The organism is Algoriphagus aurantiacus, from assembly GCF_035156405.1.
Taxonomy (GTDB): domain Bacteria; phylum Bacteroidota; class Bacteroidia; order Cytophagales; family Cyclobacteriaceae; genus Algoriphagus; species Algoriphagus aurantiacus.
The window spans coordinates 57,672-115,342 of the sequence record NZ_JAXRUT010000006.1 but is presented as its reverse complement, the minus strand read 5'-3'; the positions used below and the strand labels follow the sequence as shown (position 1 = coordinate 115,342).

Here is a 57,671-nt window from a genome sequence, read left to right as displayed (position 1 = left end):
AATTAAAAAAACGTGGAAATTATTGATGCGATTATCCTTGGGATCATTCAGGGATTAACAGAATTTTTGCCGGTTTCCTCCAGCGGTCATCTTGAACTTGGAAAGGCAATTTTAGGAGAAAGTAAAATGCCTGCAGAAGGTCTAATGTTTACGGTTGTAGTTCACTTTGCCACAGCCTTAAGCACTATTATTGTATTCAGAAAGGATATTGCAGAAATCTTCATAGGATTATTCAAATTCAAATGGAATAATGAGACACAATTTGTAGCTAAAATAGTCCTCTCCATGTTCCCTGCTGCGATTGTAGGAGTTGTATTCCAAGAGGAATTAGAAACACTATTCGACGGACAGATTGTTTTTGTGGGCTGTATGCTCATTTTGACAGCCGTCCTACTCTATTTGGCTGATAAAGCCAAATTTACTAACCAGCCAGTGACTTTCGGACAGGCACTGCTCATCGGCATAGCGCAGGCAATTGCGATTCTTCCTGGTATTTCCCGGTCTGGAGCTACGATCTCCACATCTGTTCTCCTGGGGATAGATAAGGCGAAGGCTGCGAGGTTTTCATTTTTGATGGTCGTTCCGTTAATCTTGGGAAAAATAGCCAAAGATATTTTAGATGGAGGTCTTTCATTGGAGACAGAAGGAATCGGATACCTTAGTGCAGGATTTATTGCTGCTTTCATAGCTGGCATAGCTGCATGTACCTGGATGATCAAACTTGTAAGAAGCAGTAAACTCAGTTATTTTTCAATTTACTGCTTTGTAGTTGGCGTGATTGCTATAGTAGCAGGATTATATTTATAGAATGCAAGAACCTTACGGAGAAGTATTTTTGATCAACAAACCACTTGAATGGACATCTTTTGATGTGGTAAAAAAAGTCCGAAATGCACTGCGGATCAAAAAAGTAGGACATGCCGGAACGCTTGATCCTTTGGCTACAGGATTGTTGATTGTTTGCGCCGGAAAAATGACCAAGCAAATTGATTCTTTTATGGGGCAAGAAAAGGAATATACTGGCACCTTCGTTTTAGGATCCACCACGGATTCTTTTGATTTAGAACAACCCATTGTGCCTGTTTCTGACCCCTCACATATTTCGCTAGAGCAAGTACGAGCTGCTGTAGCTGAACTTACAGGTGATATTATGCAAGTTCCTCCTATGCACTCTGCAATCAAAGTTGATGGAAAACGGGTCTATGAATCTGCCAGAAAAGGCAAAGAAGTAAAAATGGATCCACGGCCTGTCACGGTGAGTGAATTTGAGATTACCAAGTTTGAAAACCCAACTGTCGAGTTTAGAATCGTTTGCTCTAAAGGCACTTATATCCGAAGTTTGGCGAGAGACCTTGGCGAGAAATTGAATGTGGGAGCTTACATGAGTTCGCTTTGCAGAACAAGAATTGGTAATTTCAAACTCTCAGCAGCACATGAGCTTTTACCTTTGGTAGAAGAAATCAAAGCAAGAACAAATGAAAATCTATGAAGGCCTAAGTGATTTCCCTAAACTCTCCAATGCAGTGGTCACAAGTGGGACATTTGATGGAGTGCATCTCGGGCATCAGAAAATCCTTCATCGCATTCGAGAATTAGCTCGCTCCATAATTGGTGAGACAGTTCTTATTACTTTTTGGCCTCATCCCAGGTTGGTGTTATACCCAGATGAGCATAACCTGAGACTTTTGAGCACTTTTGAAGAAAAGGCTAAGCTACTTCGGCAATTTGGTATTGACCATTTGATCACGATCCCCTTCACCAAAGAATTTTCCCAACTTTCTTCCAAGGAATTTATTGAGTCAGTATTGGTAGATACAATACAAACCAAAAAACTGGTCATAGGCTATGATCATCGGTTTGGGAAAAATCGTGAAGGAAGTTTTGAATACCTGCAAGCACACCATGAAGAATATGGGTTTGACTTGGAGGAAATTTCCAGACAGGACGTGGAAGATATTGGCGTATCCAGTACAAAAATCCGTCATGCACTTGAAAACAGCGATATAGCCACTGCCATTAATTATCTTGGAAGACCTTATGAACTGAATGGTCTGGTGATCAAAGGACAGCAGATCGGTCGATCCATCGGATTCCCAACTGCCAATATCCATATCCCCAATGATTACAAACTTATCCCCAAAGATGGCGTTTACGCAGTAGAGGCTTTGGTGAATGGTGCACTGTACAAAGCCATGCTGAACATTGGAAATCGACCAACCGTCAATGGAACCCAAAAGACAGTAGAGGCCAATTTATTTGATTTCCAAGGAGATTTGTATGATAAACAGATCACTATTTATATTAAAGCATTCCTTCGTGAAGAGAGAAAATTTGATGGTTTGGAAGCCTTGAAAGAACAACTTTTTATTGACCAGAAGAATGCCAAAAACTTGCTATAAACCCAAAATATATGATCAACAAAACAGTAAATAATGCCCGTGAAGCAGTAGCAGATATTCCCAGCAACTGCATGCTAATGATGGGAGGCTTTGGTTTGACCGGCATTCCCGAGAATTGCATTTCCGCTCTCCTAGAAAGGGATATTTCTGGCTTGACTATCGTATCAAACAATGCCGGCGTAGATGATTTCGGTATTGGTCTATTACTGAAAAAGCGAATGGTCAAGAAGATGATTTCTAGCTATGTGGGAGAAAACGCAGAGTTTGAAAGACAATTATTGAGCGGAGAACTTGAGGTGGATTTGATTCCACAGGGAACGCTTGCAGAGCGAGTTCGCGCAGGTGGAGCTGGAATCCCCGCTTTCTTCACTCCTGCCGGAGTCGGTACAGAAGTAGCTGAGGGAAAAGAATCAAGGGAATTTGATGGGAAAATGTATCTTCTGGAGAGCTGGCTTAAAGCTGATTTCTCTATCGTAAAAGCATGGAAAGGTGATACTGCCGGCAATTTGATTTTCAAGGGAACAGCAAGGAATTTCAATCCTATGATGGCTGCTGCTGGTAAGATCTGCATAGCTGAAGTAGAAGAATTGGTACAGGCAGGTGAACTCAACCCAAACGAAATTCACACACCCGGAATTTATGTACAGCGTATTTTCCAAGGAAAAGACTACGAAAAGAGAATAGAGCAAAGAACAGTATCTAAATAGGTAGACAATTTCGGTTCTCCTTCTCGTCTTTTTCTTATTGACTTCAAAACCAAACCCAAAATGCTTACAAAAGATCAAATAGCCCAGAGAATAGCCAAAGAGGTAAAGAATGGCCAATACATAAATTTAGGAATAGGGATTCCCACTTTAGTTGCCAATTACATTCCTGATGATTTGGAGGTTGTGCTCCAATCGGAAAACGGATTGCTGGGAATTGGCCCCTTCCCCACCGAAGATCAAATTGACCCGGATCTGATCAATGCCGGAAAGCAAACTGTGACAATGGCAAAAGGCTCAGCACTTTTCAATTCCGCAGAATCCTTCGCTATGATTCGGGGCGGACATGTGCATTTGACTATCCTAGGTGCGATGGAAGTTTCGGAAAATGGAGACATATCAAACTGGAAAATCCCCGGTAAGATGGTCAAAGGAATGGGTGGTGCCATGGACCTCGTAGCTTCTGCTGATAATATAATTGTCGCTATGCAACATTGCTCTCGATCAGGGGAATCAAAACTTCTTCCAGAATGCTCACTTCCTATCACGGGAATCCGTTGTGTAAAGAAAATAGTCACTGATCTAGCTGTTCTGGAAATATCCCCGAATGGTGGATTTATCCTTAGAGAAAGAGCTCCCGGAGTTTCGGTAGAAGAAATCAAATCCAAGACTGCTGGTAAGCTGATCATAGAAGGTGAAATTCCTGAGATGATTTTTGAATAAAATCAGGCAAAAATGAACTCAGGCAATGCTCGTGAAGTTAACCTGATTAATTTTGCAAAATCAACACAGGGTTCCATAGGGATCAAATTACAACGCATGAAATCGAGCATGTCACAGGCGACAGACAGAGGGATGATAATAAACCCTGCGAGATTATTTGACCAATAGAAATCAATTATAACACATGAAAAACTCAGAGATTAAATTCCAGGTCGATTTAGATGAAAATAGCTTTCCTAAAACAATCAAATGGGACGCATCAGATAAAGAAAGTGCTGGTCTTGAAGATACTAAAAGCATTAGTCTAAACGTTTGGGACAATCAGAATCATAGTACACTTCGAATCGATCTATGGACAGAAGAAATGTCGGTAGTAGAGATGAAGCGTTTTTATATTGACATCTTAGGTGGAATGGCTCAAACAATCTTAAATAGCACCGCTGACGAATATATGTCTGAAGAGATCAAAGAGCTATGCGATCGTTTGGTAAAACATGTGAATGAAGAAAACAAAGCAGGCTAATTGCCTTATAAATATCTTGGAAAAGCCCGGCAATTGCTGGGCTTTTTTGGTGTTAATCTATTTGATCGAAAAAAAACATAGTTTTTCGAATTGTCAACAAAACAGGTGGCTAGCTTATGGATTATCAATAAAGTCATCAAATATTTTTTGATTTTCAAGTGAATGCCTCAGTTTCCAACTAAACCAATATTTAAAGCACTTTGACTTATATTAAATTTTGAATATAAAATATCAATTATTCATTTTTTAGGCTAATTTTCGCCTATTACTTAATGAATTTTCGCCCTAAATTCAATAAACCCTAATATTAACTAAAATAGCCTATGAGCAATTTTACATCAAAAATCAGGACCTCAGTGTTCTTACTAACGCTCCTGGTTTCCCTAACGGCAAGCAAGGTTTTTAGCCAGACAACCATTTCTGGCACAGTAACCGATGCAGAAACCAAAGAGACCCTAGTTGGCGTCAATATTTTGGTGAAAGGAAAGGTAGTCGGAACAATATCCGATCTCACTGGTAAGTACTCTTTAAATGTTAATCAGGAGCCACCATTAACGCTAGTATTTTCAATGGTGGGTTACAATACCCAAGAAGTGGAGATAACAAGTGGACAATCTTCACTGGATATACAACTTGTAGAATCCGCCATTCTGGGTCAAGAGGTCGTTGTATCTGCATCAAGAGTAGAAGAAAGTGTGCTTCAATCTCCTGTATCAGTAGAAAAAATGGATATTATCGCTATTCGCGATGCTCCTCAAGCAAGTTTCTATGATGCGATAAATAACATGAAAGGTGTAGAAATGAGTACACAATCCCTCCTATTCAAATCCTTTAATACGCGTGGATTTAATGCTAACGGAAACGTAAGAACAGTTCAGCTAATCGATGGAATGGACAATCAAGCTCCCGGATTGAATTTCTCTGTAGGAAATATAGTAGGTATCTCAGAGCTCGATCTAGAAAGTGTAGAATTATTACCAGGCGCTTCCTCAGCACTCTATGGTCCGAATGCCATCAATGGTATTTTGCTGATGAATTCAAAAAGTCCATTTCTGTACCAAGGACTATCCGCAAGCGTAAAAACAGGCATCATGGATGAAAGTGGTAGATCTAAAGCATCTACTGGTTTCTATAATTTCAGCGCTAGATATGCCAAAGCTATAAGTGACAAGTTTGCCTTCAAGGTGAATTTCGAATATCTAACAGCAGATGATTGGCAGGCAAATGATTTCCGGGATCAATCTCTTTTAAATGGCTCTACTCTTCAAACTGGAACTACCTCAAATAACCCCGCTTATAATGGAGTGAATATGTACGGAGATGAAACCAACGTGAATATGTTAGCTGTAGCGCAATCTATGGTAAATGCCGGGGTTCTGCCAGAAGCAGCACTTCCCTTAATTCCAAGCATGGCGGTTTCTAGAACTGGCTATATGGAGAGAGATATAGCTGATTATGGCACCAAGTCGGTAAAATTAAACGCGGCACTTCATTATAGAATCAACGATAATGTTGAAGCTGTCCTTCAAGGTAATCTTGGATTTGGAACTACCGTTTACACCGGAGCAGACAGATATTCCCTAAAAGATTTTATGATGGGACAATACAAAGCTGAATTGAGAGCGTCAAATTGGTACCTCAGAGCCTATACTACCCAAGAAAGATCTGGTGATGCATTTGCAGTAGGTACTGCTGCACAAGGCATCAATGAAGCTTGGAAAGCAAGCACCCAGTGGTTTCCAGAATACGTAGGGGCTTATGCACAAGCTATTGGAGGGGGTCTTCCAGCAAATCAGGCTCACTTAGCTGCTAGGGCTTTTGCAGATCAGGGAAGGTATATGCCTGGAACTTCTGAATTCCAAAATGCCTTGAATGGTGTTTCTTCAAGACCTATTCCAGGTGATCAAAATGGTGTCGGGGCAAAGTTTGTTGACAGCAGTAATCTGTATCACTTTGAAGGATCTTACAATTTCTCAGAGCAAATCAAATTTGCTGAGTTTGTAGTAGGTGCCAATTATAGAATTTATGACTTGAATTCAAATGGGACAATATTTGCCTTGGACGAAAGCGGAAATGAGTTCAATATCCAAGAATATGGAGGGTATGTACAAGGTTCGAAAAAACTGTTCAACAATAAATTCAAACTGACGGCATCCGCTCGTTATGATAAAAACGAGAACTTTGAAGGACAATGGTCTCCTCGTTTATCTGGGGTATTTACAGAAGGAAACCACAACTTCAGAGCTTCCTACCAGACTGGCTTCCGGATTCCAACTAACCAGGATCAGTACATTGATCTAAATACACCACAAGCCCGACTGATTGGAGGATTGCCATTCTTTGCAGATCGCTATAATTTGAATGCAAATCCTGGTTATACTCTTGCTAATGTAACTAGCTATGGTGGTGCAGTCGCTGCTGATACACAACCTGACTCTCCAGTGTATCAACAGAGTATTCAGCAAGCTACCACCATAGCAATCGAACAAGCTACTATTTATGTAACTGGAGAGGTTCAAGCTGGAAATATACCTCCAAGCGAAGCTCCTGCAGCTATCGCAGCACTTGTACCAACTCTAGTGCCTGGAATTGCAGCTCAACTAGTTCCTGTGAATGCCGCAGGAGCAAATATTAGTCAACTGCAGCCCTACGAAGTCAAAGAATTCAAGCCTGAGCGGGTGAAATCTTTTGAAGTAGGTTACAAAGGAATTTGGGGACAAAATCTGTTGGTTGATGCTTACGCATATTTCAATAGATTTGAAAATTTCAATGGTAGCCAAGTATTAGTTCAAGATGCATCGGATACCGGCCTAGCTGGTCCCAATCCTTTAACAGGCTTAAATCTAATTGGTGTTGGTCCTGGAGGCAGAAAAGTTTATTCCATGCCTGTAAACAGAACTGAGATTATCAAATCTTGGGGCTGGGCCGCTAGTTTGGATTACAGACTTCCAAAAGGATATACTATCGGAGGAAATGTTTCTTTCAATACACTCTCCAACTTGGATGAGTTAGCAGAGACAGGTTTCCAGCCTAGTTTCAATACTCCTGAGTATCGTTATGTCTTGAATTTCGCAAATAGAGAAGTTATAGATAATCTTGGCTTTGCGGTAGCATACAGATGGCAAGGGGAATTCGCATGGCAATCCTCTTTTGTAAATCCAGCTGTTTCCACCCGACAATTAGGGATAATTCCTGCCTACGGTACTTTCGATGCTCAAGTGAGCTACAAATTGAAAAGCATCAAGTCAATTTTGAAAGTAGGTGGCTCTAACTTATTCAGCAATGGCTACACCCAAGCTTGGGGTAACCCAACTGTGGGAACGATGTATTTTGTAAGTTTGACATTTGATGAGTTCTTGAATTAACCAATTGCACAACCAAATCTAACATGGAGCTATCCCAAAACCGGGATAGCTCTTTTTGTTTTATCTCACGAACTGCAAAAGACCAATAGTTCTAAAAGGGAAATTGCGGGATGATAGAGCTCTTGTTATACATCTTTGATCTTATTTTCCGCAAGTGTACCAAGCCCACTTAAAAAATCCGGGAAGTATCCGAGTAGAGCTTAGTGAAATTGGACTTGTCATTTGCCTCAGTATTTACCTAGGTAATTCATGATCGTTTAGAAAAGCCAAGTATAAGCTTTCACTCTTTAGCTTCAAATAAAAGCTCAAAACAACAGAATACTTGATTTATGTAGCAAGGCATTCCGAGCCTGAAACAAAAAGGGATCACCACAAAAGTGATGATCCCTGTATGAAGTTAATTGAAATTCAGATTTCTCACTCCCATTCCTTAGTCATGGTATTGAGGAAGCTTAATAAATCTCTAATTTCTCTTTTACTCAGCAGCGCTTTCATATCAGGCATGCTTGATGGTGAATTCGTACGCTCTGCAATATTGCTATTCATGATCAACGTATCAGGCTTAGCTCCTACTTTTATAACTAAGCCGTCTTTTTGCTCTTCCATTAAGGTTCCATTGACAGCAGTTCCATCTTTCAGCTTAAGCTGAACAAAACCATAACCTGGCGCCAATCGCTTACTTGGATCAATCAACGCTTCCAGAAGTTCTGTTTTTGTGACTTTATTAGCCACACCATTCAAGTGTGGACCAGCCACTCCTCCCATATCATCGTAGCCATGGCAGCGAATACATTGGGCTGTTTGATTTTGGAAAAATATATTCCTCCCAGCTCTTACACTACCACCTTCGAGTGCTCCACTATAAAGTGCCACCAAATCTCCATTTGTACGCGTTTCTTGCACCTGGTCATATTTGGTTCTCAATTCAGGTGATTTCGTAGCATCAATGGCTTCTTCCAATTCGATCAATACTTCGTTTGGTAATTTATCTTTGGATAGATCATCCAAGAGTGTATTCCATAGTGGAAGCTCAGCTGAATTTTCAAGATTTCCAAGACTTAGTAGTGCCGCCTGTTTTTCGTCAGTTGTTCTGTTTTGAATTACGTCCTGTAGCAAATTCACCATTAAGTCTTGAGAAATGTCTGTTTTGGTCAATAAATCCAAACCTACTACGCGTACTGCTCTAGAATTATCCTTCATAGCTATTTCTATAGGTTCTGAAATAGATTCAGGATTAGCATTCGAAAGTGCCAATATTGCAGCTACCCGTACATTTTCAGATTGATCATTTTTAAGTAAGGAAACCAGTTTCGATTCAGCATCAGCAATCTTTAATTTTCCGATTGCTTTTACTCCAGCTTCCCGGATTACTTCATCTCTATCATTCAAGGCCCCTATCAAGGTGGCTTCTACTGACTCCTGTATTGGAGCAAGTTCTCTTTCTACACTTCCACGATTTCTCCCGTCTACACGATCAAGTACAGAAGGCTTAGCCCAGGTACCCAAGGTGGCAATAGCCTCTGCTTTCAAAATGGAATTTACCCCTGGCTTAGCAATATAGGACTTAAGATTATCCATTGACTTCTGTGTTCCAACTCTCAGGTTTGCACTGATTGCTCTTCTAATCAATGGTTCATTTTCAAAGCTTGTAGTTACTAAAAGATCTCCCAACACTGGAAGTGCATCTTCTATGGAGAAATCATCGTTGATCGCTCTGGCAGCCTCTGTAACGATGTACTCATCTTCATCAGCCAAGAATGCTGTAATCCCAGGATCTGCCATTCTACGTAGTGCCAAGACAGCTCCAAGACGAACCGCATTGGAAGGATAAGAAGCTAGCGCAATAATCGCCTCTTTCTTGTTGATTCTTGCCAAGGCTAAACTTGCTGCATGACGTAAAAATGCGTCTTCGTCATTATTAGCTTCCAATACTCCGATCAAACCATCAAGTGCAGGTTCGTAGGCGATTCTTCCCAACGCTTCGGAGGCAAAGAATCTAACCCGGATTTCACTGTCAGTCAATAACGGCATCAGCTCTGCACCGGCTTTCTCATATTTTATATCTCCAAGCCACTTAGCAGCCTGAGCTCTGATTTCAGGATCGTTGTCTTTCAGTAAAGGAATCAAAGCATCTGCGTAGTCCATTTTCTCCATTCTTGCCAATTGGCTGAAGCCTACGATGGCATGAATTCTCGCATATTGATTAGATTTCTGATCTATTGCCGCTTGGAATACTTCAGCACCATCATCACCTCTTTTAGCTAGTTCAAACTGGGCTTTCCTTCTGATTCGCATGTCCTCATCTCCCAAATAGCCGCTTAATGCTTCATCAGTAAGCGTTTTGAAATCAGTTTTCATTACCTGAGCAGTGATCTTTTTGGCTTCCCAGTCAGCCCCACCTTCATCCTCAATTTTCCAAATGCGTCCGTAGTTTTTGGTACTCCATCCTTCTATCCAATCGGCAAAATATAGCGAGCCATCCGGGCCAAAGTCCAAACCTGTTGCCAGAACACCTGACATGATATTCTCTGTTTGAGACATTTTAAATGAAGCCCCGTCAGGCTCCAGTTTGAAAGCGTGAATTCCGGATCTAGTTGGATTGCCTACAAAAGAGGCTACAAAAAAAGTATTTTTCCATTTTTCTGCTAGAGCAGTTCCTGGATTATACACCATTCCGGTTGGGCCATTAATGTAGTTTTGTATGGTTGGAGTGATATAAGCTGCCTGACCTTCATGTCTGGGAAGATATAATTTTTCGTCCATCCAGACCTTGTAGGTATTGTTATCCGGATCACGGTATTTCCCAAATTGCCAGTTGGTTCTCCAGCCCGTATCCGAACCGTTAACTAGATAAACTAGTCTTTCGCTTTCTCCTGCATGATCTCCATCATTATCGACGGAAATTAAATTGTTATATACATCAAAAGTAAACTCATGCGTATTTCTTACGCCCATAGCGAAAATCTCAAAATCACTTCCATCAGGATTTGCACGTGCTACTACTCCTCTATTTGGATATTTCCATTCAGTGCCATCTGGCCCTACTCCATTGAAACCAATGTCTCCAATTCCCCAATAGATTCTACCATCTGGCCCTAATTTAAGCCCAGACATTCCGTGTCCTCCAAAACCGATATGAATGCCGTAGCCATGAGAAATTGACTCTTTCTCATCCATAATGCCATCACCATTATTATCTGTAAGTCTCCATACGTCCGGACCTACTCCTACAAATAGGTTATCCTCCAATTTCAACAAAGCTCCGGCAACATCCGTAGTCACATCATTGAAATCCTGAACCATGATCTGCGAATAGTCTGCAAGACCATCACCATCTCTGTCTTCAAGGCGATATAGCTCTTCTCTTTCAACTGTCATATCCCGCCAGTCATGTGATCCGTCACCGTTCACATCACCAAGCCAAGTATTTTTATCAGACATTTCGGGAGATAGCGTCTTTTGGAGAAAAGCTCTTTTTTCTTCGATAGTTTGAAGACTTATAGATTCTATTTCCCATTCTTGATGTCCTCTAATATCAAATTCAGAGTTTTTCTGTCGATTGGTACGTGTATAATACAAACTACCATCGTCAGTTACCTGGATCGAAATCGGATCATAAACAAGCGAGTCAACTGCCCATAAGGAAAGCTTAAGCCCAGGACTAAGTGTAGGGTTAACTGCTCCTTCAGCTGCCTGTACCATAGGAGCAATTTCTTCCTGGGTCAAAGTTCGTTCTCGGAGATCCACTTTTTCAGTCTTACTACAAGAAATCAAAAGGGGAATTGATGCGGCCAAAATAATTTTGGCGAAGTGAAGTTTAATTTTGGGTTGAGGCATAGGTTAATTTTATTATTCCAATCTTGAAATTAACAAAATAAAAAATGGCTTTCTAGCCATTAATAAAAAAGGCTGTAAAAACAAAAATCCCGACCAAGGATCGGGATTTTGTTCACTTTAACCACTAACAACCATAAAACAAAAATTTCTTAAGACAAAGCAGGGATTGAGCTTAAACGTCTTGGTAGTCGGTACGGGAATCGAACCCGTGTTTTATCCGTGAAAGGGATACGTCCTAACCCCTAGACGAACCGACCATACTAAATCAAAAATATCTCACAACTTCCTGTAATTCAGGCGACAATGTAGTCGGTACGGGAATCGAACCCGTGTTTTATCCGTGAAAGGGATACGTCCTAACCCCTAGACGAACCGACCATTAATGACCATAAAAAACTTGCTTTTTCAAATGGTTGTGCAAATATAGAGGCTTATGTTTTTAAAACCAATTTGGCCTCAAAAATTTCTGTTGATTTAAGCTAAAAAGCTGATCTAAAAGGAATAAAATTTTCTTAGAAGGGTTTGTGGATGATTTTCCTATTTTTGATTCCCCATTTGAAAACTACGTATGCAACCAACTAAAGAGATCAAAATTGCTATAAACGGTTTTGGACGAATAGGCAGATACACAGCAAAACTAATCCTAGAAAAAAAAGGGTTTAAACTTGTCGCTATTAATGATTTAGCGGATCAAACTGCCATCGCCCATTTGCTGAAATACGATTCAATTCACGGTAAATCAGAGAGCACAATTGAACTTCACGACTCGATTCTTAAAGTTAATGAACATGAAATTCAGCTATTTGGACTTTCCGATCCTGAAAAACTTCCATGGGAAAGTTTAGCTATTGATATAGTCATCGAATGTACAGGGAGATTTACAGATCGTAATGGTGCAGAAAAGCATTTGACAGCAGGCGCAAAAAAAGTAATTATCTCTGCTCCTTCCCTAGATCCAACTATCAAAATGGTGGTTTTGGGAGTGAATGATTCCATTTTAACTGGCGATGAAAGAATTGTTTCCAATGCTTCCTGTACTACGAATTGCTTAGCTCCTATGGTGAAAGTGCTGGATGATATTTTCGGGGTAGTCAAAGGATTCGCTTCTACTGTCCATTCTTACACTAATGATCAAAACCTCCATGATGCCCCGCATCGTGATCTAAGAAGAGCTAGAGCAGCTGCATATTCGATCATCCCCACGACTACCAATGCTGGTAAAGCATTGGATGAAATATTGCCTGAGCTGGCAGGCAGAATAGAGGCTTCTGCGATGAGGGTACCTGTACCCGACGGTTCCTTGACTGATATGATCCTGGAACTGAAAGAAGAAGTCACCGAGGATCAGATAAATACGGCTTTCAGAGAAGCAAGCAAGGGCTATTTGAAGGGATTTCTTGAAGTTGAGGACTCACCTATTGTATCTATTGATATAATAGGTAATCCGCATTCCTGCATTATTGATTCTGCTCTCACTTCAGCAAAGGGCAAAATGATAAAGCTTGTAGGATGGTATGATAATGAAGCGGGCTATGCCAACCGTTTGGTCGACCTGGCCCGCCTGATGTCACATAAATAAGTGAGTCTACGCTTTTACCCTGTTGAGAGAAAGAAGTTTTACTATATAGTTTGGAAGGTTCTTGGTGTTATCTCTTTTATTCAAGTTCAAATACCACCCTAATTTCTCCATGATTGGAACTTTGAAGGTTTCTACCATTTCTATCCAGGTGCCGTCAGGATCTTCTAAATAAGAAAATCTTCCAGCAGCTTTCCCCATATCAAATTCATTTCCACTATCTACGGTAAGTTCTATTCCGTCTTGCGCAAGTTTATCTTTGATCTCTCCCATGCCGTTTACGTCAAAGCATAAATGAATAAAGCCTAAATCCCCCCAATTTCTATTTTCAAAGGCTTTATTCCGAGGTTGGCTTTGAGTCTCTATTAATTCAATCTGCGTCTGACAGAATAGTTTCCCAAAGGCTCCAGTCATAGTGGATGAACCCTGTAGAATAGCTCTTCTATATTCTGAGTCCCCTTCTCCTAATTGAGCAAAATCATCCCATTTACCCTTTCTATCGCAGAGGATCTCCGTTTGCATTAAATGCTTTTGATAAACAGGCAACGCCTCATCAACAGATGAAACCCCGATTACAACTCCTAATACACCACCTGTAAGATCCTTATTTTTGCTAAACCAAGAGCCATTTTCAATCAGTTCAAATGTATTTCCAAAAGGGTCTTTTACATAAAAATGCCAAACCCCTAATGGGTTTTTAAAAGGTTTACCAAGCATGACAGCTCCTACACTTTTTAGGTGAGTATAGGTTTTTTGGATATTATGACAGCGCATTTTCACTGCCAAGATTCCCAAATCTTTCCAAGTAAGTTCTTGCTCAGATGCCAGTGGCTCTTTTGAGGTATACTGCCAAATCTCAAATCCGCCGCCTCCTTGCATATTCAAGGCAAGGATAGCATGTCTGCTTTCTACCTTACCAGAAGTATAACGAGTCATTAATTTAGCTTCAGCACTGTCTTGAAAGATCGGCACATCCATCTTAAATGCTTTCCTGTACCAAGCCCATGCCTCGTTTGCATCTTTTACCCCTATCCCAACTTGCTGGATTCCGTTGATTGTTGCTTTATTCATTCAACTACTGTTATGCTTTTTATTCTTTTGGTTTAAAAAATTTAAATATAAACTTTTGATTGACGCTGGCTTAACTTTTAACAAAAAAAGAGAGAAAGCTGTCAAATTAGCCAGCTGCACCTTTACCCAACTATTTCCTTTGTATTTGCGAGCGGAAACAGTCATTTCATCTTGAAGAACATGAAAATCATATGTTTGACGAATTCTACTTACCAGTTCAAAGTCCTCCATAATACAAAATGATTCGTCATAGCCGCCTAAAGCTTCAAAAGATGATCTTTTAATAAATAGAGATTGGTCGCCTCCTCCAGAGAAAACTCCATTAAAACGTGTAAACCATGAATTGAATTTTAGAAGGGTACAGTCACTTTCAAATCGATAGCAAAAACAGCCCACATTTTTTCCTTTCGCAACGTTGGCTAGAATCACTTTTGCAAAGTCCTTAACGGGTCTGGTATCAGCATGCAGAAAGTAAAAAATACAGCCTCTAGCATGTTGAGCACCCAAGTTTAATTGTGCAGCTCTATTACAGATTGGCGATTGTACCACAAACGCGCCGAAAGATTTAGCAACAGCTATGGAATTATCTTGTGAGCCCCCATCTACAACAATAATTTCACTAATCACTCCATCGCCATATTTTATAAGATAAGGAATCAATTCTTTTAGATTCACTTCCTCATTTAGACAGGGAATAATTACAGAGATTTTGTCTGTATCAGTCAACTTTACGTTTTATCGAGTAATTTTTAAGGTTATTTTCAAGTACTACTTTTTGCAAAATCCCATTTTCATAATGAAAAGTATTGGTGTTACCATTTACATCGATTTCATACACGCCTTTCTCAAGCTCTATCACTTTGGTGAGCATTCCGAAATTCTCTGAAATCAATTCATCACCATCTTTAGGCTCGTGAAAATATAGTTTAGCTGGTGTACCAAAGACAGCCTGATCAATCGACTCTTCATTATGAAATTTATACGAATTGGCATCTACGTCATAATGATCCTTATTCCAATTGACAGTTGTTACAAAGTTGCCTCGATTCGAATCTGATTTAGTCGTAGCTTTCATTAATTGGTCATTTTGGAAATTTACATTTTGTAGAAACTCCACATGGATTTTACCAAAAAACCAGAACTCAACTTTACTGTGAATTTGATAGTCTTCTGATGCTCCTTCAGTGATTTTGTGGGCTTTCATATTGCCAATAGTGAACCCAGCAAGCACAATATCATAGTCATTAACCACCTTTTGAGCAGATACAGAGTTAATTCCTCCTATACCCAGGACGAAGCAAACCAAAAATATTGGTGAAAACTTTGTATTAATAAGTTTCATTCAGGCTATAATTTAATGAGGGAAAATGGGATGATTCTATCATAAACAAGCATACTTCCAAAGAGGATAGTAAACTTAGTATTACAAGCTACTTAGTCAATTTCGATTCAAATCTTTCCCAATCTTTCTGTAAATCTACATCAGATAAGACGGGAAGTGTAGCATAGGAATAGTTATTTGAAGTTAAATAATCCATCGAAAGTTCAGCTACTTGATCAGTGCTCCAAGGAATTCCCTCAAATAAACCAGGAATAAATTTCCTCATACCAAGCAAGTAATATCCTCCATCATGTGCTGGCCCGATGACTACTTCACTTTCTTTTAATTTGTCAAATGCTACAGAAATAAGTTCTGCAGTAATCTCTGCACAATCCGTTCCTATTATTATTAATCGATCATAATTCTCTTTAAAAAGCTGTTCAAATGCGCAGCTCATTTTTTCTCCCAAACCCTCACCTGACTGCAATTCAAATCTATAGTCAGCGGGATATTTCGATAAATCTTCCTCCAGATGATTTGAAAAGAAAACAATCTTCTGTACGGGACTTTGTGATGTTATTTTATGCGTGTAATTGACCAAAAGTTGATAAGCATCAAATGCTGCTTGATCTCCGATAGTAGCAGCAAGCCTTGTTTTTACTTTGCCAAGCTCCGCATTCTTTTGAAAAATGATTAGTGCATCTTTCATGCTATGTAGTAGTTCCTCCACAACTTGATCCGGCGCCAGCAGTGCATCCAAAGCAATGATTTTTGACTATAATTTCTCGTTCAGTCAGTGACCTTTTGTTCCAGTTTTTGATATGCTGAGAATCTTCAGAAGTAACCTTAAGTTCTAGCATTTGATTGAAATCACAATCATACAAATGCCCATCCCAACCTACTGAGATGGTATTTCTACACATGACTCCGGCAGCGGCCACGGGATTGTAACTATCAATTAGTTTTTCCATATACTCCACATAATTTTCACTTCTCAGCAAATATTCCAAGAATCTACTTATCGGAAGATTGGTAATGGTGAATAAAGAGTTAAATGTAATTCCAAATTTATAAGAGAGTCGCTTTTTGAATTCTGCTTCCAAACCACTTTGGGCTGCTGGCATAAAAGCTCCAGAAGGGTTATATACCAGATTTAAAATCAATCCAGTTCCTTCTATCCCATACCCCTGCGCATTCAAAAGTTTGAGCGCTTTGATAGATTTGTCAAAAACCCCATCCCCACGCTGGGAATCCGTTTTCATTGCAGTGAAATAGGGCAATGAAGATGCAATTTCAATTCTATGTTCCCTGAAAAACTCAGGCAGATCGTGGTATTTCGGGTTTGCCAAAATGATCGTAAGATTACAGCGCACGATTATATTCACATCAGAATCTATTGAGCGGATAGCTTCTATAAACCATCGAAAGTCCGGATTCATTTCCGGTGCTCCACCAGTCAGATCAATTGTTGTGATTTCATGATTTCGTATGACCTCAAGGCATTGCTGCATGGTCTCCCTTGTCATGATTTCTTTACGGTCAGGCCCTGCGTCCACATGGCAATGTTTGCAGACCTGATTACACATTTTACCCAGATTGATCTGTAGAATATCTATCTGGGTTGGTTTTAAAGGAAAGAGATTTGTTTTCTTAAGTTCAGCAGCAAAACGATCTCCAGAAAAGCTTGGCATATCGCTTTCTAAGAGATGAATTTCTGCTTCTGAACTGGATAATGGGTGATCTTGTGCTTTAAGAGATTTCATTGATTACATAGAGATTTCCTTCACTTTATTCATCATTTGAGTAGCATGTACGAGCGACGCTCCTCCTCTGATAGCTGCTGCCACATGTACGGCCTCCATCATTTGCTCCTCGTCACAGCCCTTCTCCATAGTATCGGTGGTATAGGCATCAATGCAATAAGGACATTGGATAGTATGAGCTACCGCAAGTGCGATCAAAGATTTTTCACGGGCAGTCAGTGCACCTTCTGCAAAGACCTCTCCATAGTAATCAAAAAACTTGTCAGCTAGAGGCTTTTGAAATTCCCCTATTTTGCCAAATTTCTTAAGATCTTCCGGATTATAATAAGTTTTCATGGGAGTTTTAGTTTTAGTGTAGTTACGAAGTAATAGTGTTAGTTGGACTTACAACTCACATTTTACAAAATGGGTTTAGGTTACATGATTTTTTGTCAAAGATTTTGGAAATTAGGAACTGAATGAATTGCTGAACGTTATATTCAACGTATTCAAAATAGAACTTTTAAACAATAAACGACATGGCATTACGACTAGGCGACGAGGCCCCAAATTTTACGGCCGACACCACAGAAGGAACAATTGATTTTTACGAGTATTTAGGAGACGGATGGGGAATTTTATTTTCCCACCCAGCGGATTATACTCCAGTATGTACTACAGAGCTCGGAGCTGTAGCGAAACTCAAGGATGAGTTTGCAAAGAGAAACACGAAAGTGATGGCGTTGAGTGTGGATGGACTCGACAGCCATAAGGGCTGGATTTCGGATATCAATGAAACTCAAGCCACAGAGGTCAATTTCCCTATCATCGCAGATCCAGATAGAAAGATTGCTGATCTCTATGATATGATTCATCCTAATTCCAGTGAAAATTTTACAGTGAGATCGGTATTTGTGATTGGCGCTGATAAGAAGATCAAATTGATGATCACCTACCCAGCTAGCACCGGAAGAAACTTTGAAGAATTACTCCGCGTCATTGATTCTTTGCAATTGACTGCTAACTACTCAGTAGCTACGCCAGCCAACTGGAAGCAAGGTGAGGACGTAGTGATCGCTCCAGCGATCAAGGATGAAGATATCCCTGCCAAGTTTCCTAAAGGACACAAAGTCATCAAACCTTACCTAAGAATGACTCCCCAGCCAGACTTATAATCATCTGGTTTTCAATCAAAAAAGGCTTTCAAATGAAAGCCTTTTTTGATTGTCTATCCTTAGAGAGATTTACGATTCTACCAAGAGGAATTTTGCATTAGCAGCACCCTCTCTGACCGATTTAGCATGTTGGTAACCTTCAGAATTGTACCAAGCTTCAGCTTTCTCCTTTGTAGGAAACTTAAGCATTACCAATCGCTCATGGTTCCATTCTCCTTCCAGCACCTTCACAGGATTACCACGAAGGACGAACTTCCCTCCATAAGCTGAAACTGTTGCTGGCGTGAGTTGCTTATACTCATTGTATTTTTCAGGATCTGTGATATCTACTTCAACTATGACAAATGCAGGCATAAGATCAGATTTTGGTTATAAGTAAATTTACTTCAATTATCGGGATCATTCAAACCCGACACCGGCTGCAAATCTAGTTTTGGCATAGGAAATCTTCCGTTTGGAAAGTAACTCATTTAATGTGACTAGTGCACTGAAAACAGCTACTTCCCTGCTGTTCACCAAAAACAAACTGCTTTCTCCAATCTCAAAGCGTCTTAATTCACCTTGAAGTAGCATTTGCAACGCAGCAACATTTCGGGTGTATGTATTGATCTGAGAATTTAATGCTCTCCAGGTATTCAGTTCATTTTCGAGCTTTGTGCGAAGCTGAAGTTCTTTAAGTTCTCTGGAGTTTTCCTTGAAATCTATTTTAGCCTCTGCCAGACGCATCCCGCCTCTCGCCTTTCTCCACATCAATGGAGTGTACACTGTAAGCCCCCATTTATAATCATTCTCAAAAAAACTGGATTGCTCAAATTGATTAAGATTTTCAGTAAGGAAATTGTATTTGAGTTTTACAACAGGAATAATCTGCTGAGCCTTAAGTTGCCTTTCCACATCCAGAGTGGCCAATTCATAATCTACCAGCATTAATTCCGGGTGATCAGCAACGAGGACTCGAAGTTCTTCTTCATTCAAGAAAAGTAATTGGTCAGAATACAAATTCTCAGGAACTACTTGAAAATCTAAGGCTATGGGATTCCCAGAATCATCCCAAAGAAAATTGTTAAGCTCCTGAGTTCGCATAAAGAGCTCGTTTTCAGCTTGCTGAAGATTGTATTCTCTATTCAAAAGTTGAGTTGCTGCTTCTACGGTATCTATAGCTGGGAAGTCACCTTGCTCGTAGCTGATTTTCACCCCCCTAAATCTTGTTTTTGCCAGCTCTACCCCTTCTGCTTGCAGCTCTTTATTTGCGTAGGCTAAAGACCAACTCCAATATGCTCCTGTTGCTTGAAGGTATAATTCATTCAGCAGCCTTTTTCGCTCTGATTCTGTGGATTGCTGGTATATCTGAGCCTTCCGCAAACCTGCTCTCCTATCATCCAAAATCAACCCTTGCCCAAGATTTAAGGATGCTCCTGCGGATAATAACCCTCCTGATGGAACAGAGTATTCTGGATTAAGATATTGCCCTGAATTCTGTTCAAATACCCCATTAAGCTCAATACCAGCCCAGGTTGGGATAGAAATTCCCGCTTCTCGCTTATCGTAATACGTCTTTTCGTCGTAGCTTTTCTTGTCCAAATTACCATAAAGCAAGGGATCAAATTCACCTCTGGCTGTCCGGACTTCCATATCTCCCATAGTAAGCATTATATCTGCTTGAGCAGAAAGTGGATGATAGGATTTCACCCAATCCAAATAAGTATCAAATGCTAAGGTATCAGTACCTTGAGCATGAAGATTCATGCTGCAAGTAATTAGTAAGAAAGTAAATAGCAGTCTTTTCATTTCTTTCCCTCTGCTATATTCTCCTTCTGCTTTCGAGTGTAGTAGTCTGCTGGGAATCCATTGAGCTGTCTCCAGATCTCATACCAGACAGGCACATCATTGAGAAGCGCGATTCCATCAGCTCCAGACCCTACGCGCAATACTTCAGGCCATGATTGCTCTTCAGGATCCTCAGCCACTAATACTCTAAATTGATTACTCGTTCCAGCAAACTTATCTATTGCTACGATTACCCCACCAAAAGTACCATTGGACAACTTAGGCCAACCTGAAAAGACGATTGCTGGCCAACCGTCAAAGATGAAGCGTACTTTTTTCCCAACTACCATCAATGGCAGATCAACAGGAGATATATACATCTCCACAGCAAGTTCACCATTGGATGGAACAATATTGACTATAGGATCTCCTTCTTTTATCGTTTCGCCTAGACCTACCTGAATGGCTTCAGCTATGAAACCATCCTGAGGAGCCAAAATATGTCTGAATCCTTTCCGTGCTTCATAGTTGGAGTATTGATTTTCAAGTTTCGTGGCAGAGCCTTCCGCATCGTATTGACTTGACTGAGCTGTGAACATCTCCGATTCAGCTTTAGACAACTTATCTTTAAAATCATTGTCAATAGCATCTAACTCAAGTACCGCTGAAATGAGTGAGTTTTTACTACTCAACAAGCTATTCTCTGCACCAATTACGCTTGCCTGAACTTCCTGAAATTTCAACCTTCGTGTTTCTAAATCTGTGAGAGATCTTAAACCTTCCTCGTAGAGTTTTTCTGCTCTTCCAAGCTGCTTAATACCTATTTCATAATTGACTTTAGCTTGCTCAAAACGGATGCTGTCAGACTCTACTTTTAATTCAGCCATTTCAAGGTTATTCCTCGCTTGCTCTTTTCTTAAGATGTTATTTCGCTTCAAAGCCGCTATCTGGCTGTCTAGAGCCCTTACCTTTTCTTTATAAGAGAGTGCGGAAAGATTCTTGGCGTCAACTTGACGCTGCGTCCTAGGTAACAGTAAGGAATCGAAATACTCATCTTTCACCTCAGTAATACTGATGATAGTATCTCCCTTATTTACGAAAGCTCCTTCGCTTACATACCACTTATCGATTCTACCTGCTATTACCGAGTGAATGGTCTGAGCACGATGTTCAGGCTGAAGCATAGTAACATAGCCTTTTGACCGGATATACTGCGTCCATGGGACAAATAGCATAAGAAACACAACACAACAGGACACAAAAAGGATTCTAACCCTTTTCCTCTTCTGCTCACTTGCAACAGTCATTTTGAGACTTTCTGTTTGGTCAAATGGGCTCCTATCTTTGATTACATTTTCAGAGATGTTTAACATAGTCTTAAGAGTTAAGGGTTAAAAAATTTTGATATCCTGCTTGATTTCCTTGGTAGATAATATTTCCCTCATCCATTACGATTACCTGATTAGCTTGCTTAATTACTTCTTGATCTTGGGTGACCATCAATAGTGTCCACTTGCCTCCAAACAAATGAGTTTTTACACGTTCTTTTACATCATTGTCTATATGTTGAAGCGCATTTTCTAATATCATCGCCTGAGGTTCTCCCACAAGTGCTCTAGCTAGCATAATCGATTGTGCGTGCTTTCTAGACAATCCTCTTCCTTCTGGAAGAAGCATGGTTTTTAAATCGTCAGGCAATTGGAATATAAAATCCTTAAGCCCTACCAATTCTATGAGAAATGCCAACTGATTCTGATCAATATCACGACCTACCAAAATATTTTCAGCTATGGTACCATGGAAAATCTGCTGCAATTCCATACAATCACCAACCACAGATCTATATTTATCCAAATGAATCATCTCCAAAGGGAGATCATTTATTTTCACTTGGCCCTTATAACTTTCATACAATCCTGAAAAGAGAGCAAGCATTGCACTTTTACCACTACCACTTTTGCCTGTAATTACTGCTTTTGTACCCGGCTCTATCGTAATTGAAACTCCATTCACAATAGGTTTATTCACATCCCTAGGTTGAAAAATCACATTTTCCATTGCAAGTTTGATTCCTGAAGATTGTGAAGTGATATCCTTTTCGGACTCATTATGATCTTCAAGTTCCATATCCATGACCTTACCTAACTTCTCTGATGCTACAAGGGTGTCATAAACCGTCTCCAACGAAAGAATCAATTTCTCTACTGCATTGACCACCATCAGTATAATAACTTCTGCTGCTACGAATTGACCAATACTGATTTGCTCATTGATCAATAGTAAACTGCCCGCTATCAAAAGGCTGGTTACGATCAACACCTTAAAACCAATAAGTACTTTGTATTGAAAAACCAATACAGAAAAATGATGGATTCTAAACTCCAAATAGTGCTTCAGGAGCTCATCAACACGAAGAATTGGTAATCTGGAATTTCCACCAACGAGCTTAAATGTATTAAGCGTCCTCCCAATTTCTTCTAGCCAAAAAGCTGTCTCATATTTATATGTAGACTCTTTAATCGCAGTAGACATGCCTTTGGGACTCGTGAAATAAAATATGGTCACTAAGATAATAAAAAGCACTATCCCAAATAAAATGAAAGTGGCATGATAAAATGACAATAAAATCAGCCCAAAAATCACTTGAATTAACGCAGTGGAATATTCCACTAAAATCTTGGACACCCCTTTCTGGAGATTTACTGTATCGAAAAATCGGTTAACAACCTCTGGAGCATAAGTTCCATGGAAAAGTTCAGATTTTATCTTTGGAAGTCTATATGCAAGAGATAGCCCTGATTTGGCAAATATTCTTTGCTGCAGTTTCTCTGTAATCTGCAACTGGGAAATTTGTAGGAAGCCCCCAAAAGCTATACCTGCGGCAACTATTAGCACTAAGATTACCCAAGAAGTAGTAATCCTTCCGCCCAAAACAAAATTCAAAATTGCCTGAATTCCAAGCGGTAGAGATAATGCTACCAGTCCATTCAATATGGCATAAAAGTATATGGAATATACCTGATCCTTCTCCTCTTTCAGCAGATTAAAAAATCGCTTTATTGGAGTCATTGTATTTGTATTATTCATTTGAAATTGCCTTTAGAATTATATTTTCAAAAAAGACCAGACGATTTTTAGCGTCTAATGATTGCTCAGTCATACCGGGCAAGTGCTTTGCATTGAATGCATGAAGTAAACTGGACTCAATGACGGTATAAGCCAAGGTTTTCGGATAAGGATATGAAGGGTTTATTTCAAAAATCAAATTGGATATTCGCTGACCAAAATTATAAACTTGGGCAAAAATCCCGCTTTCGTGCTCTACATCTACCGTTTTGGTTAAGTAGCCTTTGAGAGATTCGTTGACCACAATATTTCGTAAATCCTCAGGGTTGATATGCATATTTCTAGTAAAAAAAGGTCCATTAACCATAAGTTTCATAGCAATAGACAAGCGAGCTTCACTACTTTCTAGATTTGCAGTAGCATACACATAATTAACTTCCATCCATGCCCAGTACCAAGCAGTAAGGTAAAGCAACAGCATATGCTTATTCTCAAAGTAACGGTAAACTGCCGCCTCTGTCACTCCAATATGATTTGCAAGTTTCTTAAATGTAAAGTGCTCCATCCCCAAATCCCGTATTAACGTAGCTCCCTCCTGCACTATGGAACTACCTAATTCGGAGCTAAAAGGTTCCTTCAGATAAAGGTTATCATGTACCTCCATCTTCATAGTATTTAATAGATTCTCCATAGAAAAGTCCTTTAATTATGATAGAAACGCTTAATCTTAAGAAAAGTTAACAAATCTTTCAAAAAGTTAGTATTACTAACAAATAGTGAATTTCAATTGATTTGGTATAATGTAAATGACTGCAAATTAAATTCTTCGGGTATAAAGATAAGCCCATGCAATCAACAGCGGGTGGATGATTATCAACCTAAACCAACCTGTCCATGGTGGCAGACAAATCCCATTTTCAATACATGAATTGAGCTCGATAAAGTAAACATGAGCTGGAATAAAAGCTAGTAACATCAGGATAATTCCCCATGCAGCCCATTTTCTAGAGGAAGGAAATAAAAGTGCTATTCCAAATCCAACTTCACAAATTCCTGCAATTAAGTTTAATAGAGAATGATTTGGAAGGTATTCAGGGATCAATCCGAGATAGCTATCAGGATTAACAAAATGATTGAGACCGGCTAGCGAATAAAAAACTGCCATTACATATAGACCTATAATTCTGAGTTTTTTCATATGACAATTCGCTTATTCTTAACTTTATTTGGGTGGGATAATTGATTATTGTGGAACATCAAATTCTGGTATCTTACTTATTCAATGGCAAAAAGCACATCTTTTTTCAGATTTAATATTCGTCCTTGGGTATTTTGGCCTCCATTCATTCTATTAATACTTGCTGTTTTCAGCAGTATTTTATTTCCTGATTCGTTTATATCCGCATTCAGGTATATACAACAAAGTATACTCACCAACTTTTCATTGGGTTTTAGTTGGGTTTCGTTTGTTATGACTTTGCTGACAATAGCTGTGTTCTTTTCGCCACTTGGAAATTACAGAATCGGTGGTAATTCAGCTGTCCCAAGATTGAATAGAATCAGCTGGTTTGCAATAGTCCTCTGTACAACCATCGCTATAGGCATCTTGTTTTGGGGAAGTGCAGAGCCACTATCCCATTTTCTTTTCCCGCCGGACTTCAAAGGATTTCAAGCAAATTCAGAAGAAGCTAAGTCGTTCGCATTGGGAGCTTTATACTTTCACTGGGGTTTTACTCCGTACGCTATTTACGCTGTGCCAGCCTTGGTGTTTGCCTTGATGTTTTACTCTGGCAAAAGCCGATTTAGTCTTAGCATCATGCTCAGGCCTATGATTGGCAGTTCACCTCATAGGTTTTGGGAAACAGGACTGGATATGTTTAGTCTTTTCGCTTTGGTGACAGGAATGGCAGCAGCACTTGGAGCAGGAATACTCAGTCTTTCCGGTGGTTTTCTGGCCCTTTTCCCAAAGTTAAATCCCACATTCCTTACCGGATTTATAACCTTAGGGATCTTGGTTACATTTATCATTTCAGCATCTACAGGCATTGAGAAGGGAATAAAAAACCTCTCATTATTCAATCTGGGATTCTTTTTTCTGATCGCTTTTCTATTTGTGGTTTTAGGGGAAAAAAGTAAAATTCTAAACTCGATTCTGACGGGTTTCACCAAATACGGCTCAAATTTCACTGACTTAAGTCTACAGCTAAGTGGAGCGGGAAACAGCTGGACGTACGATTGGTCCACTTTTAATTTTGCTATGTGGATGGCGTGGGCACCAATGACCGCATTATTCCTAGGGAAGATAGCTGTGGGCAGGACAGTCCGGGAATTTCTATTGGTAAACTGGTTTTTACCTGCTCTATTTTGTCTGATTTGGATGGGGATTTTTGGAGGAACTACACTGGATTTTGCTTCGAAAAGTCCTGAGATTTACAAAAACCTTTTTCAAAATTCCGGTCCCGAATCTATCATCTATAAAGTATTTGAGGACATGGGATATTTCAAAATCTTTGCTCAGCTATTCATTCTTGGTATTTTCATATCCTATGTCACAGCTGCTGATTCCAGCACTGATGCTTTGGCAAGTATTAGTATGAAAAAGCAAGATGGAGATCCGTTCCGATCAGATACCAATCTGAAAGTTCTCTGGGGTGTGTTGATCGGATTTCTATCCTGGGTGATGATCACTTATTCTGGAATAGACGGTGTGCGGATTCTGTCTGTAATTGGCGGACTACCAGCTTTATTTTTCCTACTTCTAGTTTCTGTATGCCTCCTGATGATGCTGATTTCTCCCAAAAAATATCTATCCGATCAATAACCTCGATATTTCAATTTACCCACATTATATAGGTATAACACTTTAGAATAGCGAAGCATCAATGGCATCAGAATCACATTAGAGACAGCCACAGTAGTAAGATACATCCAAAGCTCAGGCCTAACCATCAGCACATTCAACACCACCATTGTAGTGATTACCAGCGCTACCGAGAAGGCATAACTCACATACATTGCACCATAGAAAAAATCAGGCTCAGCATGGAAGTTAGCACCGCAAACCGAACAAGATTTATTGACATCGGACAATTTCCGGAAACTATACACTGGAACAGAAAATAAATCCCCCTCGTGACACTGAGGACATTTAGCCCCCGCAATAGCTTTGATAGTACTTTTATTACTCATATCTGATTAGAAAAAGAAATGATTTGGATGCCTTGCCATCATGGGAAAGGATTTGGAAATGGGAAGGAAACTCTGTACTAATTTCTATCGAAAGATCTCATCAATATCATAATCCTTACCTATTCCCCATTGAAGAAGTTCTTCGATGGTATAGAATTCAAGGGTATCAAGATCTTTGACTTTAAAATTTGTACCACGCAAACGAGCGACAATCTCGACTTGCCTGACTTCGCCCATGTTTACTAGTTGATATTTTCTACCTACTCGTAGGTTATCAAGCGCTATCGGCATATTAGGCTTTATCTTTAATCACCACGCCAACTGCTTCAAAGGTAATCTCTCGCTTAGGCTCAGTGATCGCATCCACTTCCTCTTTGCTCATGCCTTCATCTTCAGCATAATGCCTCAATGTTTTTACATCTGTCTCCGTCAAGACTGCCACACCTTCCAAAATGATAGGATATCCTTGAGAAGTAGTCGGAACAAAAAAACCATAATCCTTAAAAGTCACTCGCATGCTTTCTCCATTAGGAAGATCCATTGTAAGCCAGCAACCCTTTTTGGTACATACTTCTTTAATTTCTCCAGAAATTTTTCCCTCGAAATCCCCTTCTTTTTCAACAACTAAAATCATCTCCGCTGGAGAAACTACTCCTGCTACTTCTAGATCAGCACCATAATTTCCAGGAATTGTGTCAGCAGCGTCTACTTCCGTTTCTGCTCCCTCAATTACTGTTTCAGACTTCTGATTTTGACAGGCAGTGCTAAGCGCAATACCAAATGCGAGTACAACTAAATGGGGAATTTTCATCTGTATATTTTTTGTTTTTCAATCGTCAGATAGCTCGTCCCGAACTCGATTCGGGAGAATCTTTCATGTATGATAATCATTCCTCCGTGTGTCACTTGCGACATGCTCGATTTCATAGCATTATTAGATTAATGCCCAAAAATACGCTTAAGAATCGGAGAGAAAAAGAAAAGTGTGAATGTTTGGCAAACTTCTGCTAATTCAAAATTCCTGTCTATTTGCTCTATTTATTACGAAAAGATCGATTGCGAAAAAGATTTGAAACAATTTTTTCAATAAAACTTCAATTTTTTTAACAATCCTGTAATTTTGCATTCAAATTAACCTATTGACCCTGCACATGCCTCATCCTACAAAGTTCATTATTGATTTTGATAGCACCTTCACTCAAGTAGAAGCCCTGGATATTCTGGGAGAAATAAGCCTTCTAAACGATCCCGAAAGGGAGGTAAAACTAAGAGCCATTAAGGACATTACTGATAAAGGCATGGAGGGTAATGTGACCTTTCGTGACAGTTTGATCCAACGAATCGATATCCTTAAAGCCAGCAAATCTCAAATAACCGATTTGATCGCTGCTTTAAAGAAAAAAGTTTCCAAGTCCTTTGAACGAAACAAAGAATTCCTTCAGGATAATTCAGAGAACATCTACATCGTTTCCAATGGCTTCAAAGATTTTATCATTCCTATCGTGGCAGATTATGGTATCCATCAAGACAATGTTTTTGCTAATGAATTTGTCTACGATGAATCGGATAATATCGTAGATTTCAATCGTGATAATCCACTTTCTCAGAATAATGGAAAAGCGGAAACCATCAAAAAAATCAATCTTGAAGGAGAAATCTACGTGATCGGTGATGGTTACACAGATTATGAAATCAAAAAATCTGGCCTGGCCAATAAGTTTTATGCATTCACTGAAAATGTTAACCGTCCTAAAGTAACCAAAGAGGCAGATCATATAGCGCCAAGTTTGGATGAAATCCTATACGTCAATAATTTGAATACGAAATTCTCTTACCCAAAAAGCAGAATCAAGGTACTGCTCCTTGAAAATGTCCACCAAATCGGTGTCGATTTACTCAACGAAGAAGGTTATGAAGTTGAAGTTGTAAGTTCTGCCATGTCAGAAGAAGAACTCTGCGAAAAAATCAAAACTGTCTCTATTCTAGGAATTCGCTCTAAGACCAATGTCACCAAAAAGGTATTGGAGAATGCCAATAGACTGATCGCTGTAGGTGCATTTTGCATCGGAACTAATCAGATCGATCTGGAAACTTGTCAGGAAAAAGGAATCGCGGTATTCAATGCTCCTTTCAGCAACACCAGATCAGTGGTGGAAATGGCCATCGCAGAAATTATCTTCTTGATGAGAAATTTTGTAGATAAAACCGCTTCCATGCATGATAGTAAGTGGGACAAATCTGCATCAGGAAGTTTCGAGATCAGAGGTAAGAAACTAGGCATTATAGGTTATGGAAATATCGGCGCTCAGCTTTCAGTCCTTGCAGAAAATATGGGACTGAATGTGTTCTATTATGATGTCATAGAAAAGCTAGCCCTTGGTAATGCCACGAAAGTCAATTCTCTGGACGAATTGCTTGAAACATGCGATATTATTTCTCTTCATGTAGATGGCAGAAAAGAAAATCATAATATCCTGAGCAGAGAGAAAATAGAGAAAATGAAGCCCGGCTCCTACTTAGTAAATCTAAGTCGTGGCCATGTGGTAGAAATCCCAGCTGTTCGTGACGCGATCCTTTCTGGAAGATTAACAGGTTGTGCTTTCGATGTATTCCCCGAAGAACCTAAGAACAATAAAGAGCCATTCGTTTCTGAATTGATTGGCTTACCCAATACAATCTTGACTCCTCATATAGGTGGTAGCACGCTGGAGGCACAAGAGAACATTGCCCGATTTGTACCCGGCAAAATCATGGAATACATCAATACGGGCAATACATACAACTCCGTCAACTTCCCTAATATTCAGTTGCCTTTCTTACAAAATGCGCATAGACTTATTCATATTCATTTGAACGAGCCGGGTGTTTTGGCAAAAATCAATCAGATCTTGGCGAACTTCGAAATCAACATTGTTGGTCAATACCTAAAGACAAACGAGAAAATTGGATATGTGATCACAGACATTGACAAGGCTTATTCAAATGAAGCAATCAATGCATTGAAACTCATTCCCGGCACGATCCGATTTAGAGTTCTTTATTAAGAAATATGATTCTTCCACAATAAAAAAGTCCCGGTGTATCGGGACTTTTTTATTGTCTAGAAAGTTGACATCATTTATCCAGCAGTCTTCTATGATAATTTATTTGGCCTAGGTGATAGCTAAAATGGCCAAAGAGATGAATCAGAAAATAATTGTGAGACATTTTTGATCCAAACACTTCCAAAGGATAATCTTTCTCAAGCATTGCTTCATCCAAGCCTTCCAGACTGGCAGTCACTACATTTTGCAGCTTTTCTATCCTGTCTATTAATTCTGATTTGGGAACATTCTTTCCGGAAAACTCAAATTCTCTATCTCGGATATATTCAAAACCTCCGATTTCTTTACCCACAAAGTGAGACATATTCCCAACTAAATGAAGACAAAGGTTGCCTGCTGAATTTGTGATATTGTGGTCTACTTTCCACAAATTCTCTTCGTTGGAATATGCGTTTATTTCCAGTTTCAGTCGATCTATATCTCGCTCAAATAGTCTTATAAATTCCTGAATCACCATAGCTCTTTAGTCCGTTGAAAACTTCAAATAGGCTTTTGCCATCTTTTCATCATATTTATTAGCAGCATAAGCAGAACCATTGTAGCATTCAGCAAATTTTGCCCAATTTTTCGCTCGTAAATAGTCTATACATCCATTTTTCAAGATATAGCGGCCAAATACTTCTAAGTGATTTCTTTCATGTTTGTACATCTCGTCAACAAATTGCTGAACAGAAGGGTAACCCAGAGGAATAGCATGAAATCCCATAACCTGATAACTTCCCCATGATGCGGAGGCTAAAGCTGCCTCTCTGAATTTTGGATCTGATGATATGGTAGCAGCCAGCTCCAGACGTCCGTACTCTCTCGATCCTCCTAAGTAATGATTTTTGCTAAATTTTTTATACAAAACAGTTTCGTTGAAAGAATTGGCAAAATCCTCAGGATTTATTCCTCTTGCTTTCAATTGTCGCCAAAAAACATGGCCTTCAAACAAAATCTTCGGTCTTCCGTCAATAAAAAATCCCTTCCCAGAACTTTCTACCTCATTCACAGCTTTTACGGCTGCTAGATCCAACTGGTATCTTTTTGCAAAATCAATGAGGTCTTGCTCACCAAGAAAGATATTTCCGAATACATCAGCTGGTTTTGTTTTGTCAAATAGTAAAGTCCACGTTTTGATGCCTACCTCACCATCCACTATCAGCTGATTCTTCATTTGGAAGTCTTTAACAGCAATTTCGGTTTCTAATCCAAAATAACCTGATGAAGGAATTTCATAACCGATTTTTCCTAAAAGCTCCTGTAAAAATGAGACGGATGAGCCTCTTGATCTGAGTCTTATGTATTGCATTGCTTTGAGATTTAAAAATAAAAAGTACTTCAATTTAATTGAAGTACTTCGTAATCGCAATTGCAAATGTGGTTAGTTACTCAGGATCTACGACATTTCGCCTATTTGCATATTTACCTGGCTTCACTCCATTTGACTCCGTAGAAACCTTTGGTTGAGTTGGTTTTTTAGCTTCAACAGGCTCGGCTTGAACCTCTTTATGAACTTCTGTTCCAGAGTTTTCTCTTCTTGGAAATGGCTTTCTATTCCCGGGAGAACTAGATTTACTTTTTTTATTGAATCCGGATTTCTTCTTTGAACCATAGTCAGACTTGCCTTTCTCCGCTTTGCCTGTGTACGTTGGGCCAGCTTCAAATCCTTCGGGAAGCGGATTTTGGGTGATCTTCATCCCAATCAGCTTTTCTATATTATCAAACTTATACTGATCTTTAGGATTGACGAAAGTAATAGCAGCACCTTTTGCATCTGCTCGGGCAGTACGTCCTACTCTATGGACATAATCTTCCGGATCAGATGGGGTGTCATAATTGATGACCAATTCTATCCCTACCACATCGATGCCGCGGGAAATAATATCCGTTCCTATCAGGATTTTCACTGATTTATTTTTGAAGGCAGACATGATCTTCTCACGCTCTACCTGCTCCAAGTCCGAGTGAAAGGCCTCAATATCAAATTGCTTTCTTAGCACTTTAAAAAGTGATTTCACTTTATCCTTAGTCGAAGCAAAAATTATCACTGCATCGTAAGCTTTTTGAGAAAGTATGTTTTTGACTAATTCTTCCTTCTGCGTATCATATACAGAATACATGGCTTGAGTAACACCTTCAGCCGTTTTACCCATTGCAATGGATATTTCAGCAGGGTTGTTCAGAAACTTCATGCTGAACTGCCTGATTTTAGGAGGCATGGTAGCAGAGAAAAGAACGGTTTGCCGGACTTTAGGAAGGTAATTGACGATTTTCAGAATATCATCTGAGAATCCCATATCCATCATTCTATCCGCTTCATCAAGAATCAAATGCTCAAGCGATGTCAAATCGATTTTGCCTCCTGCAAGAAGGGCGATAAGACGTCCAGGTGTGGCTACGATAATTTCAGCTCCAGTTTCAAGAGCTTTCTTTTGCTGCTCCCAGACTATGCCATCACCTCCTCCATAAATTGGAATAGAGCTTATCCCAAGGAAATATGCAAATCCTTGGATCTGTTGATCGATCTGAATAGCAAGTTCCCGAGTCGGCGCTAGAATAAGTGTATTCAAAGTGCTTGTTTCGTTCTTGCTTATCTTGTTTAAAATCGGAAGTATAAATGCTGCTGTCTTACCTGTTCCCGTCTGGGCACAAGCGATAAGATCCCTATTTTCCATGATGACCGGAATGGCCTTTTCCTGGATTGGAGTTGGTTTTTCAAAACCCATTGCGTCCAGTCCTTCCTGAAGCGAGGTTTCAAAGTTAAATGATGAGAATTCCAAAATGAGGTGAGTGAAGTAATGTAAAAAACAGGCATTATCTTTTATGCCTATTCAAATATAGCCCCTAATTGTACAGAAACACAAATAGATGGATTTTCCAAGGTACAAAGACTTGTCAGAAATGCCAATAGTAATTGGATGAAAAGAACCTAAATACCTTCTTGCAAACTGGAGGAAGATTGGGAAAGTTCAATGGCTATAATTATCTTGTTGAATAGATCTAATTAGTTCTGAGGTTAGTTGTTATATTTTCGGCTCTTTTGAGTCTTACTGTTTTATTGAATTATGAAGATGATAATAATAATTTCCAGATAATTCCCTAATGAATCCAATCATCAAAATGCTTCCTGAGACAAAACTAGTTGGGATAAAGAAAAGAATGAGTTTTCTAAACAATCAAACTGGACAGTTATGGAAATCATTTATTCCCAAGAAAAATGAAATTCAGAACAGTGAAGGGAGCGAATTGTATTCCGTGGAAGTGTATGACTCCCCCGCCTATTTCGTTTCATTTGATCCTGCCGCTGAATTTGAGAAATGGGCGGCTGTGAAGGTGGAAGATTTTAAGGATATACCAGAAGGGCTGGATACAATAATTATCCCAACAGGACTTTACGCTGTATTTCCATTTAGAGGAATGGCAAGCGAGGCTACTAAAATGTATCAGTATATTTTTGGAAGCTGGGTTCCAGATTCAGCTTATGAGATAGATAATCGACCTCATTTTGCGTTGATGGGAGAAAAGTACAAAAACAATGATCCTAACTCAGAGGAAGAACTCTGGATTCCAATTAAACCAACAAGCAATGAATAGCAGCGATTATAGTTTTGCGGTTTTTCTTATGATTCTAGCCTTTATTACTGGGCTAATCCAAGGCGTTATCTATATGTTTCTTGGGAATCAAATGTTTTTTCAAGACTTTTTTATTGCCTGGTTTATACTTACAAATGCTATCAATTTCACTTCCATAGCTTTTTTAGCTAAGTATTTCTATTCCAAAAGTTACAGACCTGCTTTGCTTACTCTCTTGCTTTCTGCTATTGCCACTTTGATACAAGTAGTGCTATTTTATATGATGATAGTAGAGCGCAAGTTTGATGAATATTATTTTCAGGCTTTGACATTCTCCTTATTTTCAGGTCTTCTCCTAGGAGGAGCCCTCACTTTTTCAGAATCTTCGAAACGAAAATGGCTTAAAATTACCGGGGTTCTGTTAATGATTTCAAGTGGAATTTTAATGGCAATAGCATATTGGAGCGTTTCTGCACAAGACTTTCAGTTCCTTTCCACTTTAGATAAGTCAGCAAAATGGGTGTCACTAGGTACAGCTATAATCCCGATCTTTTTGGCACTTAACTTTCAGGATGAGCTTAAATCATATTCTAACGCTAAATTTAAAATTGCTAGCTATGCTTATGGAATCTTAGGTATTCTATTTATCCTTGCTTTTCTCACTATCAGCATTCCCTTCGCTACCGCCTGTTATTCCCAAGTCTACTGGCAAGGAAAGAATCAAGAAAGGGCAGATCAACTCACTGAGCTTTTTGAAGAAAATACATTTGTAGGCAGTCAAGGAGACAGCCTGCAGTACCTCTTACTCAGGCCAGTTCAATTTGATTCTACAAAAGAATATCCTCTGGTGGTATCACTTCCCTATGCAGGATATCATGCAAGTACAGCACAGGTTCTTTCAGAAAATGTAAATAGGTTAAAGTACCCAGCGTATATTTTTGTACCCTTTTGTCCAGAGGGTAAAGGCTGGGGCGGTGTTCCAAATACTCCTGTAATTGATAAGTTGGTGTTCGAAGCAATAGAAGCGCTAGACGAGCAAGAAAACATTGATAAAAACCGGCGATATATTACCGGAGTCTCCCGTGGTGGTTATGGAACCTGGCACTTTATCACTGCAAGACCCGATTTATTCGCTGCTGCTATTCCAGTCTGTGGGGAAGGTGATACTTCTTTAGCCTCGAAAATCACTCAGGTTGCAGTATGGGCTTTTCATGGGGAAAAAGACAGAAATGTACCAGTGAATGGATCAAGAGAAATGATTGAAGCAATAGAAGCTGCTGGTGGAAATCCACTTTATACGGAATATGAGAACGAAGGTCATAATATTTGGTATCAAGTGAGTTCTGATCCTGACTTGTGGCCTTGGCTATTTACCCAGCATAAAGAAAAAAGTGCCCAAAATTAACTTGTGGGCACTTTTTTCTATTTGATTTCACTCATTGGTAGTATTATCCGAATAACTTCTCCAAAATCTTATAGGTAATCAAGTAAGTCGGTCTTACCCCTTCCATTCCCAAAGCTCCAGAAGCTAACGTACTTCCTGTTTCCAAGGGATTATCTGATGCGTAGTAAGCATAGAGAACCTTTACATTGGATCGTATGGACTTACGGATTTTTGATGCTGATTGAATGGCTTTCTGATAATGAGCTCCTTCCATTTCCAACCCTACGGCTTTCCATGACGATTCCATAAAGTAGGTTAGAATATCCTTATTCTGAAGTGAAGTACCCAATACAGAAATCATAGGACCTGAATAAACTCCCAAACCATAACCTTCAAAATCGGCTTTTTTCAATTCATTTTTGAAAGGATAGTTGTCTGCCGTACCCTCAAAAACATGCGCATTTGGGATCATTAGATCCCCTTTGCCTCCATAGAGAATACCCGCTTTACCCATGATCGAAGTAGATACCACGTTCAATGGAATTGATTCTCCCTCCTTATCGTAGGGTTTCAAAAGTTCATCAAAGCATTCGTAAGCTTGCTCTCCAAAGGCATAATCCATTACCACAAATACGGGTCTTTTCTCTATTTCCTTTGGCAACTTAACTCCCGGAATCAGGTCATCCTTCTCCAAAAGTGCCGTATCTATAATCTGAGCACCAATGTTTGTTCCTGACTCATCTGGTAGATTGATGAAACCATGCTTAGCAGCATACTTGTCAATCGCCGCTCCTTTATTATTTTTAGCTTTAACTGAGATCTCCATCACCACATTTTCAAGTTCCTCGTAGTTCTTTAGCTTAAGTAGCTGAGTACCGTAAATTGTATTGACAACAGAATGAAGATTGGCAGAAATGATATGAATAGGTCGCTTCAGTAAATCATGCTCATCAAGCGCAATTTTAATTCTACGAGCCCACATTTCGCCATAGACGTGATGGCCGATGCGCTCTCTAAGTGTTGTGGAAAATGATATCTCTCTATCCAGATGCTTTGAGGCTTCATCCTGAGCTAGCCTACCCATATGATACACGATGGAAAAAAGGCTGTTGGAATTACTGCTTTTTTCAAACTTATCTACTGCCTGAACGGTCTCTTCGTAGGTTCTGCCGATAAGATGACTCAAGTAAGCACTTGCGGCTTCCTTTTCAAACTCCTCACCGGCTGCTTCCTTCTGTACAAATTCTTCCAGCATAAGCCAGTTTGTAGAAATCTTGCCTTTTGGATCAGTGCTGTTATTATATATTTTGTTTGACTCGATATATAAAAATGTCAAGTGAGTCAAAATATCATAGATATCGGAGCGACCGCGAGTCATTTCCACATACATGATATGCTCATCAAGTCTATAGCAATTTCGCTTACGCTTGGCGGGCACAATAGCCTCCAACTTAGACGTCTCATAGCCTTCACGGCTGATCAGACGAACGAATCGACACTCTTCTATCCCTCGGGGAAGTCGCTCCATCACATAGAGCAAACCATCCAATTCCATCTTCTCATTGTCAGTCACCAATCCGTAAATCTCAGGACTCAAAACACGCAAGGCATCTACAAGACTTTCTCCTGAAACCCCCATTGGTTTGTAACTACCTCGGGTAAAAAGGTGCCGCATCGTAATGTATAATCGCTCAATCGCGGCTCTGGATTCATGTGCTCGGGTTCTTTTCATATATTTATAATTGACTTTCAATGGACATATGGAATCTCGCTCGGTGAATAATCATCCCTCTCTGTGTCGCTTTCGACATGCTCGATTTCATGTGTATATAATTGATTTTTATTGGCCACATGGAATCTCGCATGGAAAATAACCATTCCTCTGTGTGTCGCCTTCGATATGTTCGATTTCTTAAGTACAAATGGGTTTTGCGAGACAAAATAGCAAATACTATTTTAAGCGCTCTGCAAAGAATTTCTTCAGCTTGTCCACTTTTGGCTTGATCACAAACTGACAATAAGGTTGTGATCCGTTCTGGTTATAGTAATCTTGATGATAATTCTCCGCTGGATAAAAATTAGTAAAAGCAGTAATTTCTGTGACTATCGGATTGTCAAACACCTTAGAATCATTTAATTGAGTCTTAATAGTATGCGCCAATTTTTCCTGCTCAGGACTGTGAAAGAAAATTGAAGAGCGGTATTGTGGTCCTGCATCAGCTCCCTGCCTATTTAAAGTAGTAGGGTCATGAGTAGCCCAAAAGATTTCCAAAAGTTTCGACAAACTTATTACCGAAGGATCGTAATAAACCTGAATTACCTCAGCATGACCCGTCGTCCCCGAGCAAATAGCATTATAAGTGGGGTTCTCAATAAATCCTCCAGAATAGCCTGAAATGACCTTTTCTACACCTTGAAGTTCCTGAAAGACGGCCTCTATGCACCAAAAGCAACCTGCTCCAAGCGTAATCAAATTTAATCCTTCAGGAATATGTACTTCTGTGGTAGGTAGTTTCAATTCGTTATCCATAGCTCAGTTTTCATGTGTTTATAATTGGTTTTTATTGGTCACATGGAATCTCGCATATTTGATAATCATACCCATGCGTGATGCTTGGGTCATGCTCGATTTCTAGTTTCATACCCAACTGAAATGAATCTACTTAAGTTTGTTTGGAGAAGATATTATCAATGGAATAGTCCTAATCAAGTTATAGTCAATAGGCTGTTCAGAGGCAACTACAATTAAACCTTCCCGAGACAATTCAATTGCTTCTGTATTCACTTCTTCGAGAAATCGTTTCCAATCCTCCGGAAACATCTGTTGTACAATTTCAGATGTAGCAAAACTTTCACCCTTTTTCCGACTTAACATGTCTAAAATGGCTGTTCGGAGAACTTCCATAAGTGGGTTTTATTTGCAAACCATTATAAATGCTGGAGGAAGATTTTTAAGAGTAAAGCTGGTATTCACGTGCCCAAAATGCTTTTTGAAAAGATTTTTCAACAGGTAAGAATAACATATCTGGATAAAAAATCCGCCACTTGTCAGTGCTGATTTACTTTGAGACAATATCTGATCCTTCAATTCCACTGCAAAAAAACTGAAAGGCAGGCTGGAAAGAACATAATCTGCACTTCTACCATGTAGATACTCACCAATATTTTCAGCTGAATCGTTTATAATTCTGACATTTTTTTGAGGAAATTCCTTTTCCATAGATTTGCAAAAGGATTTGCTAATTTCAAAAACTAAAAGCTCAGTATCTGGATTCAATTTTTCAACTACCCCTTTGGTAATACTTCCATCTCCGCCTCCCAATTCAATAATTAACTTGGCATCTTTAAAATCAACATGATCAAGCATTTTTTTTACCAATGTTTTTGAACTGAAAGTAACCGCTCCAGTTGTGCTCAGGTTGGAATATAACTCCAACAACAAATCCGATTTGCCCATATAATTTTTATTCTCCCCTTGAAGATACCTGATTTTGACCTATCTTTTCGGTCTTCACCCAAAAAGCTAACACGCAAATATGGCCCAAAAGGCTGAAATTCGATCTAATCTACCGGCAAAAATTCAAACAACTCTAAATAACTTTTGGAGTATGTCGCTGATCTTCTCAATTTTGATGTTTTTGACAAGAGCGATTGAATGGGTTTTAGTTTTTAATTCTCACACACTTCGTGTTAGTTTTAGAGAGGTAGTTGGCTATAGCTTGTTTGAGGATATCAATTGGATTCTATATTTTCTCGGCTTACTATTCATTCTTCATGTAGCTACAAGTTTGTTGTCGATTAAGTTGGCAAAATGGTTTACCCAATCATGGTTGGTGATAGCACTAGTAGTTCAAACTGCCTTAATTTTCTATTTTCTTAAGACTCTTCTTCCTCTTGGAAATGATCTTTTTGCATACAACTTAAATGACATTATCCTTACTGTAAGATCTTCAGGGCTGTTGAACTATATGACTGTAGGGGCTGGATTATTATTTTTCATCCTTCTTTTTTACATTTTTAGCCTTGCTAATAAGTATCTGAAATTCAGCACAAAAGTATCTGCTGTGTTTACCATTACTACATACTGGTTTTTGATCTTCTTCTATTTTTTCCCAATCACAGAATCGGACAAATTAGACGAAGTAAAAGTCAATATTGAACTAAACAAATCAAAATACCTATCCGAGCAAGCATTTGACTACTTCATGTATGAGAATGAGTATTATTTTGATTTCTATCTGAGGTCAATTAATGATGCCTTGTTTGTCAAAAAGGAATACTCAGATCCTTCCTATCCATTTCTTCATACAGCTGAATATCCTGATGTGCTTAGTCCATATTTCGATAGTCTTTCATCTCCACCGGATATAGTTTTTGTGCTTATAGAAAGTATAGGTAAGGCATATTCGGGAAAAGGAGCTTACTTGGGAAGCTTTACTCCTTTTTTGGATTCCCTAGAGTCTCATAGTCTGGTTTGGACGAATGCTATTTCATCTACGGGAAGGACTTTCGGCATTCTTCCAGGACTTTTTGCAGGGCTCCCATTCGGTGAAAGAGGATTTCTAGAACTCTATGAAGATTTTCCACATCATGAGAGCCTGATTAGTATATTGAATAATAATGGCTATGAGTCAGGCTTTTTCATAGGATGGGATGTAAGTTTTGACCATCAAAAGGAATTTATGGAGTATTCCGAGATATCACAAACTATAGATATTGACGACTTTGATTCAAAATATGAGAAAATGCCCTCTGCAAATGGTTTCTCTTGGGGCTATGGTGACAAAGAGATATTCAGTAATGGCTTGTCTTTTTTTCCCAAAAATAATGATAATCCTCAATTAGGAATTTTTCAAACAGTCACATCCCACGATCCTTATATAGTTCCTGAACGGGAATTCTATTCAAGAAAATTTGAAAATCATTTAGAAAACTATTTAAACCTGACAGAAGAGAAGAAACCGGAATATCGAGATTATCAGGACATTTATATGACGGTACTTTATGCAGATGATGCTGTGAAAGACTTTATTACTGCGTACAGCCTGAAACCAGAATTCGCTAATACAATATTCGTATTTACAGGAGATCATCGTCTACCGGAAATCCCCATGGCATCTCGATTAGACAGATTTCATGTACCGTTGATTATTTATTCACCGCTGATTAATAGACCAACTTATTTCAAAGGAATGAGTAGTCATTTTGAAGTCACTCCTTCTCTTTTGGCTTTTTTGCAAGCGCAAATCGGAATACAACTACCTGAACAAGAGATTTGGATGGGGCAGGTTTTGGACACTTCCCGAGTGTTCCAATCCCAGATAGCTATGCCATTGATGCGAAATAAGAATCAATTAATGGAATACATAGATGGGGAATATTTCTTATCAGATGATCAGCTGTTTGTAATCACAGACGGTTTAAACATAGATCCTATCGATGATCAAGCGTTGAAGACTAAGCTGACGGGAGAGTTTGAGGATTTCAAAAACAAAAACAACTACACTGTTCAAACACGAAAGTTGTTACCGTTAAATTAGCGATCGCCACGTTTTTTTTCCTTGTAAGTTTTCTGCAAGACTTGAGAAAGTAATGGATAAAAATAATTCCAATAAAAGCTTTCCCTATCGGTATAATCAGTCACAAGGTGAAATCCTCGCCAAAGGCTCGGTAATCCTTTGAAGCGTGGAGATCCAATAGAATTTTGTATGTCTGAAAAATCTCCAGCAAAATAATAATATTGTCCCTTTCCTACATCTTTTACGACTGCAGCAGGAAAATATCGTGGCAAACCCATATCTCTGAGCTTATTTCTTCCTTGTTCAGATGGCTCTATATCATAATAGGAAATCACCTGATAATCTCGCTCAATAAACACGACATCAAACCAATCTGGATATGGCACTACTTCAGGAAGTTTAAAACCATGCTGATTGATTCTTTGAGTACGGATTTTGGGTGTTTCTCCAAAGTAATCTATACCGTTAGAAAACGCTTCTACAGTTCCATTTTCATGGACAAACACAATTCCAGGCCCAGCTGACACCCAAGTATCGTCATGTTGCTCTACATATTGACTTATAAACCATTTTGGAATATCCTTATTGATAGTAGTATCCATTTCATCGAAATATCTCGCTATCCACCCTGTCCATTTGAGTCCCATCAGATTCTCAAACTCTGTTCTAATGCCTGCAGATGTGGGCGATGCCATAGTATTAAATTCTGCGATAATAGTTTTATGCTGTGCCACAGCTTCACGTAATAAATTGATATCACCACGATTTAATCCACCATAAATCTTTTTCGAAATCTCCTCTGAATCTATCTTTTTGAAATCGCCTTCAAATACACCATAGGTATCTGCAAAGTAGAGAACATCAAGACTATTAGCTTTTTCAACTATCTCATTTTCTGAAAGTTGTGACAATTCTCTGAAAGTACCGAATGAAGAAGTATTATCCGGAAAAAAACCCAGATAGTCTTTATCTTTTTGATAAAATTCTCCAGCCTTATTCTTAAACTTCAGATGTTCTAAAGCCCAAAAAATAGACTGATGCTCCTGATAGTTGTCTGTAGGAACGGTTTTATCAATTACTAAAATCTCCATTTTTTTGGCTGGATTCACGAGCCAAATCAAATAGCTGATCACGGGTATAAAGACCAAAATAAGAAAGAAAGGTAAAACCCGCCTAAACAGTAACTTAGATTCTTCCGTAATCATTTCACCCATCAGAATCTATATTCAACTCCCAATGAAAAATTCAAGTTATTTCTAAACCTATCTGGTCCAAGCTCATCGCGGCTATACCCCGAAAATGCGTATACCATAAAGCGTTCCGTAAGCAATTGCTGATAACCTACTCTGGCTCGATAAGAATTTAGAAGTTGAGTAGGATCTCGGGATTCCTCATCAGGAGATACCCCTGAGCTCAACTGTATGGAGAAGAAATCCTCTCCTGTTTTGAAGTAGTACCTTGCTTGCAAATTTGCTGAAGTTCCCAGACTGTTTCCAGTTCCTGGAATTACATTTCCACGAAGATTTAACCACCAATTACCAACATATTTACCTACTGAAGCAGTGTAAATATTGGTGATTTCTGAGAATTGTAGATATCTAAAGCCCCCATCAATCTCCCAGGCTTTGGGTAAATTGAAATAGATAGAAGCCCCAAATCTAAATTCCGGGAAGAAACTTGCTGAAGATCCCCCTACATTTAAATATGCGTAGGCTTTTTTCCCCAACGAAGGATAAGCATCCAATTCAAAAAGTGTCCCATTTGCATCAAAACGAGAGGATTGAGTTACTCTTCCTATTAAAGTCCCTGTCAGTTTTGTTCTCGTCCTTGCGTAAAAAGAGAATGTATTCCATGGAGATAGATCTCCTTCAAACGAATCGTAATCGTACGTGACTCCTACTGCATTGTTCCTTCTATAGCGCTGTAAAGTTTGCATGTAATCAAGTAGCTCTTCATTCTTGTATTTTTTCTCAAAAAGGTCTTCTGCTATGTCATAGGCAGCATTATAGTCTTCTTTATAATATAGCAACCTTGACTCCTTGTAGCGAAGCAAATTCGGAAGTGTCTCTCCCAAGTTCTGTCTAGCCTTGGCTAATACTTTATCTGCGTTCTCATACTGGTCTGCCCAAGACAAATTATCCAAATAAGCAGCATACCCATCCACATAATCAGGAGCAGCAATAATTGCACGCTCTAGATAGATTGATGCAGAATCATTTTTACCTTCCCATGCGTAGCTTCTACCTACCAGAATGAGAATATCAGCATAATCAGGGTATTTCGAAAGCGCTCTAAAAGCAATCTTTCTACCTTCAATATATTTACCATCCAAAATCAGAGTCCTGGCATCCACCAGCAAAGCATCAGGATCAAATGAATCCTGAGCATTAACTACAATTGTAAATATTACAGAACAAATCAGAAGAATAAATATTTTTTTCATAATTAAGAATTCAATGCACTAGGCTCCATCTTCTTTTTATCCTCCGATTTTTTAAAGCCAGTACGGATCATTTTGCCCCAGCCGCCCTTGCCTTTGAAAAAATCCCAGTGCCCACCAAGTCCCCAATAAACAATCTTTGGGTGAATAAATAGCGGCTCTAGAAATACAGTAAGAATTAGTTTATTAAGGTCCTTCTTGTCCTTGTAGTTATTGTATGAAATCTGCTCATACAGGATACTGAAGGAGGATACTAGAATAGACAACAGGTATAAAACAACGAATAGAGCAATAAAATAGAATGCTGAGAAATCACCAACAATGATAAGTATTAAGGTATATATTAGACCAAGTAACTCTAATACCGGAGCCATTTTTTCGAATAAGTTCCAATAGGGATAAGATACCATACCCAAAATCCCATAGCTGGGATTCATTCGGATCACTCGATGTAGCTGTAGTGTTTCTATTGTCCCACGTATCCAGCGATTTCTCTGACGCGAAAGAACTTCTTCTTTCTCTGGCACCTCGGTCCAGCAAAGTGGGTCTGGTACAAATCCAACCTTATGTGGAATATTTCGCTCCTCCATGTGACGTCGCATACGAACTACAAGCTCCATATCTTCTCCTACAGTCTTCGGAAAATATCCTCCTACTTCTACTACTAGATCACGTTTGAAAAAACCAAAAGCACCGGAAATAAGCATTAAGCCATTAACTCTAGTCCATGCCATTCTCCCCATCAAAAAGGCTCTACAGTATTCAATAACTTGAAATCTTCCTAAAAGTGTGGTTGGTACACGATATTTGGTCACTGTGCCATCTTGTACATCACAGTTATTGGCAATACCAATCACACCTCCCACAGCAATGACTTGTCGGTTGGTTTCTTCCATGAATGGGCGTACCATTCTGGTGATTGACTCATGAGAAAGAATACAATCTACATCGATACAGGCTAAAAGCTCTTTCGAAGAAACATTGATCCCAGTGTTAAGCGCGTCTGCTTTGCCACCATTTTCCTTATCAATAACTACAAGCCTATTAAATGATCGGTTTTTGGATTTATAAATTCCTCGGACACGCTGTGCTTGGATTTCTTCACAATATGCAAAATCAGTGATCTCCAATTCAAAAGCATTGATCAGCTTGACTAACGTATCATCCTTTGACCCGTCATTGATAACAATCACTTCGAACTTACCATAATGAAGTGAAAGCAAACTCTTTACGTTAAGTACAATTGACTCTCCCTCATTATAGGCGGGCGCCAAAATAGAAACACCTGGAGCAATAGGCGAAGTGATAATATCGTGGTAATCAGCAAATCTATTTTTTCTTCTGTGATCGCGCATTTCCAGTGCACTCAGAATCATAATGAGCAAGTAGATAACAATCACAGAAAAGCTAAGGAATAGAAAAATAATCCCACAAACTTCCATTATCAGATAGAACAAGAAATTATACATCTTGTAGCAGAGGGTCTAGTAAGTGCTTGTCAATTCTTCGTAGATCAGAAGTTGAATTTTCAAAAATAAATTGCCTGTAAAGCTCTTTATTTAGATTTTGAAGGCTTTTCAGCAAATTCATCTTCTGTCTAAAATCAGGGGATTCTTCCAATATTTTGCAAATTATTCTTGCTGTAGTATCATCGCCAATTGAGCCTGCCGCCTTGGCCGCCGCAGAAACCAACTCCTTGTTTTCAGACTTTAGACTACCATTAATTAATTCAGTTTGAGTTGGAATCCCCAGATATTCGAATGTTTTGATAATCTCTATTTTCTCTTCATCGGATACCGATTCAAATTTTTCTTCCAATTCCGCCAATAGATCCACTAGTCCAAGTATCCTAACCAGTTTATAACCAAATAACCTAATACTCTGATTATTAGAACAGAACAAACTATTTATATTGAGATCTCTTGAGGAATTCAGGAACTTAATAATTCGCAAATAATTCATCTGCTGCCATGTAGAAAGCGGAAAAGTCTGGTCCCGCAGAAAGGAAAGATCTACACTATCCGAAAGATTCAATAATGTCGCCACGGCCTGAGAACGAATGTAAAAATTAGGAGAATTGACAAGCTTCCTTACATCCTTCATCGCCTCTGTTAAGTCCATCTCATTTACCTCAACTAATCCTATCACCACTTTGTCCCATTTTGAGCTATGCAACTTTTTGATGGACCTCTTGTCGAGCTCTAATCTTCGATAGAGTGCTTTCAGTTTAAGCTTAAAATCACCCTTCATTGTTTTGTTCAAAGCCAGTATTCGTTCTACTAGCACTTGCACATAGAGAGGTTTTTTGAGCAGCTTTGCAGGAAAGTTTTCATACAATTCCTCATCACTCAATAATTCCAATTCCTCAAGGGTCTTTTCAAATAAAATCTCAGAAAGTGGGCCTACAACCTGCTCGTCGTAGACTCCCTGCAATACCTCCTTTCGATTTCTCCTTGCTTTGAAAATCATCATAAAGAGAATCATCGTAAATGCAGAAATGAAGAAGACTGAAATTATTATTGAAACAGCAAAAATTTTAAAATCTCCAAAATAGGCATAGGTACCTTTGAGGAAAGGAGAATACCGCTCTCTACTTGCTAAGGAAATTAAGTCTTTGCCATTCGACGTATCAGCCGTCTTAGCTACTAAATCACCATTTCTAAGGAGGTTTGAAACGTATTCCTGCGTCGCTGCGAAAGTATTTGGTTCCTCATATATCAAATATTGAACCTGAGGAACAAGAGAATCTGACATCAAAAGCTTATCCTTCAATGCTAGGATAGTATTAAAATCAGAAATCATCCCAGAAGAAGAGTTAGAATTTAGAACACTGTCTAAAATTATCTCATGTGAAGAATCAACTAAACGAAAATGCAATCCGGGGATTTCCCCTTCACTTATTAAAAAATCTACAAATGAACTTGAATCTGTCAAAACTAGCTCTTCCTGACCGAAAACCTCACCTATTTTGATCACCAAAAAAAGCAAGAACACAAGTGCAAATGCGTTTTTAGCTTTCATGAATCAGGATCTCAGAATACGTTTAACACGGATAGCCAGCTCATTCGGGTTAAAAGGTTTGGGGATAAAATCAGCCACCCCCAAATTGAAGGCTTCCAACACAATTTTTTCTTCTTCACCCAATGAACTCAAAACTATTATAGGAACTTCAGGTTTTGTTTTTATAGCATGATGGATGATTTCAATTCCGTTTTTAAATGGAATCATGACATCTGTAATAATCAAATCGAGCGTTTCTGTATCGATGGCAATAATTCCGGCATTCCCATCTTTTACCAAAACAGTTTCGTAACCATCCTTTTTCAGACGGAATTGAACTAGACTGGAAATAAGTAAATCATCCTCGATGATCAGGATTTTTTTCATTCTTCTGTGGGTGACTCTGACCTCAAATATAGGATCTAATGGTTAAAACAAAACCCCATTTACCAGTCAAATAAATTCATATTAATGAGGATGTTTCTTATAGAAATGAAACAGTATTTCAAATCCACTATCCTGCCATTGATCAAATAATAAGGTGTAAAAAATAATTCCAAATGGATTCTGAAATCGCTTTTATTAGCTTGCTTTTCGAAATTTAACCATCAACACAGAGGAGATTGACCTGAATAAACATTTGCTAGTACAATACTATTTATAGTTTCAACACCTCCTCTCTTCTTTAAAATCAATTAAATCATATGAACAAACAACTCCTATATGCAGGTATTTTTTGCATATTAGTTTCAGGCTTAATTTCTTCTTCTTTGGCTCACGCTCAGAGTGATCCATCGGGAAAGAAACGAATCACTGATACCTATGCAATAACAAATGCAACTGTTTTCACTGCTCCAGGCCAAAATGGAATAAAGGCAACAATACTCATTAAAGACGGCCTGATACTAGGTGTAGGAGACGATATAAGCCTGCCTAAAGAAGCTAAAATAATCGCCGGAGACTCCTTATTTATTTATCCTGGTTTTATTGCCGGAGCTAGCGATGTGGGAGTTACAAAACCAAAGGATCCTGAAAGACCAGAAAACTTTGTTTCCTCAAATCCTCCTGATGAAATCGCAGGAATCACCCCATGGAGATCTGCAGTTGATCAATTTTCTATTCAAGACAGTAAAGTAGATGACCTTAGAAAAGTAGGATTCGCCATAGCCCAGATTATTCCTGACGGAGGAATGCTAGCAGGAAAGGCAGCAATTGTCCTTTTGGGAAATGAGAATTCCACCAATTTATTGATGGAAAACACAGCTTTGGTTGCCAGCTTCAGAGGTTCCAGAGGTATTTATCCAGGGACTGCAGTGGGTGTAATGGCGAAATTCCGTGAGATATATGATAACACCAAGCTTACTTCAGAGAGATCACAAAAATATTCTACTGTTGCTGGACTGAAGCGTCCTGAGATCACTCCTACTTACAATGCCATGCAGGAAGTACTCACAGGTCAAATTCCTATACTATTCTCAGCTTCCTCAGAATTGGAAATCAGGAGAGCCATAAGTCTACAAAAAGAAAAAGGATTCACATTGGTCTTGACGGATTTGGAAGAATACGAAGGAGTATTAGATGTAATAAAAGCTTCAGGATCTAGTGTATTGGTGAAATTAGAAATCCCAGATGATAAAGCGATTAAAGCTCAAAAGGACGATGCCACAGACGAGGTAAAGGCACTTAAAGCCCGTGTGAAGGAAGCCTATGATAAAGCACTTGCGCAAGCAGGTAAATTGGAAGAAGCAGATATTCCTTTTGCATTCACTACTGTAGGTGTTAAATCAGGTGATATTAAGAAAGCTATTCAAACAATGATAAAAAATGGTCTTTCTGAAAAAGCAGCTCTTGCCGCTTTGACCACCAATCCTGCTTCCATCTTAGGTTTGAGCAAAGTTGCTGGATCTATCGAAAAAGGGAAAATTGCAAATTTGATTTTGAGTACGGATTCTCTTTTTGCAAAAGATTCTCAGATTAAGCACCTGGTAGTAGATGGCTTCATCTACGACTATGAGACCAAAACAAAAAAGAAAGGATCTAAAGACGGTAAAGGCGATGGATCTGTGAAAGTCGAAGGAAACTGGGACTACACTTCAGAAAGCCCTGCCGGATCTTCGGGAGGAATACTTTCTATTGAAAAAGAAGGTGGAGACTATACTGGCACGATCACTTACGATGATCCTTCTGGTTCTGGCAAAACAACTTCGTCCATCAAAAATGTAGTTTTGGACGGAAGTACCTTATCCTTTTCATTTAATGTTACAGCTAATGGAATGGAGATTACCGTGGATGTATCGGGTGAGGTCAGTGATGGCAACTTTGAAGCCACTATGACGGTCGGCGAGTATGGATCATTTCCATTTAAAGGCACTCTCAATCCAACTCTAATTGCAAATAAGTAGACACATGAAATCGAGCATGATACAAGTGACACACAATGGGATGAATATTGACCATGAGAGATTCCATGTGGCCTTTAAAAAACAATTATAAACACATGAAAAAAGTAAATTATTTTCTTGCCGCTCTGTTGGGTCTGAGTATTCAGTTTGCCTCAGCCCAAGTGAAAAAAGGCAGTGTATTAATAAAGAATGCAACCGTACTTACGGTTACTAATGGAACACTTCAGAATTCAGATGTTCTAGTTCAAGATGGTATCATCAAGAAAGTAGGCCAAAATCTAAATGCTCCCAATGGAGTAACGACTATAGATGCCGCTGGCAAGTACCTTATGCCAGGTATTATAGATGCTCACTCCCACCTAGGCTTAGATGTGGTAAATGAATCCACTTCCCCTATTGTAGCGGAAGTACGGATGAAAGATGTGGTGAATCCCTATGAAGTAGGAATCTATAGAGCTTTGGCTGGTGGAGTGACTATCTCCCATGCGATGCATGGATCTGCCAATGTGATCGGTGGACAAAATGCTACCTTGAAGCATAGATGGGGATCTACAGATCCTGCAGACATCATCATGCAAGAGGCTCCACGCACCATTAAGTTTGCTTTGGGCGAAAACCCTACCAGAGTACATGGTAGAGGCAATGGTATTCAACCACGCACAAGAATGGGCGTAGAAGCGATTCTCCGAAACGGTTTCAATGAATCTATTCAATACAAGAAAAATTGGGATGAATACAACAAAGTATCAGCTCAAAAAGGAAGCACGGCACTTTCTCCCGTTCATAATGAAAGACTTCAGATCTTATCTGACATTTTAGAAGGTAAGATTATTATTCATTGCCACTCCTATCGTGCAGATGAAATCTACATGCTAATCAATGTGGCTAGAGATTTTGGAATTACTAAACTGGTTTTCCAACATACTAATGAAGGATTCAAAGTAGCTCCGGAAATAGCAGAATACACCATGGGAGCATCTGTCTTTGCTGACTGGTGGGCTTACAAATTTGAGGTGTACTACTCTACTGCATATAACGCAGCTATCCTAACAGAAAATGGGGCTATAACTTCTATCAATTCTGATGATGCTGAGTTGATCCGTCACTTGTATCACGAAGCTGCTAAGACCCAGCGATATGGTGGAATGACAGATGAGCAGGCACTTGCTATGATCACTATCAATCCAGCCAAGCAATTGGGCATTTCTGATAAGGTAGGTTCTATAGAAGAAGGAAAGCAAGCTGACTTGGTGATTTTCGAAGGACATCCCCTTTCATCTTATGCTGTCCCCCAGATGACTTTTGTAGATGGCGTGAAATATTTCGACATCAAGGAAGATGCGGACGATCAACGGATAAAAGTCAGTCCTACAGAAATGGTAGAACCTGTAATGATAGCAGACGACCATAACGACCGATGCATGCAGGACACAGAACATCTGTTTGAGACTACCAATTCTCTTTTCCTATTAAATCAATAACCACCCGCTATTAAAGAAGACATGCAAAGACTAAACAAAACCTTTTTCGCCTTCCTCTTTGCCTTATTGCCGTTGATGGTAATAGCACAGATCGACGGGGAAACCATCAAACCTAGAGCAGGTACGTTTTTACTGCAAAATGCTACGGTAGTAACTATCACTAAAGGCGTTTTAAATAATACCTCAGTATTAGTGGAAGATGGAAAAATCAAGGAAATAGGTGCAAATATTTCTGCCGATGGGGCTGAGGTAATAGACTGCACTGGGAAATTTATCTATCCGGGAATGATCGATGGAGGTACCAAGCTAGGCCTGGTAGAGATTAACTCTGTTGCAGAGACTGTTGATTATGCGGAAGTAGGAAATTTCACTCCGAATATGCAGGCATTGACTGCTGTAAATCCAAATTCAGTAGCTATTCCAGTGACAAGAGTTTCAGGAGTTACAACTGTTCTTTCTGTTCCAGCAGGCGGATTATTCCCAGGAACAGCCGCTCTAATTAATCTTAATGGCTACACGCCAGATCAGATGTATGCTGGTTTCAAAGGGATTGTGATGAACTTTCCAAGCTCTGGACGTAGAGGTAGATATGACCGTAGGTCTGATGAGGATATCAAAAAGGCTAATGAAAAAGCCCTTAAAGAAGCAAATGAACTGTGGGATAAAGCTACTACCTATGGTTCGCTAGCTTCAAATGGTGCGGATTTGGAATATTACCCAGAAATGGAGCATCTTGCCAAAGCAACAACTGGTGAACTTCCTCTTTTGATCGAAGTAAATGTGGCGGCTGATATTCAGGCAGCTATCAAATGGGTAGAAGGAAAGGATGCCAAAGTAATCTTTACTGGCGTAGCAGAAGGCTGGAGAGTTGCCGATGAAATCGCAAAATCGGGAATCCCAGTAGTTACCGGACCCATACAAGCATTACCCACTCGTGATTCAGATCGCTATGACACGCCTTATGCAAATGCAGGTAAAATGGTCAAAGCAGGCGTAAAAGTTGCAATCAGAACAGATGATCAAGAGAACGTAAGGAATTTACCTTTCTTCGCTGCTTTTGCTGCAGCTTACGGTATGGGCAAAGAAGAAGCATGGAAAGCTGTGACAATCAATCCTGCGGAGATCTTCGGTTTGGCTGATCAGTACGGATCGGTGGAAGCTGGAAAAGTTGCAAACCTGATTGTTGCTGATGGTGATCCTTTCGAAACCAAAACCAATATCATGCATGTGTTTATTAATGGCTATAGAATGCCGCTATCTAACCGTCAAATCCGACTTTACCAAGAGTTCCTCGATCGTTCTCCTGGATTGAAGATGAATTAATCTTCTGATCTATATCAATTAAAACCACAAGAGGAGTTCAAATTTCGGGCTTTTCTTGTGGTTTTCTTTTATTTTGCCTCTGTTATGAAAAGAATATATACCCCAATTCTAATTTCCCTGATTGCTGTTTTATTTTCTTGTGAAAGCAAGAATAAAAACGAGGGAGTAAGCAATATAATCGAGGCAAAAAGAGCCGAAATTGCACCGGATAAACGTGTGGCACTTTGGAACTTGACCTTTGAAAATGACTCTCTTAAGGGAGAAACTGATCAAGTCGAGGCTCTAGAAAATTTGATCGAAGAACTCAAATCCCAACAAATCAACTTTACCGATGCCGTAGTGCGATTGCCTGATGCTGCTATGGGAGGAAAAACCAAAGCTTTGGTAACCATCTCTGTGGCAAATATCCGAAGCAACCCAAAGCATTCAGCCGAACTTGCAACCCAAGCCCTAATGGGTACACCACTTAATGTTCTAAAAGAAGATGACGGTTGGTTTCTAGTCCAAACTCCTGATGGCTACCTTTCTTGGGTGGACAGAGCTGGCATACATTTGATGACTGAGGAGGAGATGCAGCATTGGTTTAGAGAGCCAAAAGTAGTTTACACGGCCCTGACAGGACATATCTGGCAAAGTACCGAACAGACTGAAATGGTATCTGACTTAGTTGCTGGCGATATTTTGACACTTGAACAAGAGACAAAAGACCAGCTGAAAGTAAAGCTTCCTGATGGACGTCAAGGCTGGATTTCTGCAAAAGAGGCTCAAGATTGGGAAAGCTGGATTGCTTCCAGAAATACTTCTCCTGAAGCGCTGATTTCTACAGCTAAGCAAATGATGGGAATTCCATATCTCTGGGGAGGTACTTCAATCAAAGGTGTGGATTGTAGCGGATTTACCAAGACGATTTATTACCTCAATGGACAGATTATTCCCCGGGATGCCTCACAACAAATCAATGAAGGAGAGCTAGTAGATGCCGATAAAAATTGGGACAAACTTCAAGTCGGAGACTTACTCTTTTTTGGAGTGAAAGGTACCTCTGAGAAAAAAGAACGCGTGGTTCACGTTGGGATGTGGATAGGAAATGGAGAATTTATCCACTCTAGAGGCTTAGTAAGAATATCTAGCTTTGATCCAGAAAACCCCAATTATGATGAATATGAACTTGGCAGATACCTAAGAACCAAAAGAATTGTCAATGTGCCTTCCGAACATATTTTATCCGTTTCAGAACTTTTAACTATCAAATAAACATGTCTATGAACAAACCATTTTTAGGTATTGCATTCGCTATTGGCTTAGGTCTTTCAGCAAACGCCCAACAGCTCACAGGCTTTTTCCCAAACGACAAAAGCAAAGAGGTATCCCTAGAACAAGAATATCTAAAAGCAGTCAATTTTGACAGTTTCAAAGTTCACTTAAAAGAACTGACAAAAGCCCCACACATTGCTGGAACCCCCGAAAATGAAGCCGTAGCTACTTACTTGACCAAAGTGATGAGAAATGCCGGAATGAACGTGACTTCCTACCCTTATGATGTCTATTTGCCAAATGATCCAGGCGAGTCACTTTTGGAGATTATCGCGCCAGATAAAATCACACTTTCGCAGCAAGAAGGTCCAATCGAAGGAGATCCTTTTTCCACAGATCCCAGACTTCATAAGGGATTTAATGCCTACTCAGGTTCTGGAGATGTCACAGAGGAGGTGGTTTACGCGAATTATGGAGTGAAAGCTGACTTCGAGAAACTTGCAGAGATGGGAGTTGACCTGAAAGGCAAAGTTGTCATAGCCCGATATGGTGGAAATTTTCGTGGGTACAAGGCTCAATTTGCAGAGCAATATGGAGCAGGTGCATTAATCATTTATACTGATCCAAAGGACTCTGGATTTGGAAAAGGCGATGTATATCCTGACGGTCCTTTTTATAATGAAACTACTATCCAACGTGGTTCTTTGCTAACACTTAATTATACTGGAGATCCTTTGACTCCGTTCGAGCCCGCACTTCCTTTAGATGGAGAGAAAAAAGTAAAGCGCTTAGATCCAAAAGATGTGGCTTTCCACACCATTCCGGTATCGCCGATTGGATATGGTGCAGCCAAAGAGATTTTAAGCAGAATGAAAGGTTCTTCTGTTCCTGAGGAATGGCAAGGAGGATTGCCTATCGATTACAGAATCACAGGAGGTTCTGATTTGAAGGTACGAGTGAAAGTAGAGCAGCCAGTCGATTATATCAGAGCTAATAATGTCATTGGCAAGTTCGAAGGAAGTGAGTATCCTGATGAGTGGATCATATTGGGAAGCCATTACGATGCATGGAGTTTTGGCGCGACAGATCCCAACTCTGGCACTGCCATGATGCTTACTTTGGCTGAAGCTATGGGAGAATTAATTAAGAACGGCGAGCGTCCCAAAAGATCCATTTTGATCGGGCATTGGGATGCAGAAGAGCAAGGCGTGATCGGTTCTACGGAATGGGTGGAGCAATTCAAAGATGAATTGGGAGCAAAAGCTGTAATCTATATGAATTTTGACGCAGCGGTTTCAGGAAGAAACTTTGGTGTTTCTACTGCTCCTACGTTGAAAAACCTGATTATTGAGGCTTCCAAGGAAGTTGCTTATCCGGATTCTGCCAAATCTGTTTATGAGGTTTGGGCGGGCAAAAATGAAGAGCCTAAAATCGGAAATCTAGGCGGAGGATCAGATCACATTGCCTTCTATATGTATGCTGGTGTACCAAGCATGAGTGGGGGAACAGGCGGAACGTCTGCCTATCATTCAAACTATGACAACTTCCATTACTACAGCAAGTTTGTTGACCCGACTTTCAAAATGGGTGGAACTCTAGCTTCTGTTATCGGAATACTCACCCTTCGATTGGCTAATGCCACTATCATCCCTTACGATGTGCCAAGATATGCGCAGGATTTGAGAATGCATTTTGATAATGCAGTGACAGAGGTGAAAGAAATGGATTCTTCATTCAGCACCTTTGACAAAGTAGACGCAGCTATCGAGAAGTTAAAAGTGAGTTCAGCTGCATATGAAACAGCCATGAATGCTGCGCTGGAATCTGGTGAGCTTTCTGAGAAAGAAATACATGTGCTGAATAAAGAATTGATTGGGTTAGAAAAGAGCTGGATTGATCCAAAGGGAATGTATTTCGGTAGTTGGTATAGATCCCTCTATGTTAGTACAGATCCATTCTCTGGATATGCTTCATGGATTTTGCCAGGTATTAAATATGAAGTAGAAACCAAGTCAACAGCGCGATTAGAAGAATGGGATACTCGTTATTCAAAAGCAATTTTGGACTTGAGCAAGAAAGTAGAAAAGATGACTAAAAGCCTGAAATAAGAGGTAAAATATTAGACTTAAGACATTAGATTTTAAACGTAAGAAAAGGCTTGGATTAATTTCTATGTCCTTTTTTAGTTTTAAAAATATCCTGATAAAAAACCTGTTAAAGCAAACTAAGCCATTTGTTAACTATTTTTGAAATACTTATATTTCACTATTGCTTTTAACCAACAAATCATCATGGAAAGTATTTATATAGGCTTGCTTTATATTGCAATTGCAGTTGCAGTCAAATTTTTCCCAAATCTGTTAGCGGGTTACCATAGCTTATCAAATAGAGAAAAAGAAAATGCTATTGCCAATGGATTGCCCACGTTTGCTTCAATTCTATTTGGAGCCATGGGAGTGATGAGTATAGCAGGATACTTTGCAGCTATTTGGCTAAATTATCCATCATTAAGCAGAATAAGTATTCTAGTGACTATAGTTGGTATGGTAGTTATGGTTGTTTTTGGAAATTTACTTATCAATAAACGAGCAAGGTAATTTGCACTCTTTCAGATTGCTCTTAGCCTATTGTAATTCTTGCCCTTTGCTCCTCAAGGTATGACTTCATCTCCTCCCCTTCTTCCACCTTTATCTCACCTGGCAAACCTAAAATAAACCTTCCCAAACCAGGAAGCTGTGGAACTTCTCCATGAAAATAATACTGATTTCTATTTTTAATGGACATAAACGGTCGAGCATTAGGGTGCTCTTCCATCATGAGTTGGTAGGCTTTCTTGCTTAGCTTCAATTTCACTAAAAATTTATTTTTTCCTGTGAAGCCAAAAAGCTGAGTACCAGGAAGCTGATGTTTAGCTTCATGTTTCCATTCTCCCTGACTCAAAACCACCTCTCCTATTCGCTCGATTTTAAAAACCTTCATGCTTTTACTTGCTGGCTCAAAGGCATGAATTGTTTCGTAATTAGATGAAAAAGCAACAGGCTCAACCAAACGGTCACTTGTGGTATCAGAACTAAGTGAATAATAATCTTTCAACCACACTTGCTTTTTTTGCTGAATACTTTGACCAATTTCATCTACTAACCTGCCGAGATTTGCTTTGAAAAGCTGCTCAGTTCCCTGCTTAACTTCTGAGCGAACCGCCAGTTTTTTGAGAATCGAATCATGTAACAAGTTCCCTTTTCCTTGACTTTCAATCATTGACCGCAGCCATTGGCTTTCCTCTTGCGAGAAAGTGCCATAGTTTAGTGTCTGATCCATTCCTGGCCTATGCTGAATCTTGTATTTGCTAAATTCCTTCACCACCTCAAAACCCAAAGCTTCCAGCAATTTGAAGTAGCGATAAATTGTGCGTTCATCCGTCTCCAGAAGTTCGGAAAGTCTATGCACAGGCTTTCCGATATTACTTTGCAATAGATTTATCAGTTTGAATACACGAAGTATTTTTTGCTGCTCGATCTTTCCTGACTGGTTCATAGTAGATTCTAAATTTGGAAAGTTAAAAGTAAACAAATGAGACAAGCTATTTTTGAAATTGACGTGTATTGTCACTAAATCTATGATAGACATTTTCATAGTAAAACGAAAATTCCTTCTAATTTTAGCTCAATGAATAGCCTAAAACCGGAACCATTTTTTCCCAAAGCCCAATTTTCAGCTTTTGCTATAGGCACTCTCTTTCTTCTCGCCTATTGGTACTTTGGCTTCGATGGCATCACATTCAGCGACGATGTCTATTACTTACTTGCAGGCAAAAAGTTCTGGGAAGGTACGATGGAAGTCAGTGACTATCACTTCTCCAGTCGCTGGGGAGCTTACGTGCCGGCTGGACTTATTGGGTATTTGCTTGGATTTGATGCCCATATCATCTCTCTAATATCACTCATAAGCTATGTTTTGACGCTATTTTTACTACTGAAAATTCTCCCCAAATCAGCAGCCGCCTGGGTTTTGGTTTTGTGGTGTTGTACGCAGGTTTATTTTCTTCATTTTCTCACCAAAGTCTATCCGGACAGCCTTTTGGTGCTCTTTGTCTGTCTAGTTCCTGTAGCAGCCTCCTACCGAAAAGCTAAACCTGTATTTTCTGGGTTTATGTTGGTTTTAGCTTTGTTTTTAGGTTTTCTAACGAAGGAAACGATTGTGCTATTGGCCCCTTTTCCCCTTCTACTTTTTGTCCTTGATCTGAGGAGGAAGGCTATTTCCAGCCCATTTTACTTATCCATTTTGGTAACTGGGGTTATACTTCTCAGTGTCTACTTAGGCTATTTTTGGATAGAATTCGGCGATCCATTTCACCGTATTACTTCCATTAATGCCGGTCATTACATCTCTGAATTCACTTATGCTGACAAAAACTTTTGGTCAATGCTAAATAGGCTGACAATCTTACCCATTATTACTTTTGTAGAGCGATCTTATTGGGCTTGGATTGTCTTTGCCATGCCGGGAATTCATTTGGGATTGAATACCAAAAAAACTCCTCAGTTTGAATCCAGTTTAGCATTCCTATGCCTACTACTTGGATTTTGGTTTATGAGTTCCACGCTGGAATTTTACAATCCAATTTACCTTAACCCAAGACACCTGATCATACTTATTCCCATTCTTGCAATGTTGATTGCATTAGGCTGGAAGGAATGGCTAAGTTCCGGAAAATGGAGAATCAGAATAATGGGATTACTTGCTATGGGTGCTGTAATCAGTATCACGCAGATGGATTGGAAAATGGCTGGATTTCAACTGGCATTGGTGGGAGCTGTATCTATTTATCATTCAAAATTTCAGCCTATTGTTTTCGCTGGAATTCTAATTGCTCCAGCCTTACTGGCTATCCCGTATCAAAAAAATCTGAAGCAATACAATTTCATGATTGAAACTTTAAGCAAAGAAGTTCAATCATCTGGAAACCAATCATTTTTATTGACCAATGATTTTCTGGAATTCAGTGATCAAGTGCTTTTCCCTGAAGATGAAATCAGTCAAGAAAAGCTCAACGGGTTAGAGAGTCTATTAAGCTGGGAGAATTCCAAAACGGATACTGTTAGACTTGTGATGTACTCCTATTACAGGCATGCCTATCCGCAGGAACAAGAGGAATTTGACCGTGTACTGCTCAAGCTTGAAAAGCTGGGATACACCTTACAGGAAGAAGAAAGTGACGGAGTAATATGGAAGGGGATCTATATGAAAGAGCTGAAATAATTTCAAATTTGAAATCTCTAATTTGAAATTATTTACTAAAAATGCTTTCTATCCAAAATTTCCGCTGTCGCCGTTCGTGTCGTCACGAACGGACTTGAATATCCGCTTTTCCGTGAGTGAGACACTCACGGAGGCTTTAGTGGTTAAACATAGACTTTTAGAAAAGAGTCAAAGGCACTGATTGCTGTCTCTAAAAATACTTTTTATCCAAGAGCTCTTTCAGAACAATAGCGTCTCTGATACTTTGGGGATCTTTTAGCATTCGGGCATATCTACTTCTTCCATAACTGGATGATTCTACAGTCACTTCTTTCAAAGAAGGAATTTCTGGAATTCCCTTGGAGGTTTTAGTTAGATCAGATTTTGTCTTTTCGAATGCTCCTTGATAATATTCAATTTCATCGTCTGCCTCTTCCCATTTTTTGGTTGGAAATCTCTTCACCGCAGGAGCTGGGTCAGCTCTCCACTCCGGCCTTACTACTGGCTCAGCTG

At 39.4% G+C, this 57,671-nt stretch carries 52 protein-coding genes and 2 tRNA genes (2 of these 54 cut by a window edge); 22 read left to right on the top strand and 32 right to left on the bottom strand.

The window, feature by feature from the left end; genetic code table 11:
* The 8 genes from SYJ56_RS08295 to SYJ56_RS08260 all read left to right on the top strand — a co-directional run.
* Positions 1–6: the 3' end of a DUF3098 domain-containing protein gene (locus SYJ56_RS08295; RefSeq protein ID WP_323833347.1), read on the top strand. Its footprint begins 204 nt before the window's first position; the window shows 6 of its 210 coding nt (coding positions 205–210); the start codon falls outside the window, past its left edge; the stop codon is at positions 4–6.
* Between the two features lie 6 nt (positions 7–12).
* Positions 13–807 carry an undecaprenyl-diphosphate phosphatase gene (locus SYJ56_RS08290; protein ID WP_323833346.1) on the top strand — a complete coding sequence of 265 codons (795 nt, stop codon included), beginning with the start codon at positions 13–15 and terminating at the stop codon, positions 805–807.
* Between the two features lies 1 nt (position 808).
* The gene (gene truB, locus SYJ56_RS08285) at positions 809–1,489 is read left to right on the top strand and encodes a tRNA pseudouridine(55) synthase TruB (RefSeq protein WP_323833344.1); all 681 of its coding nucleotides are present in this window, start codon (positions 809–811) and stop codon (positions 1,487–1,489) included.
* On the top strand, positions 1,476–2,399 hold the full coding sequence (locus SYJ56_RS08280) for a bifunctional riboflavin kinase/FAD synthetase (RefSeq protein ID WP_323833342.1): 924 nt from the start codon (positions 1,476–1,478) through the stop codon (positions 2,397–2,399). The genes truB and SYJ56_RS08280 overlap by 14 nt, the downstream gene beginning before the upstream one ends.
* A gap of 11 nt (positions 2,400–2,410) precedes the next feature.
* Entirely contained in the window at positions 2,411–3,106 is a 696-nt protein-coding gene (locus SYJ56_RS08275) for a CoA transferase subunit A (RefSeq protein ID WP_323833340.1), read from the top strand.
* 60 nt (positions 3,107–3,166) lie between these two features.
* A complete protein-coding gene (locus SYJ56_RS08270) occupies positions 3,167–3,826 on the top strand; it encodes a 3-oxoacid CoA-transferase subunit B (RefSeq protein WP_323833338.1) in 660 nt (219 codons plus the stop codon).
* 184 nt (positions 3,827–4,010) lie between these two features.
* Positions 4,011–4,349, top strand: a complete 339-nt coding sequence (gene gldC, locus SYJ56_RS08265) for a gliding motility protein GldC (RefSeq protein WP_323833336.1) — start codon at positions 4,011–4,013, stop codon at positions 4,347–4,349.
* 323 nt (positions 4,350–4,672) lie between these two features.
* The gene (locus SYJ56_RS08260; RefSeq protein WP_323833335.1) at positions 4,673–7,714 is read left to right on the top strand and encodes a TonB-dependent receptor domain-containing protein; all 3,042 of its coding nucleotides are present in this window, start codon (positions 4,673–4,675) and stop codon (positions 7,712–7,714) included.
* Between the two features lie 417 nt (positions 7,715–8,131).
* Here SYJ56_RS08260 and SYJ56_RS08255 read toward each other — a convergent pair whose 3' ends face one another.
* The 3 genes from SYJ56_RS08255 to SYJ56_RS08245 all read right to left on the bottom strand — a co-directional run bounded on the left by SYJ56_RS08255 (position 8,132) and on the right by SYJ56_RS08245 (position 11,929).
* Positions 8,132–11,551, bottom strand: a complete 3,420-nt coding sequence (locus SYJ56_RS08255) for a HEAT repeat domain-containing protein (protein WP_323833334.1) — start codon at positions 11,549–11,551, stop codon at positions 8,132–8,134.
* A 182-nt stretch (positions 11,552–11,733) separates the two neighbouring features.
* A tRNA-Glu gene (locus SYJ56_RS08250) sits at positions 11,734–11,808 on the bottom strand.
* A gap of 49 nt (positions 11,809–11,857) precedes the next feature.
* Positions 11,858–11,929 (bottom strand) — tRNA-Glu (locus tag SYJ56_RS08245).
* A 190-nt stretch (positions 11,930–12,119) separates the two neighbouring features.
* Between SYJ56_RS08245 and gap the strand changes: the two genes are divergently transcribed.
* Positions 12,120–13,130, top strand: coding sequence for a type I glyceraldehyde-3-phosphate dehydrogenase (gene gap / locus SYJ56_RS08240; protein WP_323833333.1), 1,011 nt, complete (start codon positions 12,120–12,122; stop codon positions 13,128–13,130).
* A gap of 6 nt (positions 13,131–13,136) precedes the next feature.
* Here the strand turns inward: gap and SYJ56_RS08235 are convergent, their stop codons facing one another.
* From SYJ56_RS08235 to SYJ56_RS08210, 6 genes are all read right to left on the bottom strand, one after another.
* Positions 13,137–14,198, bottom strand: coding sequence for a VOC family protein (locus SYJ56_RS08235; protein WP_323833331.1), 1,062 nt, complete (start codon positions 14,196–14,198; stop codon positions 13,137–13,139).
* The gene (locus SYJ56_RS08230; protein WP_323833330.1) at positions 14,199–14,924 is read right to left on the bottom strand and encodes a TIGR04283 family arsenosugar biosynthesis glycosyltransferase; all 726 of its coding nucleotides are present in this window, start codon (positions 14,922–14,924) and stop codon (positions 14,199–14,201) included.
* The gene (locus tag SYJ56_RS08225) at positions 14,917–15,540 is read right to left on the bottom strand and encodes a DUF6134 family protein (RefSeq protein ID WP_323833328.1); all 624 of its coding nucleotides are present in this window, start codon (positions 15,538–15,540) and stop codon (positions 14,917–14,919) included. The genes SYJ56_RS08230 and SYJ56_RS08225 overlap by 8 nt, the downstream gene beginning before the upstream one ends.
* A gap of 88 nt (positions 15,541–15,628) precedes the next feature.
* On the bottom strand, positions 15,629–16,228 hold the full coding sequence (locus tag SYJ56_RS08220) for a TIGR04282 family arsenosugar biosynthesis glycosyltransferase (protein ID WP_323833326.1): 600 nt from the start codon (positions 16,226–16,228) through the stop codon (positions 15,629–15,631).
* A gap of 1 nt (position 16,229) precedes the next feature.
* Positions 16,230–17,282 carry an arsenosugar biosynthesis radical SAM (seleno)protein ArsS gene (gene arsS / locus SYJ56_RS08215; protein WP_323833324.1) on the bottom strand — a complete coding sequence of 351 codons (1,053 nt, stop codon included), beginning with the start codon at positions 17,280–17,282 and terminating at the stop codon, positions 16,230–16,232.
* A 3-nt stretch (positions 17,283–17,285) separates the two neighbouring features.
* Complete coding sequence (locus tag SYJ56_RS08210; protein ID WP_323833322.1) at positions 17,286–17,618, bottom strand: arsenosugar biosynthesis-associated peroxidase-like protein; 333 nt, start codon at positions 17,616–17,618, stop codon at positions 17,286–17,288.
* 182 nt (positions 17,619–17,800) lie between these two features.
* Between SYJ56_RS08210 and SYJ56_RS08205 the strand changes: the two genes are divergently transcribed.
* Positions 17,801–18,436, top strand: coding sequence for a peroxiredoxin (locus SYJ56_RS08205; RefSeq protein WP_323833320.1), 636 nt, complete (start codon positions 17,801–17,803; stop codon positions 18,434–18,436).
* A gap of 69 nt (positions 18,437–18,505) precedes the next feature.
* On the opposite strand, the gene SYJ56_RS08200 is transcribed toward SYJ56_RS08205, so the two are convergent.
* The 6 genes from SYJ56_RS08200 to SYJ56_RS08175 all read right to left on the bottom strand — a co-directional run bounded on the left by SYJ56_RS08200 (position 18,506) and on the right by SYJ56_RS08175 (position 24,467).
* A complete protein-coding gene (locus SYJ56_RS08200; RefSeq protein ID WP_323833318.1) occupies positions 18,506–18,790 on the bottom strand; it encodes a DUF1330 domain-containing protein in 285 nt (94 codons plus the stop codon).
* A 45-nt stretch (positions 18,791–18,835) separates the two neighbouring features.
* Positions 18,836–20,182, bottom strand: a complete 1,347-nt coding sequence (locus SYJ56_RS08195; RefSeq protein ID WP_323833317.1) for a TolC family protein — start codon at positions 20,180–20,182, stop codon at positions 18,836–18,838.
* A gap of 38 nt (positions 20,183–20,220) precedes the next feature.
* Positions 20,221–21,576 carry an HlyD family secretion protein gene (locus tag SYJ56_RS08190; protein WP_323833315.1) on the bottom strand — a complete coding sequence of 452 codons (1,356 nt, stop codon included), beginning with the start codon at positions 21,574–21,576 and terminating at the stop codon, positions 20,221–20,223.
* Positions 21,577–21,580: 4 nt separating this feature from the next.
* The gene (locus SYJ56_RS08185) at positions 21,581–23,290 is read right to left on the bottom strand and encodes a peptidase domain-containing ABC transporter (protein WP_323833314.1); all 1,710 of its coding nucleotides are present in this window, start codon (positions 23,288–23,290) and stop codon (positions 21,581–21,583) included.
* Complete coding sequence (locus SYJ56_RS08180; RefSeq protein ID WP_323833313.1) at positions 23,283–23,960, bottom strand: TetR/AcrR family transcriptional regulator; 678 nt, start codon at positions 23,958–23,960, stop codon at positions 23,283–23,285. Before SYJ56_RS08180 ends, SYJ56_RS08185 begins: the two co-directional genes overlap by 8 nt.
* Positions 23,961–24,086: 126 nt before the next feature.
* Positions 24,087–24,467, bottom strand: a complete 381-nt coding sequence (locus tag SYJ56_RS08175) for a DoxX family protein (RefSeq protein ID WP_323833312.1) — start codon at positions 24,465–24,467, stop codon at positions 24,087–24,089.
* Positions 24,468–24,551: 84 nt separating this feature from the next.
* Between SYJ56_RS08175 and SYJ56_RS08170 the strand changes: the two genes are divergently transcribed.
* Positions 24,552–26,090 (top strand): BCCT family transporter, encoded by a 1,539-nt coding sequence (locus tag SYJ56_RS08170; RefSeq protein WP_323833310.1) that lies wholly within the window; start codon positions 24,552–24,554, stop codon positions 26,088–26,090.
* Here SYJ56_RS08170 and SYJ56_RS08165 read toward each other — a convergent pair.
* From SYJ56_RS08165 to SYJ56_RS08155, 3 genes are all read right to left on the bottom strand, one after another.
* Positions 26,084–26,458: a DUF983 domain-containing protein gene (locus SYJ56_RS08165; RefSeq protein WP_323833308.1), complete on the bottom strand. Its 375-nt coding sequence runs from the start codon at positions 26,456–26,458 to the stop codon at positions 26,084–26,086. The two genes, SYJ56_RS08170 and SYJ56_RS08165, sit on opposite strands and share 7 nt — an antisense overlap.
* 84 nt (positions 26,459–26,542) lie before the next feature.
* Positions 26,543–26,749 carry a hypothetical protein gene (locus SYJ56_RS08160; RefSeq protein ID WP_323833307.1) on the bottom strand — a complete coding sequence of 69 codons (207 nt, stop codon included), beginning with the start codon at positions 26,747–26,749 and terminating at the stop codon, positions 26,543–26,545.
* A gap of 1 nt (position 26,750) precedes the next feature.
* Positions 26,751–27,269 carry a DUF4920 domain-containing protein gene (locus SYJ56_RS08155; protein WP_323833306.1) on the bottom strand — a complete coding sequence of 173 codons (519 nt, stop codon included), beginning with the start codon at positions 27,267–27,269 and terminating at the stop codon, positions 26,751–26,753.
* 340 nt (positions 27,270–27,609) lie between these two features.
* Between SYJ56_RS08155 and serA the strand changes: the two genes are divergently transcribed.
* Entirely contained in the window at positions 27,610–29,502 is a 1,893-nt protein-coding gene (gene serA, locus SYJ56_RS08150; protein WP_323833304.1) for a phosphoglycerate dehydrogenase, read from the top strand.
* 70 nt (positions 29,503–29,572) lie between these two features.
* Here the strand turns inward: serA and SYJ56_RS08145 are convergent, their stop codons facing one another.
* The 3 genes from SYJ56_RS08145 to SYJ56_RS08135 form a co-directional block, all read right to left on the bottom strand.
* Positions 29,573–30,019: a DinB family protein gene (locus tag SYJ56_RS08145; protein WP_323833302.1), complete on the bottom strand. Its 447-nt coding sequence runs from the start codon at positions 30,017–30,019 to the stop codon at positions 29,573–29,575.
* Positions 30,020–30,025: 6 nt separating this feature from the next.
* A complete protein-coding gene (locus SYJ56_RS08140; RefSeq protein ID WP_323833300.1) occupies positions 30,026–30,853 on the bottom strand; it encodes an N-acetylmuramidase family protein in 828 nt (275 codons plus the stop codon).
* Between the two features lie 76 nt (positions 30,854–30,929).
* Positions 30,930–32,324: a DEAD/DEAH box helicase gene (locus SYJ56_RS08135; protein ID WP_323833297.1), complete on the bottom strand. Its 1,395-nt coding sequence runs from the start codon at positions 32,322–32,324 to the stop codon at positions 30,930–30,932.
* Positions 32,325–32,646: 322 nt separating this feature from the next.
* Between SYJ56_RS08135 and SYJ56_RS08130 the strand changes: the two genes are divergently transcribed.
* Both SYJ56_RS08130 and SYJ56_RS08125 read left to right on the top strand, forming a co-directional pair.
* Positions 32,647–33,138 carry a GyrI-like domain-containing protein gene (locus tag SYJ56_RS08130; RefSeq protein WP_323833296.1) on the top strand — a complete coding sequence of 164 codons (492 nt, stop codon included), beginning with the start codon at positions 32,647–32,649 and terminating at the stop codon, positions 33,136–33,138.
* Complete coding sequence (locus SYJ56_RS08125) at positions 33,131–34,522, top strand: carboxylesterase family protein (protein WP_323833295.1); 1,392 nt, start codon at positions 33,131–33,133, stop codon at positions 34,520–34,522. The genes SYJ56_RS08130 and SYJ56_RS08125 overlap by 8 nt, the downstream gene beginning before the upstream one ends.
* 43 nt (positions 34,523–34,565) lie before the next feature.
* On the opposite strand, the gene SYJ56_RS08120 is transcribed toward SYJ56_RS08125, so the two are convergent.
* The 4 genes from SYJ56_RS08120 to SYJ56_RS08105 all read right to left on the bottom strand — a co-directional run bounded on the left by SYJ56_RS08120 (position 34,566) and on the right by SYJ56_RS08105 (position 37,958).
* Positions 34,566–36,233, bottom strand: a complete 1,668-nt coding sequence (locus SYJ56_RS08120; RefSeq protein ID WP_323833293.1) for a DUF6909 family protein — start codon at positions 36,231–36,233, stop codon at positions 34,566–34,568.
* Positions 36,234–36,452: 219 nt separating this feature from the next.
* On the bottom strand, positions 36,453–37,031 hold the full coding sequence (gene msrA / locus SYJ56_RS08115) for a peptide-methionine (S)-S-oxide reductase MsrA (RefSeq protein ID WP_323833292.1): 579 nt from the start codon (positions 37,029–37,031) through the stop codon (positions 36,453–36,455).
* Positions 37,032–37,160: 129 nt separating this feature from the next.
* On the bottom strand, positions 37,161–37,406 hold the full coding sequence (locus tag SYJ56_RS08110; protein WP_323833291.1) for a DUF3253 domain-containing protein: 246 nt from the start codon (positions 37,404–37,406) through the stop codon (positions 37,161–37,163).
* Between the two features lie 9 nt (positions 37,407–37,415).
* The gene (locus SYJ56_RS08105) at positions 37,416–37,958 is read right to left on the bottom strand and encodes a class I SAM-dependent methyltransferase (protein WP_323833290.1); all 543 of its coding nucleotides are present in this window, start codon (positions 37,956–37,958) and stop codon (positions 37,416–37,418) included.
* 151 nt (positions 37,959–38,109) lie between these two features.
* Here SYJ56_RS08105 and SYJ56_RS08100 point away from each other — a divergent pair, with 151 nt between their 5' ends.
* Positions 38,110–40,041: an LTA synthase family protein gene (locus tag SYJ56_RS08100; protein WP_323833289.1), complete on the top strand. Its 1,932-nt coding sequence runs from the start codon at positions 38,110–38,112 to the stop codon at positions 40,039–40,041.
* On the opposite strand, the gene SYJ56_RS08095 is transcribed toward SYJ56_RS08100, so the two are convergent.
* From SYJ56_RS08095 to SYJ56_RS08075, 5 genes are all read right to left on the bottom strand, one after another.
* A complete protein-coding gene (locus tag SYJ56_RS08095) occupies positions 40,038–41,111 on the bottom strand; it encodes a hypothetical protein (protein WP_323833288.1) in 1,074 nt (357 codons plus the stop codon). The two genes, SYJ56_RS08100 and SYJ56_RS08095, sit on opposite strands and share 4 nt — an antisense overlap.
* 122 nt (positions 41,112–41,233) lie before the next feature.
* Positions 41,234–42,463 (bottom strand): YaiO family outer membrane beta-barrel protein, encoded by a 1,230-nt coding sequence (locus tag SYJ56_RS08090; RefSeq protein ID WP_323833286.1) that lies wholly within the window; start codon positions 42,461–42,463, stop codon positions 41,234–41,236.
* A 2-nt stretch (positions 42,464–42,465) separates the two neighbouring features.
* A complete protein-coding gene (locus SYJ56_RS08085) occupies positions 42,466–43,836 on the bottom strand; it encodes a glycosyltransferase family 2 protein (RefSeq protein WP_323833284.1) in 1,371 nt (456 codons plus the stop codon).
* Positions 43,837–43,921: 85 nt separating this feature from the next.
* On the bottom strand, positions 43,922–45,481 hold the full coding sequence (locus SYJ56_RS08080; RefSeq protein WP_323833282.1) for a HEAT repeat domain-containing protein: 1,560 nt from the start codon (positions 45,479–45,481) through the stop codon (positions 43,922–43,924).
* A gap of 3 nt (positions 45,482–45,484) precedes the next feature.
* Positions 45,485–45,847, bottom strand: a complete 363-nt coding sequence (locus SYJ56_RS08075) for a response regulator transcription factor (protein WP_323833280.1) — start codon at positions 45,845–45,847, stop codon at positions 45,485–45,487.
* A gap of 317 nt (positions 45,848–46,164) precedes the next feature.
* Between SYJ56_RS08075 and SYJ56_RS08070 the strand changes: the two genes are divergently transcribed.
* From SYJ56_RS08070 to SYJ56_RS08045, 6 genes are all read left to right on the top strand, one after another.
* A complete protein-coding gene (locus SYJ56_RS08070; protein ID WP_323833278.1) occupies positions 46,165–47,862 on the top strand; it encodes an amidohydrolase family protein in 1,698 nt (565 codons plus the stop codon).
* A 95-nt stretch (positions 47,863–47,957) separates the two neighbouring features.
* Complete coding sequence (locus tag SYJ56_RS08065; protein WP_323833276.1) at positions 47,958–49,343, top strand: amidohydrolase family protein; 1,386 nt, start codon at positions 47,958–47,960, stop codon at positions 49,341–49,343.
* A 21-nt stretch (positions 49,344–49,364) separates the two neighbouring features.
* Positions 49,365–50,666: an amidohydrolase family protein gene (locus SYJ56_RS08060; protein ID WP_323833274.1), complete on the top strand. Its 1,302-nt coding sequence runs from the start codon at positions 49,365–49,367 to the stop codon at positions 50,664–50,666.
* Positions 50,667–50,750: 84 nt separating this feature from the next.
* A complete protein-coding gene (locus SYJ56_RS08055; protein ID WP_323833273.1) occupies positions 50,751–51,920 on the top strand; it encodes a C40 family peptidase in 1,170 nt (389 codons plus the stop codon).
* An 8-nt stretch (positions 51,921–51,928) separates the two neighbouring features.
* A complete protein-coding gene (locus SYJ56_RS08050) occupies positions 51,929–54,028 on the top strand; it encodes a M28 family peptidase (protein WP_323833271.1) in 2,100 nt (699 codons plus the stop codon).
* Between the two features lie 183 nt (positions 54,029–54,211).
* On the top strand, positions 54,212–54,517 hold the full coding sequence (locus tag SYJ56_RS08045; RefSeq protein WP_323833269.1) for a DUF3784 domain-containing protein: 306 nt from the start codon (positions 54,212–54,214) through the stop codon (positions 54,515–54,517).
* Between the two features lie 22 nt (positions 54,518–54,539).
* On the opposite strand, the gene SYJ56_RS08040 is transcribed toward SYJ56_RS08045, so the two are convergent.
* On the bottom strand, positions 54,540–55,454 hold the full coding sequence (locus SYJ56_RS08040; RefSeq protein ID WP_323833267.1) for a helix-turn-helix transcriptional regulator: 915 nt from the start codon (positions 55,452–55,454) through the stop codon (positions 54,540–54,542).
* A 132-nt stretch (positions 55,455–55,586) separates the two neighbouring features.
* Here SYJ56_RS08040 and SYJ56_RS08035 point away from each other — a divergent pair, with 132 nt between their 5' ends.
* On the top strand, positions 55,587–57,179 hold the full coding sequence (locus SYJ56_RS08035; protein ID WP_323833265.1) for a hypothetical protein: 1,593 nt from the start codon (positions 55,587–55,589) through the stop codon (positions 57,177–57,179).
* A gap of 190 nt (positions 57,180–57,369) precedes the next feature.
* On the opposite strand, the gene SYJ56_RS08030 is transcribed toward SYJ56_RS08035, so the two are convergent.
* Positions 57,370–57,671, bottom strand: partial view of a hypothetical protein gene (locus SYJ56_RS08030; RefSeq protein WP_323833263.1) — the 3' portion only. 253 nt of this gene lie beyond the right edge of the window; 302 of the gene's 555 nt are visible here — the last part of the coding sequence; the start codon falls outside the window, past its right edge; its stop codon occupies positions 57,370–57,372.

What these genes read in the sequence shown, in the direction of transcription:
- truB (WP_323833344.1), top strand. Translation starts at nt 809, where the DNA reads ATGCAAGAACCTTACGGAGAAGTATTTTTGATCAACAAACCACTTGAA.
- SYJ56_RS08280 (WP_323833342.1), top strand. Translation starts at nt 1,476, where the DNA reads ATGAAAATCTATGAAGGCCTAAGTGATTTCCCTAAACTCTCCAATGCA.
- SYJ56_RS08275 (WP_323833340.1), top strand. Translation starts at nt 2,411, where the DNA reads ATGATCAACAAAACAGTAAATAATGCCCGTGAAGCAGTAGCAGATATT.
- SYJ56_RS08270 (WP_323833338.1), top strand. Translation starts at nt 3,167, where the DNA reads ATGCTTACAAAAGATCAAATAGCCCAGAGAATAGCCAAAGAGGTAAAG.
- gldC (WP_323833336.1), top strand. Translation starts at nt 4,011, where the DNA reads ATGAAAAACTCAGAGATTAAATTCCAGGTCGATTTAGATGAAAATAGC.
- SYJ56_RS08260 (WP_323833335.1), top strand. Translation starts at nt 4,673, where the DNA reads ATGAGCAATTTTACATCAAAAATCAGGACCTCAGTGTTCTTACTAACG.
- SYJ56_RS08255 (WP_323833334.1), bottom strand. Translation starts at nt 11,551, where the DNA reads ATGCCTCAACCCAAAATTAAACTTCACTTCGCCAAAATTATTTTGGCC.
- gap (WP_323833333.1), top strand. Translation starts at nt 12,120, where the DNA reads ATGCAACCAACTAAAGAGATCAAAATTGCTATAAACGGTTTTGGACGA.
- SYJ56_RS08235 (WP_323833331.1), bottom strand. Translation starts at nt 14,198, where the DNA reads ATGAATAAAGCAACAATCAACGGAATCCAGCAAGTTGGGATAGGGGTA.
- SYJ56_RS08225 (WP_323833328.1), bottom strand. Translation starts at nt 15,540, where the DNA reads ATGAAACTTATTAATACAAAGTTTTCACCAATATTTTTGGTTTGCTTC.
- SYJ56_RS08220 (WP_323833326.1), bottom strand. Translation starts at nt 16,228, where the DNA reads ATGAAAGATGCACTAATCATTTTTCAAAAGAATGCGGAGCTTGGCAAA.
- arsS (WP_323833324.1), bottom strand. Translation starts at nt 17,282, where the DNA reads ATGAAATCTCTTAAAGCACAAGATCACCCATTATCCAGTTCAGAAGCA.
- SYJ56_RS08210 (WP_323833322.1), bottom strand. Translation starts at nt 17,618, where the DNA reads ATGAAAACTTATTATAATCCGGAAGATCTTAAGAAATTTGGCAAAATA.
- SYJ56_RS08205 (WP_323833320.1), top strand. Translation starts at nt 17,801, where the DNA reads ATGGCATTACGACTAGGCGACGAGGCCCCAAATTTTACGGCCGACACC.
- SYJ56_RS08200 (WP_323833318.1), bottom strand. Translation starts at nt 18,790, where the DNA reads ATGCCTGCATTTGTCATAGTTGAAGTAGATATCACAGATCCTGAAAAA.
- SYJ56_RS08195 (WP_323833317.1), bottom strand. Translation starts at nt 20,182, where the DNA reads ATGAATCTTCATGCTCAAGGTACTGATACCTTAGCATTTGATACTTAT.
- SYJ56_RS08190 (WP_323833315.1), bottom strand. Translation starts at nt 21,576, where the DNA reads ATGTTAAACATCTCTGAAAATGTAATCAAAGATAGGAGCCCATTTGAC.
- SYJ56_RS08185 (WP_323833314.1), bottom strand. Translation starts at nt 23,290, where the DNA reads ATGAATAATACAAATACAATGACTCCAATAAAGCGATTTTTTAATCTG.
- SYJ56_RS08180 (WP_323833313.1), bottom strand. Translation starts at nt 23,960, where the DNA reads ATGGAGAATCTATTAAATACTATGAAGATGGAGGTACATGATAACCTT.
- SYJ56_RS08175 (WP_323833312.1), bottom strand. Translation starts at nt 24,467, where the DNA reads ATGAAAAAACTCAGAATTATAGGTCTATATGTAATGGCAGTTTTTTAT.
- SYJ56_RS08170 (WP_323833310.1), top strand. Translation starts at nt 24,552, where the DNA reads ATGGCAAAAAGCACATCTTTTTTCAGATTTAATATTCGTCCTTGGGTA.
- SYJ56_RS08165 (WP_323833308.1), bottom strand. Translation starts at nt 26,458, where the DNA reads ATGAGTAATAAAAGTACTATCAAAGCTATTGCGGGGGCTAAATGTCCT.
- SYJ56_RS08160 (WP_323833307.1), bottom strand. Translation starts at nt 26,749, where the DNA reads ATGCCGATAGCGCTTGATAACCTACGAGTAGGTAGAAAATATCAACTA.
- SYJ56_RS08155 (WP_323833306.1), bottom strand. Translation starts at nt 27,269, where the DNA reads ATGAAAATTCCCCATTTAGTTGTACTCGCATTTGGTATTGCGCTTAGC.
- serA (WP_323833304.1), top strand. Translation starts at nt 27,610, where the DNA reads ATGCCTCATCCTACAAAGTTCATTATTGATTTTGATAGCACCTTCACT.
- SYJ56_RS08145 (WP_323833302.1), bottom strand. Translation starts at nt 30,019, where the DNA reads ATGGTGATTCAGGAATTTATAAGACTATTTGAGCGAGATATAGATCGA.
- SYJ56_RS08140 (WP_323833300.1), bottom strand. Translation starts at nt 30,853, where the DNA reads ATGCAATACATAAGACTCAGATCAAGAGGCTCATCCGTCTCATTTTTA.
- SYJ56_RS08130 (WP_323833296.1), top strand. Translation starts at nt 32,647, where the DNA reads ATGAATCCAATCATCAAAATGCTTCCTGAGACAAAACTAGTTGGGATA.
- SYJ56_RS08125 (WP_323833295.1), top strand. Translation starts at nt 33,131, where the DNA reads ATGAATAGCAGCGATTATAGTTTTGCGGTTTTTCTTATGATTCTAGCC.
- SYJ56_RS08120 (WP_323833293.1), bottom strand. Translation starts at nt 36,233, where the DNA reads ATGAAAAGAACCCGAGCACATGAATCCAGAGCCGCGATTGAGCGATTA.
- msrA (WP_323833292.1), bottom strand. Translation starts at nt 37,031, where the DNA reads ATGGATAACGAATTGAAACTACCTACCACAGAAGTACATATTCCTGAA.
- SYJ56_RS08110 (WP_323833291.1), bottom strand. Translation starts at nt 37,406, where the DNA reads ATGGAAGTTCTCCGAACAGCCATTTTAGACATGTTAAGTCGGAAAAAG.
- SYJ56_RS08105 (WP_323833290.1), bottom strand. Translation starts at nt 37,958, where the DNA reads ATGGGCAAATCGGATTTGTTGTTGGAGTTATATTCCAACCTGAGCACA.
- SYJ56_RS08100 (WP_323833289.1), top strand. Translation starts at nt 38,110, where the DNA reads ATGTCGCTGATCTTCTCAATTTTGATGTTTTTGACAAGAGCGATTGAA.
- SYJ56_RS08095 (WP_323833288.1), bottom strand. Translation starts at nt 41,111, where the DNA reads ATGGAGATTTTAGTAATTGATAAAACCGTTCCTACAGACAACTATCAG.
- SYJ56_RS08090 (WP_323833286.1), bottom strand. Translation starts at nt 42,463, where the DNA reads ATGAAAAAAATATTTATTCTTCTGATTTGTTCTGTAATATTTACAATT.
- SYJ56_RS08085 (WP_323833284.1), bottom strand. Translation starts at nt 43,836, where the DNA reads ATGATTCTGAGTGCACTGGAAATGCGCGATCACAGAAGAAAAAATAGA.
- SYJ56_RS08080 (WP_323833282.1), bottom strand. Translation starts at nt 45,481, where the DNA reads ATGAAAGCTAAAAACGCATTTGCACTTGTGTTCTTGCTTTTTTTGGTG.
- SYJ56_RS08075 (WP_323833280.1), bottom strand. Translation starts at nt 45,847, where the DNA reads ATGAAAAAAATCCTGATCATCGAGGATGATTTACTTATTTCCAGTCTA.
- SYJ56_RS08070 (WP_323833278.1), top strand. Translation starts at nt 46,165, where the DNA reads ATGAACAAACAACTCCTATATGCAGGTATTTTTTGCATATTAGTTTCA.
- SYJ56_RS08065 (WP_323833276.1), top strand. Translation starts at nt 47,958, where the DNA reads ATGAAAAAAGTAAATTATTTTCTTGCCGCTCTGTTGGGTCTGAGTATT.
- SYJ56_RS08060 (WP_323833274.1), top strand. Translation starts at nt 49,365, where the DNA reads ATGCAAAGACTAAACAAAACCTTTTTCGCCTTCCTCTTTGCCTTATTG.
- SYJ56_RS08055 (WP_323833273.1), top strand. Translation starts at nt 50,751, where the DNA reads ATGAAAAGAATATATACCCCAATTCTAATTTCCCTGATTGCTGTTTTA.
- SYJ56_RS08050 (WP_323833271.1), top strand. Translation starts at nt 51,929, where the DNA reads ATGAACAAACCATTTTTAGGTATTGCATTCGCTATTGGCTTAGGTCTT.
- SYJ56_RS08045 (WP_323833269.1), top strand. Translation starts at nt 54,212, where the DNA reads ATGGAAAGTATTTATATAGGCTTGCTTTATATTGCAATTGCAGTTGCA.
- SYJ56_RS08040 (WP_323833267.1), bottom strand. Translation starts at nt 55,454, where the DNA reads ATGAACCAGTCAGGAAAGATCGAGCAGCAAAAAATACTTCGTGTATTC.
- SYJ56_RS08035 (WP_323833265.1), top strand. Translation starts at nt 55,587, where the DNA reads ATGAATAGCCTAAAACCGGAACCATTTTTTCCCAAAGCCCAATTTTCA.